The following is a 55851-nucleotide window of genomic DNA, read 5'->3' on the forward strand; positions in this document are numbered from 1 at the left end:
CCAAGTTCACCGAGGTCGGCTATGTCGGTCGTGACGTTGAACAGATCATCCGCGACCTGGTAGACAGCGCCATCGCAATGACCCGTGATCACATGCGAGAGGATGTGAAATCCAAGGCGCACGAAGCTGCAGAAGACCGCGTGATCGACGCAATTGCCGGCACCGACTCGCGCGACGCTACGCGCGAGATGTTTCGCAAGAAACTGCGCAACGGCGAGCTGGACGACACCGAAATCACGCTTGAGGTCGCAGACACCTCGAACCCTCTGGGCGGAATGGAAATTCCGGGACAGCCCGGCGGGCAGATGGGCATGATGAACCTGGGCGACATCTTCGGCAAAGCCTTTGGCGGTCGCAAGGTCACCAAAAAGCTGCGAGTCGCCGACAGTTACGCCCTGCTGATCAGCGAAGAGGCCGACAAGCTGCTGGACGAGGAAACCGTGAACCGCGCCGCAGTGTCGTCAGTCGAGGAAAACGGCATCGTCTTTCTGGACGAGATCGACAAGGTGTGCGCGCGCACCGACGCCCGTGGCGGTGACGTGTCACGCGAAGGCGTCCAGCGCGACCTGCTGCCGCTGATCGAAGGGACGACCGTGTCGACCAAGTACGGCCCGGTCAAGACCGACCATATCCTGTTCATCGCATCGGGCGCCTTTCACATCGCCAAACCGTCGGATCTGCTGCCCGAACTTCAGGGGCGGCTGCCGATCCGGGTGGAATTGAAAGCGCTGACCGAAGGCGATTTCGTTCGCATCCTGACCGAAACCGACAATGCGCTGACGCGCCAGTATTCCGCCATGCTCGGCACCGAAGGGGTCGACGTGACCTTTACCGAAGACGGAATAGCGGCGCTGGCCCGGATCGCGGCCGAAGTAAACCAATCGGTCGAGAACATCGGCGCGCGGCGTCTCTATACGGTGATCGAGCGGGTGTTCGAGGAACTGTCCTTTACCGCTCCGGATCGCGGAGGCGACTCGATCGCGGTGGATGCGGAGTTCGTCGACAAGAACCTTGGCGCACTGGCAGCTTCGACCGATATCAGCCGATACGTGCTGTAAAGGCGCGCTTTATCGGTTGCGTCTCAGATAGATATAATATGCCCCGGCCCCGCCATGCCTGGCGTGGGCCGAGGTTACCTGCAACACCAGTTGCGACAGCGGCGGAATGGACAGCCAGTGCGGCAACTGGTGGCGCAACACGCCGTGCCTTCCGGGAATGGGGCCATCGTCATCCTGGCGGCGGCCCTTTCCGGTGATGACGAGGACGAGGCGAAGCTCATTCTGCACGGAACGCAGGATGAACGACCTCAGCGCCTGATGCGCGCGCTCCACCGTCATGCCATGCAGATCAATTCGCGCTTCCGGCAACAGTTTGCCCTTTGTCATGCGCGAATGCGTCTTCTTGTCCATCCGTACGGGAGCAGAGCGCAACCGGTCCCCGATCGGGGCAAGCAGATCATGCGCACCGCCGCTGTGGGACGCCTTTTGGCCCACGTGGAAAGGCATGATCTCGTGCTTCGGAGCAGCAGGCACGTGCTCCGGCACCTGACGCCGTTCTTTCGTTACCTCTGGCTGCACAAGGTTTTTGCGCGCCGGGCCAAGTCGTTCCGTCGAACTGGCCACGCGTTCCCAAAGCTCAACTTCCTCGGGACGCAAACGACGGCGGCGGCTCATGGCGCATCCTCCACCATCATGGCATAGGCGCGTTGGATCGGCAGCAGAACGACCATCCGGCCTGCGTCCTTCATCCGCCCGGCCTCGCGCCCTGCACCCGCCCCCGTGCCCATGAAAACATCGGCACGTTGCGGTCCCTTGATCGCAGAGCCTGTGTCCTGTGCGACCATCAGGCGGCGCATTTCACGAAACCCTTTCTTCTCGATCCACACCGGCGCGCCCAGAGGTATGTATTGGGGATCTATCGCAAGGCTGCGCCCAGGGGTGATCGAACGATTCATTGCCCCCTTTGGGCCCGCCTCGGACGGTACGTCATCAAGAACGCGGAAAAACACGAATGACGGATTGTGTCGCAGCAGCTCCGCACCCTCGATCGGATTCCGCCTGACCCAATTACCAATCACCTTGGCAGACACCTGGTGCGGCTCGTAAATCTCCCGTCGCACCATTTCCTTCCCGATGGATCTGTAGTCCTGCCCATTATTGCCCGCATATCCCAGGCGAATGTGGCTGCCATCCTGCAACAGGATTCGGCCCGATCCCTGGATCTGAAGGAACAGCAACTCGACCGGGTCATCGACCCATGCAATTTCCAACCCACGTCCGGCAAGAGCGTTGCCTTCTTCGATTTCGCGGCGGGTCAGCCATGGCACTCCTTCGGTCACGTCGGGCGGCAGGCGATAGACAGGATAGCGGAAACGGCTTGTGCGGGTTCTGGATCCATCCAGCTCGGGCTCGTAATAGCCGGTGAACAAGGCAGGGGAGCCATCCTGAATCAGGACCGGCCTGAAAAACAGTTCGAAAAACGTCTTGGCCTGACCATCCTGCTCCGACTGATCCTTTGCCATCAGGCAAAGCGTCTGCCAATCCACACCCTTCATGTCTCCACAGGTGTTCAGAAACACGCTCAACGCCGCCTGTTGATCGTCGGATGTCCAGCCGGTCAGCCCGTGGAAATCCAGCACTGAATAGGTCGGATCAACGGTTTCAGAGGCGGCAACAGAAGCAAACTGGGCAAGCGCGGCACTGCAGATCGCCACATATGCCGCAGCCGCCCGCTGGTTCATTCGCCCGTTGCGACAAGCTGCCAGTTCACGTTGTCCGAACCCATCTTGCGCTCGAATGTCCAGATATCCAGCTGGGTTTTGACCTTGCCCGGCTCGCCCTCGACGATTTCGCCATTGGCATCGCGAACGACCTGCGTCAGCTGGCCAAGATAGCGCACGGTCAGCTCTGCCGTCTGCGTGTCCTCGTGGAACACCGCTTCGGTCAGGGTCATTTCCTTGACGCCGACAAACTCACCCTCGACCGTCAGGCCCTGTTGTTCGCGCATGTCCACGACCTGCGCGAAACTTGCGTAGACGTCAGGGGCCAGAAACGCGCGGACATCGTCAAGTTCACCCTTTTCAAAGCCCATCAGGATCATCTCGTAGGCCGCGCGTGCGCCGCCCAGAAACTCCGAAACGCTGAAGCCTGGCTCGATCGACTTCATCTTTTCGATGGCGCGCGCCGAAGGGCTGTTCGCGGGAACGTGATCTGTGATGTCGGGATCAGGGCCACCTTCGATCACCTCAAAGGAGGTGGATCGTGCCGTGGGTTGCGGACTGGTGGCAACCGGAGGTTTCTCAAAGCCTTCCCGTGTTCCAAGGACGTTTCTAAGACGGAGGATCAGGAAAACGGCGATCCCCGCAAGAACTAGTAGCTGGAGAATTGGCGAATTCATGAAAACCTCTTGGACCTCCGGGCATGGTAACAGAACGAACTCGCTCTTATGTAGGTGACGCGCAGGGTTGAGTCCACTCTGCCACCCGAAAGAGGAGTAAGTTTCATGTGGCTATTGATGGTGTTCATCGCAATCCCGATGATCGAAATTGCCCTTTTCATCCAGGTCGGCGGCCTGATCGGCCTGGGCTGGACCTTGGCCATCGTGCTGTTCACCGCAGTTCTGGGCACTTGGCTGGTCCGCCAACAGGGCGCGCTGGCGATGAACAACATCCGCAAGAGCTTTTCAGAACTGTCCGATCCTTCGGCCCCCCTGGCGGATGCCGCGATGATCCTGCTGGCCGGCGCGCTTCTGGTGACGCCCGGTTTCTTTACCGATGCGCTTGGGTTTGCCCTGCTGACACCGGCGTTCCGACGCGCCGCATTCACCTTTCTTCGAAAACGCATCAAGGTTCAGAGCTTTGCAATGGGGTCGGGCGCGGCCAACAGACCAGCGCAGGACGCCGATATCATCGAAGGCGATTATTCAGAGATCGACCCGCCCAAGCGCCCGACGCATCGCCCCTCCGGCTGGACACAGCACTAGGATCTGAACACAATTTTCATCACTTCACACTTAGTTCATTGGGACGTTGAGACGCCCTTGCCAAGCTGGTAGGACATTTGCCAACATCTCAACCTTCCGCAGGAGCAGACAATATGGCCGAAGAACTCCAGAACGGTGCCGCCCAGCAGGCGCCACAGGTAAAAATGAACGTCATGACGCAGTACATCCGCGACATGTCGTTTGAAAATATCCTCGCGCGCAAACCGGCGACCGGCCAGGTACAACCTGACGTAAAGGTTCAGGTCGCTCTCGACGCTAAAAAGCGTGAAGGCGACAATCAGTTCGAAGTGATGATGAAGCTGACGATCAATTCGGTCACCAAGGAAACCGGTGATTCAATGTTCGTCCTCGAACTGGAGTACGTCGGTGTTTTCGCGATCGAGGGCGTCCCGGAAGAGCAGATGCACCCGTTCCTGCTGATTGAATGCCCGCGGATGCTGTTCCCCTTCGTGCGTCGCATCGTCAGCGATGTCACACGCGACGGTGGCTTCCCGCCGCTGAACCTGGACACGATCGACTTCGTGCAGCTCTACCGCGCCGAACTTCAGCGTCGCTCTGCCGCACAGGCGGCTGCCCCGGCCAACTGATCGGTCTCAGCCCAGTTTTTTCCAGATTGCGGCGTCGCCCATCTTGTCGATGAACTCGGCATGGGCGGCGCTTTCCTTTTCGCTGAGCCGAGAGGGCAGGGCAACCGGGCGCGGCCGGGGCCGCCAGTCATCATCCACCGTGACCGTAGACTTGTTGTCTTCTTTCGGGGCCAGCACCAGGTCCGGCTGCCGGCCGCCAACAAGCTCCAGATAGACCTCGGCCAGAATTTCCGAGTCGAGCAGCGCTCCGTGCAAAGTCCGCGACGAATTGTCGATGCCGAAACGACGGCAAAGCGCATCCAGCGACGCAGGCGAGCCGGGAAACCGCTTGCGCGCGATAGCCAGCGTATCCAACGCCTGTGACATGGGAAGTTTCGGTTTGCCCAGCCAACCCAGCTCGGCGTTCAGAAACTTCATGTCGAAGCTGGCGTTGTGGATCACCAGCTTGGAATCTCCGATGAAATCCAGAAAATCCTGCGCAACCTCGGAAAACACGGGCTTGTCGGACAGGAATTCCTCGCTCAGCCCGTGCACGCGAAAGGCATCGTCGGGCATGTTGCGTTTGGGATTGATATAGACGTGAAAGGTCTCGCCCGTCGGCATGTGGTTGAACAGCTCCACCGCACCGATCTCGACCAGACGATCTCCCTGCTCGGGTTCAAAACCGGTCGTTTCCGTATCAAGGACGATCTCACGCATTTTCCAGACCTTTTCTGACTTCCGCCACGATGGCTGCGACCTGTTCGCTGGCATGTTCGACGGTGTCCGTCAAAACGATATAGGTCGCGCGTTTGCGTTTTTCTGCATCAGGCATCTGTTTGGACAATATCATTTCGAACTGTGCCTCGGTCATCGCGCCCCGGGCCAGAACACGTTCTCTTTGAACTGCTGGCGGGGCCGTCACGACGACCGTCGCATCCATGTCGTGCGCCCCCCCGCCTTCGAACAGCAAGGGGATATCGAGGACCACTATATCCGACGTAGCCTTGGCAACAAATGCGCGTCGATCTGCGGTCACGAGGGGATGCACGATTTCCTCGATGCGGTGCAGGGCTGTTGGATCGTTGGAAATGATCGTCTTCAACGCGTCGCGCGAAACGGCCCCCTCGTGAACCGCATCCGGGAACGCTGTTGCGATCGATTCCACCGCTAAACCACCGACGTCATACAGACGGTGTACCGCGGCGTCTGCATCCCAGATATCGCAGCCCTCGGCGGCAAAAAGGCGGGCTGTCGTCGACTTGCCCATCCCGATCGATCCGGTCAATCCGATCAGGAAACTCATCGCATCGCCGCGTCGCGCAACTCCGGCGTCACTTCCGGCCGCCGTCCGAACCAGCGTTCGAAACCCGGCACAGCCTGGTGCAACAACATGCCAAGACCATCCACCGTTGTGCAGCCGGCCGCCTGCGCTGTCTGTAAAAATGTAGTCATAAGAGGGTTATAGACAAGATCCGTCACCACCTGCGCCCCATGCAGCCCATCCATCGGCACACGAAGTTCGGGTTTTCCGATCATCCCCAGCGATGTGGTATTGACCACCAAGGCCCCCTCGGAAACCATATTTCCGGCCTGAACCCATTCGACCACATGCAGGCGCTTGCCGAACTCCTGCTGCAAACTGTCGGCCCGTGCCCTTGTCCTGTTGGATATCAGTATCTCGGGCACGCCCGCATCAAGAAGAGAAGAAATAACAGCCCGCGCCGCGCCCCCCGCGCCCAAAAGCGCAGCCGGCCCTGCTTTGGGATCCCACGCAGGCGCACACTGGCGCAGATTTTCGATAAAACCATACCCATCCGTATTGTCGGCATGGATACGTCCATCAGCCCCGAAAATCAGAGTATTCGCAGCCCCGATCAGAGTAGCACGATCCGTAACCTGGTCGGCTATGCGCAAAACCGCTTCCTTGTGGGGAATGGTGACATTCACACCCACGAACCCCAGCTTTGGCAGCATACGAAGTGCGGATTCAAGATCGCCGCCCGCGACATGCATCGGCACGTAATGGCCCTGCAAATTCATGGACTTGAGCCAAAACCCATGCACCTGCGGAGACCGAGAATGCGCAACGGGGTTACCGATCACACCGGCCAAGGGAATACGCTCCAGGCTCATGACTCGATCGCTCCTCTCAAGGCAAGATAGTCAAGGACCTCCAGCAATGGCAAACCCAATACTGCAAAGTAATCCCCCTGAATCCGGGAAAACAGGCGGCTACCTTCCGCCTCGACCTGGTACGCACCACAGGAGTGCGAGACCTCAGGCCAGTTTCGCGCAAGGTAGGCCTCCAAATAGTCGTCGGAAATAGCGCGCATTGTCATCGTGACGTCGCTCACCTTGCGCCAAACGGTCTTGCCACCTTCGACGATGACTGCGGCGCTGTGCAACTGATGCTGCTTTCCGGCAAGCATCTGCAACTGACGCTTTGCTTCTTCCAGCCTCGCCGGCTTTGAAACAATCTGACCGTCAAATGCGAGGACTTGGTCACACCCGATTGTGAACGCGCCCGGTACTCTTGCGCCGATCTTCTCAGCTTTGGTTTGCGCCAATGCGTCCGCGACGTTCCGAGGGCTTTCACCTTCGGCCAGCAGGGATGCCTTGATGGACTGTTCGTCGACCCGCGCGGTCATCACTTCGAACGAAACACCTGCGCGTGCGAGTAGCTCAGCCCTGATTGTAGAACCGGACGCGAGGATGATGCTTTGCGACATGGGGATAACCTAGTGAAAAACCGCGCGATAAAGTCTGGTCAACTTCTGGAAAAAAACAGCTTGGAGCGCAAGAGGCCAACCTGCTGTGCAGGACTCGCCCGAGTCGCCCGAGTCCCGCAAGAAGCACCCTCTGTGGGGAAGGATAACCCGATTTGTCCTTTCTCAGGAGTCGCCCCGGGATTGATCCACAGCTGTCACGTTGGGCAAATGCCGCTTTATATTTGATATAACTATATGATTTTTATGTATAAAAAATATTTCAAGTTCTAACAATCCCGACGTGACTCCAAGTTTACCCCCAACTTATCCACAATGTGCAAGATCGTAAGGAAAACTGAAGTATCCACAGGAAAAGGCAGCTCTACATCTAACAACAATCTTTTCTTTAAATAGAATTGAAGGATATGTGGGACGAGGACGAACGGAGATAACTCATGTCTGACTTCCTCGCGCTGGCTTATCCTTGGACGAAAAGTCTCCACATCATCGCTGTGATCAGCTGGATGGCTGGCATTTTCTATTTGCCACGACTTTTCGTGTACCATGCGGAGCAGGGACAGGACCCGCAGGTCGATCGCCTGTTTCAGACCATGGAATACAAGCTTCTGCGTGCGATCATGAATCCTGCGATGATAGGGACATGGATCTTTGGTCTCGCCCTGGTCTTCACGCCGGGCATCGTCGACTGGTCTTTTTTGTGGCCTTGGACCAAAGCAGCTTCGGTCTTGGCCATGACATGGTTTCATCACTGGCTAGGTAAGCGTCGCAAGGACTTCGAGGCAGGGAAAAACGACCTCTCAGGCCGCCGCTACCGTATGATGAACGAGGTTCCGACACTTCTCATGCTGATCATCGTCATCTCGGTTGTCGTGAAGTTCTAGAAGAATTGACTCGTTGCTCTCCAAGGCTTATGTACCGCCCCAAGTCACCCGTCCGGGTGAGATACTTTCCAGACATAGAAGCGATCGCGTGCTCCACTGCTGAGCCGGTCCAAGGACATTTTTTCGATGAGTGAGAACCGCCTCAATCTGTATGATCTCAAGGCCAAAAGCCCCAAGGATCTTTTGGCGATGGCCGAAGAACTTGAGATCGAGAACGCCTCGACCATGCGCAAGGGCGAGATGATGTTCCAGATTCTCCGTGAGCTTGCGGATGAAGACTGGCAGATTGGCGGCGATGGTGTGCTGGAAGTCCTCCAAGATGGATTTGGTTTTCTTCGTTCACCCGAGGCGAACTATCTGTCGGGGCCGGATGATATCTATGTCTCTCCCGACATGATCCGTCAGTTTTCTCTCAGGACCGGCGATACTGTCGAAGGGCTGATGAAGCAGCCAGACGACAACGAACGCTACTTCGCCCTGACCACAGTGTCCTCGATCAACTTCGAAGATCCGGAAAAAGCGCGTCACAAGATCGCTTTCGATAACCTAACGCCGCTGTATCCCGACGAACGTCTGAAGATGGAAATTGAAGATCCGACCATCAAGGACCGTTCCGCCAGGATCATCGACCTGGTGGCTCCCATCGGTAAGGGTCAGCGATCGTTGATCGTTGCTCCGCCGCGCACGGGTAAAACCGTACTGCTGCAAAATATCGCGAATTCGATCGAGAAAAATCACCCTGAATGCTATCTGATCGTGCTTCTTATCGATGAGCGTCCGGAAGAGGTGACCGACATGCAACGTTCGGTAAAAGGCGAGGTAATTTCCTCGACCTTTGACGAGCCTGCAACGCGGCACGTGGCTGTTTGCGAGATGGTCATCGAAAAAGCCAAGCGGCTTGTCGAACATAAACGAGATGTTGTTATTCTTCTCGACTCGATCACCAGACTTGGTAGGGCCTTCAACACCGTGGTTCCGTCCTCCGGTAAGGTTCTTACAGGGGGTGTTGATGCCAACGCTTTGCAGAGGCCCAAGAGGTTCTTTGGGGCTGCTCGAAATATCGAAGAGGGCGGTTCACTGACCATCATTGCGACGGCACTGATCGACACCGGTAGCCGTATGGATGAGGTCATTTTCGAAGAGTTCAAGGGGACTGGCAACTCTGAGATTGTCCTGGATCGCAAGGTCGCCGACAAACGCGTCTTCCCTGCCATGGATATTCTTAAGTCCGGTACCCGCAAGGAAGAGCTTCTTGTCGATAAGATCGATCTTCAGAAGACCTTTGTTCTGCGTCGCATCCTGAATCCGATGGGAACGACAGACGCTATCGAATTCCTGATCTCGAAGTTGAAGCAGACAAAGACAAACTCCGACTTTTTCGACTCGATGAATACCTGATCCGGGCGCCTGCCCGGAGAGGAGCTACCAATGGACACGATCTTTGCCCTTGCTTCGGCGCCGGGAAGGGCGGGTGTATCAGTGGTCCGGATCTCCGGGCCCGATGCCCTCTCTGCTCTTTCATGCTTTGGAATTTCGACGCTACCCCAGCGGCTTGCCAGCCTTCGGATGCTTCGAACATCTGATGGGGAAGTTCTAGACCAAGCTCTGATTCTGTTTTTCCAGGCCCCCAATAGCTTTACCGGCGAGGATGTCGCTGAGCTCCATCTCCACGGTAGCCCAGCCATTATAAGCAGAACTCTTCATATTCTCGGTGATATCCCCGGGTTGCGTATGGCTGAGGCCGGAGAATTTACGCGCCGTGCTCTGGAAAACGGAAAAATGGATCTTTCTCAGGTCGAAGGCCTTGCGGATCTTATCGATTCAGAAACCGAAGCGCAAAGGCGCCAAGCACAGCGAGTCTTCTCAGGCAAGCTAGGTGATATTGTCCAGGTATGGCGCAAGGATCTCATTCGTGCGGCTGCTCTTCTTGAGGCCACAATCGATTTTGTCGATGAAGATGTTCCGATCAACGTGCGGCCGGAAGTACAGGAGTTGCTTTTTGGTGTAGAGGCCAGCTTGCGCGAGCAAGCTGCAGGTGCCGAGGTCGCAGAGCGTGTAAGAACGGGCTTCGAGGTGGCTATAATCGGGGCACCGAATGCGGGAAAATCTACGCTTCTAAACTATTTAGCGGGCCGTGATGCCGCCATCACTTCGTCGGTGGCGGGAACGACTCGTGATGTGATTGAAGTTCGTATGGATTTGCGCGGCCTCCCAGTCACCTTGCTGGATACCGCTGGTTTGCGCGAAACTGACGATGTCGTAGAAGCAATTGGGATCGAGCGCGCCCGTGCGCGTGCAGAATTGGCCGATCTTCGCATTTATCTTCTGGAACCTGGAGAAGCGCCTAAATTCCCTCTGAAACACGAAGATCTCATACTGCGTGGCAAGGCAGATCTTTTTGACGGTGCAGAGGGTGTGAGTGGCATAACGGGGCAGGGTGTCGATAGGCTCATTGATCAACTGGCAGATATTTTTTCTGCGCGTTCGGCTTTGGTTGCGACGGCAACCAGGGAGAGGCACCGCTTGGCCATTATTCGTGCCTTGGGATATCTCGAAGCTGCGGAAGCCATGTTGAATAATTCCGCCTATGGAGAGGATGTGATCGCCGAAGAGCTGAGGTCGGCTATTCGCTCCCTCGATTCTCTGGTAGGGAAAGTCGATGTCGAGACTCTCCTGGCGGAGATCTTCTCAAGTTTTTGCATCGGAAAGTAGGAGTTGTTTCACGTGAAACATTCGGATTTCGACGTAGTTGTGGTTGGCGGTGGTCATGCGGGTTGTGATGCGGCCCATGCGGCCGCGCGAGTCGGTGCAAAAACTGCGCTCATCACGTTGAAGATGAGTGGAATTGGCGTAATGTCGTGCAATCCCGCGATTGGCGGATTGGGCAAGGGGCATTTGGTCCGGGAAATTGACGCTCTTGATGGAGTTATGGGGCGGGTTGCTGATAAGGCAGGTATTCAGTTCCGCTTGCTAAATAGGCGGAAAGGCCCTGCCGTGCAGGGTCCAAGAGCGCAAGCTGATCGCGCGATTTACAAAGCGGAAATGCTTAAGGAGATCACTGATTGCCCTAATTTGAGCATATTGGTTGGTGAAGTAACTGATTTCGTTATCGAATCGGGCAGGGTTTCAGGACTGGTTCTAGCAGATGGATCGAAAATCTCAGCCTGTGCCGTCGTTTTGACGACGGGCACCTTCCTGCGAGGGTTGATCCATATCGGAGATAAGAGCTTTCCTGGTGGTCGTATGGGGGATAGCGCGGCAAATCTTCTCGGCGAAAGGATGGAGAGTTTTGGCCTTCCTCTGGGTCGATTGAAAACCGGCACCCCACCCCGGCTTGATGGTCGTACTATCGATTGGGATATCCTTGAAAGTCAGCCGGGAGATGATGCCCCCGTTTTTTTCTCATTCCTCACCAAGTCGACAAGTACGCCCCAGGTCTCCTGCGGTATCACCCATACCAACGAAAAAACGCATGAGATTATCAGGGCGAATCTGGCGCGATCTGCGATGTATGGTGGTCATATAGATGGCGTCGGCCCTCGATATTGCCCGTCTATCGAGGATAAAGTCGTTCGCTTCTCAGAAAAAGATTCTCATCAAGTTTTCTTGGAACCTGAGGGGCTTAATGATCACACGATTTATCCTAACGGAATTTCAACATCACTGCCTGCGGATGTGCAGGAGGAGTACGTACGCTCGATCAAGGCGCTCGAAGAGGTAAAAATACTTCAGCCTGGGTACGCCATCGAGTACGATTTTGTTGACCCCCGATCGTTAGATAACCGACTCGCCGTAAATGACGTTCCAGGCTTGTACTTGGCCGGCCAGATTAATGGCACAACGGGTTATGAGGAGGCCGCGGCGCAAGGGTTGGTCGCCGGCGTCAATGCGGCAAAAGATGCTCTTGGGCAGGATCCCGTCACATTCACCCGCTCCGATAGCTATATCGGTGTAATGATTGATGACTTGACGACGCGTGGCGTATCTGAGCCCTACCGTATGTTTACTTCTCGCGCTGAGTTTCGCTTGTCGCTCCGCGCTGACAACGCAGACCAAAGGTTGACGGGTCTTGGAATTGAGTGCGGACTTGTGGGTCCTAATCGCGCAAGTATTTTTAGGGCAAAGATGGATCGTCTTGAAAAGGGAAGGGCGATGCTGACCGATTGTGTCGTCACGCCGAAGACGCTGAATAAAAATGGGGTAAAGATTAGCGAAGATGGGAAGCAGAGATCCCTCTACCAGGTTTTGTCGTTCCCGGATGTCGCTATACAAGATCTTGTGAAAATCGAAGAAGATCTTGCTCTGTTGGATGGAGAGACACAGTCGCAGCTCAAAAACGACGCGCTCTATGCAACTTATGTTGAGCGTCAGCAGAAGGATACCGAAGCCCTTAAACGGGATGAACTGAGAGAAATTCCTTCGAATTTCGACTACGGCGTCCTGGATGGTTTATCTAATGAGCTTAAGCTTAAACTCAAAGTCGTCCGCCCGTCAAATCTGGCACAGGCGGGCCGTATTGAGGGGATGACCCCTGCGGCCTTGGCGCTCATTTTGTCTCGGCTAAATCGCTCGCTGAGGGAGCGTTCTGCGTGAGCACTGAACAAAAAATCGAAAGCGGTGTTTCACGTGAAACATTCCAACGGCTTGAGATGTATGTTGACCTTCTTTCTCGCTGGAATGAGAAAATCAATATAGTATCAAAAAATACTATTCCCTTGGTATGGGAACGCCATATAGCTGATTCCGCTCAGCTTTATTCACTTGCGCCAAATTTTTCGTCCTGGGTCGATCTTGGTAGCGGAGGTGGATTCCCGGGATTGGTGGTGGCTATCTACGCTTCGGAATTTCACCCCAGCGGCCATGTTACACTTATCGAGTCCGATCAGCGAAAGTGCGCTTTTTTACGGACAGTGGCGCGTGAGGCGGGGCTGAAAGTTACTGTTTTGGCGGAGCGAATAGAGCGCGCAGCACCCCAAAATGCTGATATCCTCAGTGCACGAGCTCTAACGTCCCTGAACGGACTGATAGAATTTTCTGGGCAACATATGTCTGAGGATGGAACCGCGCTTTTCCTTAAGGGCGCGCGGTGGCAAACGGAACTTGAGGAAGCCAGACAACATTGGCGCTTCCGCTGCGAGACTCACAAGAGTATGACCGAGCCAGAGGCCGTTATCCTGGAAATTGGAGGAGTCGAACGTGTCTAATGGAATTTCCTCTCAAACTCCACGGATCGTTGCAATCGCCAACCAGAAAGGCGGGGTTGGGAAAACTACGACCGCTATCAACCTTGGGGCCGCGCTGGTTGAGCAGGGTAAACGAGTGCTTTTGGTTGATCTCGATCCGCAAGGCAACGCATCGACAGGTTTAGGTATTGAGCCTGATATGCGAGAGAATACCACGTATGAATTGCTGCTGGATGATGCCAGTTTGCAAGATGTCATACAGGAGTCGTCGGTCAGGAACTTGGATATCGTGCCTGCGACGGTTGACCTTTCATCAGCGGATATCGAACTGATTTCAAACGAAAAAAGATCGCATCTTTTGTTCGACGCGCTTCGGCAACCTGCGATGAGCGACTATAATTACGACTATGTGCTGATCGATTGTCCGCCTTCGCTAAACTTGCTGACAGTCAATGCGATGGTTGCGTCCCATTCTATCTTGGTACCACTGCAAAGCGAATTTTTTGCTTTGGAGGGTCTTTCGCAGCTCATGTTGACCATCAGAGAAGTGCGTCAAACGGCCAACCCTGACCTTCGGATCGAGGGCATCGTTCTTACGATGTACGATTCTCGAAACAATCTGAGCCAACAGGTTGAAGAAGACGCTCGCGATAATCTTGGTGATTTGGTCTTTAAGACAATCATTCCGCGGAACGTTCGAGTGAGCGAAGCGCCATCATTTTCTATGCCCGTCCTGGAGTTCGACGGGACGTCCAAGGGCGCCATGGCATACCGCGCTCTCGCCGACGAGCTTTTGAAAAAACACGAACGAGTTGCCGCCTGAGGTCTAGGAGAGAACGATGGAGAAGAAAAAAACGCGTGGTTTGGGCCGCGGACTCTCGGCCTTGATGGCGGATGTGACACATGATGATGGCATGATCAGCGCCGGTGCTACGCGCCGTCCAGATATGCTGGTCCCGATCGAGAATGTGGTTCCCAACCCCGATCAGCCACGTCGTACCTTTACCTCATCACAGCTCGAGGAACTGGCGTCCTCCATCCGTGAAAAAGGCGTGATTCAGCCTCTCATTGTGCGGCCTAGGCCTGGTGCGTCCGGTGAATACGAGATCGTTGCCGGCGAACGCCGTTGGCGCGCAGCACAAATGGCCAAGCTCCACGAGCTTCCAGTAATTGTTCGCGATTTCAATGACATAGAAGTCCTTGAAGTTGCGATTATCGAAAATATCCAGAGGGCTGACCTAAATCCAATTGAGGAAGCGGCTGGCTTTAAGCAATTGATGGAAAAGTTCGGCCATACCCAGGAGAAGCTTGCGCAAGCATTGGGTAAAAGCCGCAGCCACATTGCAAACCTGATGCGTCTTTTGCAATTGCCTGATGAAGTTCGGGAAATGCTGCAGGAAGGCCAGCTTTCTGCTGGTCACGCACGCGCGCTCATCACGTCCGACGATCCCGTTATGCTGGCGCGCCGGGTTGTGGATAACGGCCTCTCTGTCCGCGCGACAGAGCAACTCGCAAAGAAGCCAGAGAGCTCATCTAGAAAAGTGCGCGTGGGTGCAGCGGCCAGTAAGGCACTCGGAGAGAAAGATGCTGATACCAAGGCGCTCGAGTCTGATCTGTCTGCTGCCCTTGGCATGAAAATAGAAATCGACCACGTGACCGGCCAGGAGGCCGGCAAACTGTCGATCCGCTATGACTCGCTTGAACAGTTGGACGAACTTTGTCAGATTCTGAGCTCGGCCCGCTAGGTCGTGTCCATATAAATGCCAAGACACAGGCTAGGGTAACGCCTTGGAATATCAAAAGCATCGACCGTAGACCCATTACCAGGGCGATCAGGAAGACAACGCATACAGCAAGCGTAGCCAGACGCTTGCTGCGCTTGGATATAGCACCATATCTGTACCAATTCTGGATTGGGGGACCTAGATATGGGTGATAGATCAGCCATTGGTGCAACGCTTCGGAAGATCGGCTAAAGCAAAAAGCCGCGAGTAGCAGGAAAGGCACTGTCGGTAGCAGTGGTAAAACTATGCCGATTGCGCCCAGCCCGATGCAGATAACCCCGAGAAATACCCAGACGTATCGCATATTTCACTCCGCCAATAACGCGTCCAGTACGGCGTTCAGCAGCATCCGGCCTTGGCTTGTGACCAAAAGCTGATCTCCTGCTTTCTCAATCAGACCCAAATCTCTCAATTCTTTGATCTTGGATCCTTTTAGCGGGTATCCATTAAGAGCTTCGAAACGCGAAAGATCGACTCCTTCGCGCAACCGGAGACCCATCAGCAGGTATTCCTGTGCCTGCTCTGGGCCGCTCAGTTGGTCACAAACTGAGTCTGCGCTGCCATTTTCGGCATATTTTATCCATTCACCGGGCGTACGAAATGCCTCGGTGGCGAATTTGGACCCATTCAGGGTTACACGGCCATGGGCACCTGGCCCGACGCCAACATAATCTCCATAACGCCAATAGAGGGAATTGTGCCGACTGCGTGCACCTTCTCGGGCGTGATTTGACACTTCGTAGCATTCAAAGCCATGTGCTTCGCAGAGCGATTGGGTCAATTCATACATGTCTGCCGCGAGGTCGGGGTCGGGGAGTCCCCGGAGTTTGCCGCGCTTGTATCTGTCCCCGAAGGCGGTGCCATCCTCAACCGTCAACTGGTAGAGAGAGAGGTGATCCACGGCCAGTCCAAGTGCTTGAGTGAGCTCGGTTTCCCAACCCTTCAGTGTTTGATCCTGTCGAGCGTAAATCAGGTCGAAACTGACGCCATCAAAATGCGCGCGGGCGATATCAAAGGCCCTCATAGCCTCCTTGACGGTATGTAGTCGCCCCAATTTCGCAAGATCACGATCATCGAGCGCCTGAAATCCCATTGAGACGCGATTCACGCCGGCAAGCGAATATCCGTTAAAGCGTTCCGCCTCAACCGAGCCGGGGTTAGCCTCCAACGTGATCTCGACGTCATTGCCTTGGGGCCAGAGTCGACGGATGGTCGAAATAACAGCGTCGACTGTTTCCGGCTCCATCAGGCTGGGCGTTCCACCACCGAAGAATATCGACTGGACGACGCGGCCGGGCGTCAGGGCTGCGTAGCGTTCAAGTTCACGAACATAGGCTAACGCCCACCGTTTCTGATCTACATATTGCGCGACATGGCTGTTGAAATCACAATATGGACACTTGGATTGGCAAAACGGCCAGTGGACGTAAATGCCGAATCCCGCATTTTGCCAATCTTCACTCAAAACAGCCCGACACGAGTTTTGCGAAGGCATCTGCCCGATGGGACATAGCATTCTTGGTGTCAGCGTTCATTTCGCCGAACGTCTCTTCATAGCCGTTGGGCTGAAACATCGGATCATAGCCATGGCCCTGGCTTCCCCGCATAGGCCATGTCAAACGGCCGTCGACCTTGCCGACGAAGATCTCGTCATGGCCATCAGGCCAGGCAAGGCAAAGCGTGCAATTGAACGCCGCGGTGCGCGGCTGCGGCGACTTTTTTTCTTCCAACAGGTTCCAGACCTTTTGCATGGCCATCGGGAAATCACGGCCATTGGGGGTTTCGGCCCAATCTGCTGTATAAACGCCGGGCGCGCCATCCAGCGCATCCACGGAAATACCGCTGTCGTCGGACAAGGCAGGCAGGCCTGTTTCCTTGGCTGCGAAATGCGCCTTGATCCGGGCATTGCCGACAAAGGTATCTTCGGTTTCTTCTGGCTCTTCTAGCCCGTGCTCGGCCGCAGACGTTACCTTGATGCCGAACGGTGCCAGAAGGTCCGCAATTTCGACCAACTTGCCCTTGTTGTGGCTGGCAATGATCAGTTCGTTGCCGTCGAATTTACGCACCAGTCACCTCCTTTTGTATCGCGACCAGTTCATCAATGCCCTTTTCGGCCAAGTCCAGCAGTTCGTTCATCTGGGCGCGCGAATAGGTCGCCCCCTCTGCGGACATCTGGACCTCGATCAGTTTTTTCGTACCGGTCATTATAAAGTTTCCGTCGACACCTGCTTCACTGTCCTCGGGATAGTCCAAGTCCAGAATTGGTTGGCCGGCGTAAATTCCGCAAGAAATCGCGGCGACGGGATCTACCAAGGGGTTCGATGTGACGTCACCGGTTTTCATCAACTTGTCGACGGCCAGTCGCAGAGCAACCCAGCCACCGGTAATCGAGGCGCAGCGTGTCCCGCCGTCGGCCTGGATCACATCGCAGTCGATGGTGATTTGACGCTCGCCCAAGGCCACTCGATCCACTCCCGCACGCAGGGAGCGTCCGATAAGGCGCTGAATTTCAACTGTTCGTCCACCTTGTTTGCCCATTGCCGCTTCGCGACGCATACGCGACGTCGTCGATCGGGGAAGCATACCATATTCCGCCGTCACCCAACCCAGCCCGGAGCCTTTGATGAAAGGCGGAACGCGCGGTTCGATCGTTGCGGTGCACAGAACATGGGTGTCCCCAATCTTGATCAGGCAGGACCCCTCGGCATGTTTCGTGACACCGGTTTCGATTGAAACTGGCCGCATTTCGCTTAGATCTCTTCCAGATGGTCTCATCGGGTCCCCCTTTATCTGCGGCCCCTGATATGCAAGCGGGTGGTGCAAAGGCAAGCCCCGTTGACCTTTCCGCACTGTGCACTCTAATGGCGTTTCGGGGAAGGTTGAGGATATGGAAACGAACAAGTCGATCCTTAACGAATTGAACGACCGCACTCGCGAGGTTTTTCGTCGGGTGGTCGAGGGGTATCTGGATACGGGCGAGCCCGTAGGTTCACGAACCCTGACCCGGGTGATGAACGAAAAGATCAGTGCGGCCACCGTTCGCAACGTCATGCAGGACCTTGAGTATATGGGCCTGTTGGATTCTCCGCACGTCAGTGCCGGTCGTGTGCCGACGCAGCAGGGGCTGCGCATGTTTGTCGACGGCCTCTTGGAAGTGGGTGATCTTGCCAGTGATGACCGCGAAAAGATCGACGCGACAATCGGTAACGGCGGCGATGTCGGGGTGATCCTGGACCGCATCGGTTCGGCTCTGAGCTTTGCCACGCGCGGCGCGTCTCTGGTGTTGGCCCCGAAACATGAAGCACCGATAAAACACATCGAATTCGTTGGGCTTGGGCACGATCGCGCGCTGGTGGTCCTGGTGTTTGCCGATGGCCATGTGGAGAACCGCATCTTCAACCCTCCGCCGGGACAGACCCCGAGTTCGATGCGCGAAGCCGCTAATTTCCTGAACTCACTCATGGCCGGGCGTACGCTGAGCGATCTGAAAACGGTTGTTTCACGTGAAATAGAGGCGAGAAAACAACAAATTGACGGGTTGTCGCGCGCGCTTGTCGAAAGCGGGCTGGCCGTCTGGGATGGCGAGGGCGAAAGCTATGAGCGCCTGATCGTACGAGGCCGCTCGAATTTGTTGGATGGCGAAGAGGCCGATCTGGACAAGATCCGTGTCCTTTTCGACGATCTTGAGCGCAAGCGTGATATCGCCGAATTTCTGGACCTGACCGAAGAAGGCGAAGGTGTGAGGATTTTTATCGGGTCCGAGAACAAACTTTTCTCACTTTCGGGTTCCTCTTTGGTGGTCTCTCCTTATATGAACGCGGATCGAAAGATCATCGGTGCGGTCGGGGTCATCGGGCCCACGCGGCTCAACTATGGGCGCATCGTTCCGATAGTGGATTACACGGCGCAGCTGGTGGGGCGGATGATTTCCGACCGCCGCTAGCGGGCCGACGATAGAGGTGAACTATGGCAGAGCCGAGAGACGAGGAATTTCTGGACGACCCCGAGGCCGTGGAAGCAGAGGCTTACGAGGCCGAAATGGAAGAAATCGATAGCGAGGAAGCCGAGATCGAAGCACTTCGGGCTGAACGGGATTCGTTCAAGGACAAGTTCATGCGGGCGCTGGCCGATGCGGAAAACTCGCGCAAGCGGGCAGACAAGCAGCGGCGCGAGGCCGAAAACTATGGCGGGGCGAAACTGTCGCGTGACATCCTTCCGGTGTATGACAACCTGACCCGCGCGCTGGATGCGGCAGGCGAAAAAACCGAGGAAAATGCGGCACTTCTGGAGGGGATCGAGCTGACCATGCGCGAGCTGGTCAACACGTTCCGCAAGCATGGGATCGAGCCGATCACGCCGAAAGTCGGTGACAAGTTCGACCCGAACCAGCACGAAGCGATGTTCGAAGCCCCCGTTCCGGGCACGAAATCCGGTGAGATCATCCAGGTTTCGGCCGAGGGTTTCATGCTGCATGATCGGCTGCTGCGGCCCGCGCAGGTGGGTGTCAGCTCCAACCAGGGTTAGGCGCAGCTGCCCCGAAAAAGGGGCGGCGAGTCGAGACAATCAAGAGGCGTTCCGCGTTAGTTTTCGCGGGATGCCTCTTTCAGTTTGTAGAGCAGATCGAGCGCATCACGGGGCGAAAGTTCGTCCGGATGGATGTCGGAAAGCATGTCGGTAACGTGTCGGTATCCGGGCGGTATTTTTTCGGCAGGTTTGGGCGCAGGTGGCGCCGCGGCGAACAGGGGCAGGTCGTCGATCACTGCCTTGGGGTTCTTGCCTGAGCGCGCGGTATCTTCGAGCGAGGCGAGCACATCGCGGGCGCGGGCGACCACGCTGTCGGGCAGGCCCGCCAGTTTTGCCACCTGTACGCCATAGCTGCGATCCGCCGCGCCCATGCGCACCTCGTGCAGAAAGATCACGTCGCCTTCGTATTCACGCACGGCGACGGTGGCGTTTTCGACCCCGGCCAACCGCTTGGCCAGGTCGGTCATTTCGTGATAGTGGGTGGCAAAGAGGGCGCGAGAGCGATTGACGCCGTGCAGATGTTCCAACGTCGCCCAGGCAATCGACAGACCGTCATAGGTGGCGGTGCCGCGGCCGATCTCATCCAGGATCACCAGCGCGCGGTCGTCGGCCTGATTGAGGATGGCGGCCGTCTCGACCATCTCGACCATGAAGGTGGAGCGCCCGCGCGCCAGGTCATCCGATGCCCCGACGCGAGAGAAGATCTGGCTGACCAGACCGATATGGGCGCGGGTGGCGGGAACGTGGCTGCCCATCTGGGCCAGCAGGGCGATCAGGGCATTCTGGCGCAGGAAAGTCGATTTACCCGCCATGTTCGGACCGGTCAGCAACCAGATGGCGGCAGCCTCGGCGTCGGCGGACAGGTTGCAATCGTTGGCGATGAAAGGATGGCCCTGCCGGCGCAGGGCCTGTTCCACGACGGGGTGACGACCGCCGGTGATGTCCAGCGCGCGGCTGGTATCGACCAGCGGGCGGGTCCAATCCTCGGCCCGGGAAAGATCGGCCAGCGACGTGGTCAGGTCAAACTCGGCCAGCGCGCGTGACAATTGCGTCAGGGCGGGGGCGTCGTTCAGGATCGCGTCGCGCAGGGCGGCGAACAGGCGCACTTCGATGGCCTGTGCCTGACCGGCGGCGTTCAGGATACGTGTTTCGATGTCTGACAGGTCGGGCGTGGTAAAGCGTACCTGATTGGCGGTGGTCTGGCGGTGCTTGAAGGCGTCCGAATGCGGCGGCTTGAGCATCTTTTCAGCGTGGGTCGAGGTAACTTCGATGAAGTAGCCCAGCACGTTGTTGTGCTTGATCTTGAGCGCGGGAATGCCGGTCTGTTCCGCGTACTGCTGCTGCATCTGGGCGATGATGCCCCTGCCTTCGTCACGCAGGGTGCGGACCTCGTCCAGTTCGGCATCGTATCCGCGGGCAATGAAACCGCCGTCGCGTGCCAGAAGCGGCGGTTCGGCGATCAACGCGCTGTCAAGCAGGGCGAGCAGGTCGTCGTGGCCGGTGAGGTCGGCGGCAGCGCCGCTGAGCAGTTCTGGCAGGTCGGTGCCAGTGAGGGTCTGCGAAATCGCCTCGGCCTGTTCCAGCGCGTTGCGGATGGCAGCCAGATCGCGCGGGCCGCCGCGTTCCAGCGCCAGCCGCGACAGGGCGCGGTCAAGGTCGGGCACGCGGCGCAGGGCGGCGCGCAGGGTTTCAGACAGGCGCGTCTGATCGGCGGCGAAATCCACCGCATCAAGGCGGTCGGTGATGGTCGCGAGGTGGCGCGAGGGCGAAGAGATGCGACGTTCCAGCAGGCGTGCGCCAACGGCGGTCACCGTCCGATCGATGGAGGAGAGGAGCGAGCCGGTGCGCCCGCCGCCGAGCGCATGGGTAATTTCAAGGTTGCGCCGGGTCGCCGCGTCGATCTGGACGGAATTGTCGGCAGCTTCGCGCAGGGGTGGGCGCAGCAGGGGCAGTTTGCCCTTTTGCGTGATGTCGAGGTAGTCGACCAGCGCGCCCATGGCCGAAACCTCGGCGCGGGTGAACTGGCCAAAGCTGTCGAGCGTGCCGACACGGAACAGGTCCGTCAGGCGTTTGGTCGCATTGGTGCTGTCGTAGGAGCCGCGCGACAGAGGCGTCAGGGCGATGGCGAAATCTTCGACCAGCGGGCGCAGCGCAGCCTCGTCCGCGTCGCTGACCAGCAGTTCGGAGGGCGACAGGCGGGCCAGTTCCGGGCCGAGTTTGACGGTGGCCAGTGGCATCACGTGAAACGAGCCGGTCGAGATGTCGACCCAGGCCAGCGCGGCTTCGTCCCGTACGCTGGCGTATGCTGCAAGGAAATTGTGACGCCGTGCCTCGAGCAGCGAGTCCTCGGTCAGGGTGCCGGGGGTGACGAGGCGCACGACATCGCGGTGCACGACCGATTTGCCGCCCCGCTTCTTGGCCTCGGCGGGGTCTTCCATCTGTTCGCAGACGGCGACGCGGAACCCCTTGCGGATCAGGGTCAGCAGGTAGTTTTCGGCGGCATGGACCGGAACGCCGCACATCGGGATATCCTCGCCCAGATGCTTGCCGCGCTTGGTCAGCGCAATGTCGAGCGCGGCCGAAGCGGCGGTCGCGTCGTCAAAGAACATCTCGTAAAAATCGCCCATCCGGTAGAACAGCAGGGCATGCGGATATTGTTCCTTGATTTCAAGGAATTGTGCCATCATCGGTGTGACTGCGGCAGCGGTGTTCATGTGGCCCCCAAAGTGCTTTGCCCCAAGGTACAAATCATGAGCCAGCTGCGAAAGGCGAAAGCGCGTGACTGTTGAGAAGATCGTGGGCCTTGTGTATGACGCAGCGACCTTAGGAGTACCGTTGCGATGACCAAAGCCAAGATCAGCCGCGAAGACGCGCTTGCCTTTCACCTGGAACCCAGCCCCGGCAAGTTCGAGATCACGGCGACTGTGCCGATGAACACGCAACGGGACCTGAGCCTGGCCTACAGCCCCGGCGTGGCCGTGCCCTGCGAGGAGATCCACGCCAACCCCGAGACGGCCTATGATTACACCAACAAGGGCAATCTGGTCGCGGTGATCAGCAACGGCACTGCGGTGCTGGGTCTGGGCAACCTTGGCGCGCTGGCGTCCAAGCCGGTGATGGAGGGCAAGTCGGTGCTATTCAAGCGGTTCGCCGACGTGAACTCGATCGACATAGAACTGGACACCGAGGACCCCGAAAAGATCATCGAGGCGGTCAAGCTGATGGGCCCGACCTTCGGCGGCATCAACCTCGAGGATATCAAGGCGCCCGAGTGTTTCATCATCGAGCAGCGCCTCAAGGAAGAGATGGACATCCCCGTCTTTCACGACGACCAGCATGGCACCGCCGTGATCTGTGCCGCCGGTCTGATCAATGCGCTGCACATCAGCGGCAAGAAGATCGAGGACTGCCGCATCGTGCTGAACGGTGCCGGGGCGGCGGGCATTGCCTGCCTTGAGCTGCTGAAGTCGATGGGCGCCAAGCACGACAACTGCATCATGTGTGACACCAAGGGCGTGATCTATCAGGGCCGGACCGAAGGCATGAACCAGTGGAAGTCGGCCCATGCTGCGCGCACCGATCTGCGCACGCTGGCCGAAGCGCTGGACGGCGCGGACGTGTTCCTGGGTGTGTCGGTCAAGGGCGCCGTGACGCAGGACATGGTCAAGAGCATGGCCCCGAACGCGGTGATCTTTGCGATGGCCAACCCCGACCCCGAGATCACGCCGGAAGAGGTGCACGAGGTCCGCGAGGACGTGATCGTTGCCACCGGCCGTTCGGATTATCCCAACCAGGTGAACAACGTCCTGGGCTTTCCCTACCTGTTCCGGGGTGCACTGGACATACACGCGCGCGCCATCAACGACGAGATGAAGATCGCCTGTGCCGAGGCGCTGGCGAAACTGGCGCGCGAAGATGTGCCGGACGAAGTGGCGATGGCCTATGGCCGCGCGCTGACCTTCGGGCGCGACTACATCATCCCGACGCCATTCGACCCGCGCCTGATCTACGTCATTCCGCCCGCCGTCGCGCAGGCCGGTATGGAGACCGGTGCCGCGCGCCGCCCCATCATCGACATGGACGCCTATGAGCTGTCGCTGAAATCACGGATGGATCCGACGGCGAGCATCCTGCGCGGCATTCACGCCCGCGCGCGCAACGCACAGGCGCGTGTGATCTTTGCCGAAGGCGACGACCCGCGCGTCCTGCGGGCGGCGGTGATGTACCAGCGCTCGGGTCTGGGCGAGGCGATCGTCGTGGGTCGTGAAACCGACGTGATGGAGAAACTGGCGACGGCGGGCCTGGGGGATGCGTTCGAGGAGCTGACCATCGTCAATGCGGCCAAGACGGAGCATCTGACGCGCTACAAGGATTTCCTGTACGACCGTCTGCAACGGCGCGGCATGGACCAGCAGGATATTCATCGCCTTGCCGCCCGTGATCGTCACGTGTTTTCGGCGCTGATGCTGGCGCATGGCCATGGCGATGCGCTGATCACCGGGGCGACGCGCAAATCCGCGCATGTGATGGAGCTGATCAATCACGTCTTTGATGCTGACGCCGAACATGGCGCGGTCGGCACAACGGCGATCCTTCACAAGGGCCGTATCGTGCTGATCGCGGACACGCTGGTGCATGAATGGCCGAATGAACACGATCTGGCCGATATTGCCGAGCGTAGTGCCGAAGTGGCCCGCGACCTGGGGCTTGAGCCGCGTGTCGCCTTCGTGTCGTTTTCGACCTTCGGGTATCCGAATTCCGAGCGGGCTGAAAAGATGCACCTGGCCCCGACCGTTCTGGAAAAGCGCGGAGTCGATTTCGAGTTCGAGGGCGAGATGACGGTGGATGTCGCGCTGAACACCCGCTCGCGCGAGAATTATCCGTTCTCGCGTCTGACCGGGAATGCCAACATCCTGGTGGTTCCGGCGCGGCATTCGGCCAGTATCAGCGTCAAGCTGATGCAGGAAATGGCCGGCGCCACGGTGATCGGGCCGATCCTGTCGGGCGTCGATAAACCGATTCAGCTGTGTTCGACCGGATCGACGGTGAACGACATTCTGAACATGGCCGTTCTGGCCGCCTGCAAGGTCAAGTAGATGGCGATCTGGAACCTCGGGTCGGTCAATGCCGATCTGGTCTATCGGGTGCGCCACATGCCCACGCCGGGCGAGACGCTGTCGGCGTACGACCATCAAAAGGGTCTTGGGGGTAAGGGCGCGAACATGTCCGTCGCCTGCCACCGCGCCGGGTCACACGTGGAACATATCGGCGCGGTGGGCGAAGACGGCACATGGATGAAGGATCGTCTGGCCACCTATGGCGTGAAGGTCGGTCACCTTGCCAACCTGCCCGGTCCGTCCGGGCAGGCGGTCATCCTGCTGGATGATGCCGGCGAGAACGAGATCATCATCCTGGACGGAGCCAATCGCGACATTACCGAAGCGATGGTAGATGCCGCGCTGAGCCGGGCAAAACCGGGCGATACCGCGATCTTTCAGAATGAAACCAGCGTGCAGGACCACTTTGCCCGTGCCGCACGGGCCGCCGGCCTGCGCCTGGCCTACGCGGCCGCGCCGTTCGAGGCCGCGGCGGTTGCTGCGGTGATGGAGCATCTGGATATCCTGGTGATGAATGCCGTCGAGGCCGAACAGCTGGAGGCCGCATTGGGGCAGCCACCCGAGGCATTGCCGATTGCGGATGTAGTGATCACGCTGGGCGGCGAGGGCTGCCGCTGGATCAACACCGCAACAGGCACGGTGCGCACCTTTGCGGCGCCCAAGGTGACGCCGGTCGACACCACCGGGGCAGGCGACACCTTTACCGGATACCTCATCGCGGGTCTGGATCAGGGGTTGGCCATGGAGGCCGCGCTGGAGATGGCGCAGAAGGCCGGGGCGCTGATGGTCACGCGCCTTGGAACGGCAGATGTCATCCCGACGCGGGACGAGTTGTAACGCATCGGTGAAGCGACGTGATCGCGATTTCGCATTTCGCGGGAAACACTTCGGCCGCGCGGGACGTGTCTGTTCAGGATCGGGGCAAGGATGGCCCCGGCTGAACCGATACAAACAGGGAATTATGAGATGAACCGCATTCTGACTGCTGCCGCCCTTTCGCTGACCACATTTGCCGTTCCGGCGATTGCGGCGGATCACATGATGTCGCCGATGGTCGAGGCGATGGACCAGGACGTCTCCAACGGTGTTGTCAGCGCCAGCAAGGTGATGGCGCCGTCGAACGGCTGGATGGTCGTGCACCGTACGGACGCCGAGATGAAGCCCGGCCCCGTGGTCGGCTATGCGCCGCTGCGCATGGGCGAAACCGATGATGTGGCCGTGATCCTGCAAGAGCCGGTGATGTCCGGCGACATGCTGATGCTGATGGTACATGCCGAAGAGGGTGGCATGAAGACAGGCGTGTTCGAATACACGCTGGGCGCCAAGGAAGACGGTCCGATCAAGCCCGACGGCAAGCTGGTCATGTCGGTGATCACTGCGAAATAAGCGTCTCTCATCAATCTATTTGAGGCGGGGTCGGGGCAGGGATGCCCCGGCCCTTTTTGCGTCTATTGGCTTTTGTGTGCGTCGGGCCTAGCCTCGGGGCGAACAGGGGCTGTCGTTTCGGGTGCCCCTTGTCACACGTGAAACAGGATGGGATTCTATATGAAGCTGGCAGTCTGGTCCGGGCCGCGCAATATTTCCACCGCGATGATGTATGCCTTTGGCAACCGGGCAGATTTTGCGGCGGTGGATGAGCCGTTCTATGCGGCCTACCTGGCGCTGACGGGGTTGCAGCACCCGATGCGCGATCAGATCATGGCCGCGCAGAGCCAGGATGCTGCGGACGTGATTGCCGCGCTGACGGGCCCGGTGCCCGAGGGGCGCACGCATGTCTATCACAAGCACATGGCGCAGCACATGCTGCCCGAGATTCCGCGCGACTGGTTCAACGGAATGCGGCACGTGTTCCTGATCCGGCATCCGGCGCGCGTCGTGCCCAGTTTCGCGGCCAAGTATGACCAGACCACGCTGGCCGATATCGGGTTTGTGCAGCAGGCCGAGCTATACGATCAGCTGGTGGCCGAGGGGCACGCGCCGGTGGTGGTCGACAGCGTCGATATCCGCGCCGACCCAGAAGGAATGCTGCGCGCGCTCTGCGACGAGGTCGGGCTGGAGTGGGACCCGGCGATGCTGAACTGGCCAGCAGGCGCGAAACCATACGACGGCGTATGGGCAGATGTCTGGTACGGGGCCGTGCATGGGTCGACCGGGTTCGCGGGACCGGAGGGCGATCTGCCGGTGCTGAGCGGGGAGCTGGCTGAGATGGCCGAGGCGGCCTTGCCGTCTTACGAAAAACTGGCGGCCGTACGGCTGCGCACCTAACCCAGCATCTTGCCCAGTTTCATCGCGACGGACATGTCGCCCGAGACCTTGATCTTGCCCATGGCGAAGGCGGTCACCGGGTTCAGCTTGCCCGCGATCAGCTTTTCCAGGTTCTTGTGCGAAATGTGGATCGTGCAATCGGCCGGGTCATCGGCCAGACGGGCAGTGCCGTCGCTGATGGTGATCGCGCCATCTTCGCCGCAGTCGAATTTCAGGCTGTCATCGATCGGTTTGCGATCCAGCCCACGCTGAAACTTGTCCGCGATCTCTTGTAGGGTCATGCGCTGTCTCCTCCCATGAAAAACGCCGCTCCAACGCGTATTGGAGCGGCGCAATATATGCAGCAAGTGTGACGTTACATCACTTCATGCGGCGGTTCCGGGCGGCCAGCAGCTTGAGACGCAGGGCGTTCAGCTGGATGAAACCGGCAGCGTCCTTTTGATCGTAGGCACCGGCGTCTTCCTCGAAGGTCACGTGCGCTTCGGAATAGAGCGAGTGATCGGACCAGCGACCAACGGTGGTGGCTGCGCCCTTGTAGAGTTTCAGGCGAACAGTGCCGGTCACGTGTTCCTGGCTCTTGTCGATCAGGGCTTGCAGCATTTCACGCTCAGGGCTGAACCAGAAACCGTTGTAGATCAGTTCCGCATAGCGGGGCATGATCGAGTCTTTCAGGTGGCCAGCACCGGAATCCAGCGTGATCTGTTCGATCCCGCGGTGCGCCTCAAGCAGGACGGTGCCGCCCGGCGTTTCGTAGATGCCACGGGACTTCATGCCGACAAAGCGGTTTTCAACGAAGTCGAGACGGCCGATGCCGTGCTTGCCGCCAAGCTCGTTCAGCTTGGTCAGGATCGTTGCGGGCGACAGCGCCTCGCCGTTGATCGCGACGGCGTCGCCTTTTTCAAACGTGATCTCGACGAACTCGGGGTCGTTCGGCGCGGCCTCGGGCGAGACGGTGCGCTGGTAGACGTAATCGGGCGCGGCGACGGCGGGATCTTCCAGCACCTTACCCTCGGAGGATGTGTGCAGAAGGTTCGCGTCAACCGAGAAGGGTGCCTCGCCACGTTTGTCCTTGGCGATCGGGATCTGGTTCGCCTCGGCAAATTCCAGCAGGCGGGTGCGGCTGGTCAGATCCCATTCGCGCCAGGGTGCGATGACCTTGATGTCGGGGTTCAGCGCATAGGCGGACAGTTCAAAGCGGACCTGATCGTTCCCTTTGCCGGTAGCACCATGCGCCACGGCATCCGCGCCGGTCATCGCGGCAATCTCGACCAGGCGTTTGGAAATCAGCGGGCGCGCGATGGAGGTGCCGAGCAGGTAGAGACCTTCGTACACAGCGTTGGCACGGAACATCGGAAAGACGAAATCGCGCACGAATTCTTCGCGAACATCTTCGATATAGATGTTTTCGGGTTTGATCCCCAGCAGTTCGGCCTTTTTACGGGCCGGGTCCAGTTCCTCGCCCTGACCGAGGTCAGCGGTGAAGGTGACCACTTCGCAACCGTATTCGGTCTGAAGCCACTTCAGGATGATCGAGGTGTCGAGGCCGCCGGAATAGGCCAGCACGACTTTCTTGGGCGCGGACATGTCTACTTCCCTCATTCGGATTTTCGAGCGGCGATAGCGGGTTTTGCGGCCGGGCACAAGGTCGGGCCCCTTGCGTACAAGGCTTAAGAGCGTAAGACATCGCCCCATGAGTGAGTTTCAGGATAAAGCCCGTGCAGCCATGCACGCGATGCGAGAGGTGTTCCCCGCAACGCCTTTGATGCGCAATGACCACCTGTCGGCGAAATATGACGCCGATATCTGGTTGAAGCGCGAGGATCTGAGCCCAGTGCGCAGCTACAAATTGCGCGGGGCGTTCAACGCGATGCGCAAGGTAGAGGGGGCAAGTGCCTTTGTCTGCGCCAGCGCGGGCAATCATGCACAGGGCATGGCGTTCATGTGCCGGCACTTTCAGGTGCCGGGCGTGATTTTCATGCCGGTGACGACACCACAGCAAAAGATCGACAAGACGCGGATTTTCGGCGGCGAATATGTTTCGATCAAGCTGGTCGGGGATTATTTCGATGACACGCTGGCCGAGGCGCAGCGCCATTGCACCGAGATCGGCGGGCATTTCCTGGCCCCCTTTGACGACGATGACGTGATCGAGGGGCAGGCCAGTGTCGGGGCCGAGATCGAGGAAGACCTGCCAGAGCTGGCCGACATGATCGTGCTGCCGGTGGGTGGCGGCGGTTTGTCGTCGGGGATGCGCAGTTATTTTGGCGACCGTGTTGCCCTGCGCTTTGTTGAGCCGTCGGGCGGCATGTCATTGCGCGCAGCCGTGGAGGCGGGTGAGCCCGTCACGTTGAAAAAGGTCGACAGTTTCGTCGATGGTGCGGCGGTGGCACGGATCGGGGCAAAGCCCTTTGCGCGCCTGAAGGGGATCCGGGCGGAGGATGTTCTGGCCGCGCCCGAAGATCGCATCTGCATCACCATGCTGGAGATGCTGAATGTCGAAGGCATCGTGCTGGAACCTGCGGGGGCCCTGTCGGTGAACGCGCTGGAGGATCTGCGCGACGAGATCCGGGGCAAGCGGGTGATCTGCGTCACCTCGGGTGGCAATTTCGATTTTGAGCGCCTGCCGGAGGTGAAGGAACGTGCGCAGCGGTTTGCCGGGGTGAAGAAATACTTCATCCTGCGGCTGCCACAGCGCCCCGGCGCGCTGCGCGATTTCCTGGATATGCTGGGACCGGACGATGATATCAGCCGGTTCGAGTACCTCAAGAAATCTGCCCGCAACTTCGGCTCTGTCCTGATCGGGATCGAGACCAAGGACGCGGCCAACCTGGATGCGCTGTATGCGCGGATGGAGGCGGACGGCTTTGCCTATCGCGATATCACGACCGATCCGGTTCTGGCCGAGTTCCTGATCTAGGCGGCCAGCCGGGCGGGGAGTTCCGCCAGGAAGATCGCCTTGCTTTCAGCGTAGGAGAGGTGGATTGCGTCAAGGTCGACGGTATCGGCCTGACCCTGCGCCGCCCGTCGCTCCCCCTCGGCGCAGAGGGCGGCGCAGGCGTTGAAGCCAAGGGTCAGGGCGCTGCCCTTCAGGCTGTGCATGTCCTCTTGCAGATGAGGCGAGACGGAGAGCTGGTTCAATGTTTCCTCGAATTCCTCAAGAAAAATTGCGACGACTTCGTCGAAACCGTCCTGGCCGACGTCGTTGCGCAATTCCAATACCTGACCCCATGATATCATGTCGTCCCGTCCCGTGCTGCGATCCCGGTGGCAGGGTAGGGAAGGTATGTTAAGCGAACCTGAAAGATTAGGCAAAAATAGACCTTTAAGCGGCTCTTAAACCCGCGCTCCTATTTTGCGGCGTGAGGGTCGGGGTCGGCTCGGGCGAATGCGGCAGGGGCAGGTCAATCAGCGTGCAATCAAATCGGGAACGGAGACAGGCAGACCGGCCGCGCCCGGCAGGGTCCGACATGGATGGCCGTCAGGCGGTGGACCCGCCCCTGCGCCGCGTCCTGGTGGTTGACGACAGTCGCTTGCAGCGCCGGGTTCTGGCGACCTTGCTGGGCGGCTGGGGGTTTGAGGTCCACGAAGCGGACGGGGGAGAAGAGGCGCTTGCCCTGTGCCATAGCGTCAATCCGGATCTTGTCATCAGTGACTGGATGATGCCGGGTATGGATGGCATCAGTTTTTGCAAGGCGTTCCGGCAGATCCCGCGCGAACACTACGGATATTTCATCCTGCTGACATCAAAGGCGGACAAGACCGATGCGGCTGCGGGGCTGGATGCGGGGGCAGATGATTTCCTGACCAAGCCGGTCAACAAGGCCGAGCTGCGGGCGCGCCTGAATGCGGGCGAACGGATCCTGGACATGCAGCGCCAACTGACCGAGAAAAACCGCATCATCCGCCAGACGGTGGACAAGTTGCAGGCGGCGCATGATTCCATCGACAGCGACCTGATCGAGGCGAAAAAGCTGCAACAATCCTTGGTCCGCGAAAGGTACCGCGATTTCGGCTTGGCGAAAGTATCGCTGTTGTTGCGTTCGGCGGGGCGCGTGGGGGGGGACCTGGTCGGATATTATCCGATCAACGCCCGGTGCTTTGGCTGCTTTGCCATTGATGTGTCCGGGCACGGCATCACATCGGCGCTGATGACGGCTCGGCTGGCGGGATATCTTTCGTCAGCGGTGCCGGAGCACAACGTGGCAATTCAGGCGCTCGGCGATGGCAGCTATGTTCCGCGCCCGCTGGCCGAGGTGGCGCGGCACCTGAACGACCTTGTTCTGAGCGAGGTCAGGACCGAACACTATTTTACCATGGTTCTGGCGCATGTGTCGCTGATCGATGGAAGCGTCCGCCTGGTCCAGGCAGGGCACCCGCATCCCGTCGTGCAGCGTGCCAACGGCACGATCGAGGAGATCGGGCAGGGAGGTGTGCCGGTCGGGCTGCTGCCGGATGTCACCTTTGAAGAGGTCGCCGTGACGCTGGAACCGGGGGACCGTCTGCTGATTCAGTCAGACGGGATTGTCGAGTGCCCGGACGCCAGCGGCGCCTTGCTTGGCGAAAAAGGATTGTTCGAATTTCTGAATGATCTCAGAGATGTCGCAGGGGCCCCCTTGCTTGAGGCGATCCTTTGGAAGCTGGGCGACTACGCCGGTGCGGATGAATTTCCCGACGATATTTCAGCGGTGCTTGTCGAATACCAGGGGCACACATGATCGCAGGTCCGCACAGCGTCACAGTAGGGCGTTCAGGAAATCCCGGTCACCGTCACTGGCGATCAGGTCCAGCGCGGCCTCGGGCGCGAGCCAGAGCGCGGTGTGGTCCGGCTCTTTCGGGGCAGAGCGCCGCAAGATGGGTCGGGCCAGAAAGACATGGCACAGCTTTTCTGCGTGCAGGTCATAGTCCGGCATGTAGACGAACCGGCGATAGGCGCCCAGACGACGCGGCGCACCGATGGCCCAGCCGGTTTCCTCCCACACTTCGCGGTGCAACGCCTGAATGGCGGATTCACCATCATCGATCCCCCCGCCGGGCAGCTGAAATTCGGGGTCGGGTTGCGCCTGAAAGGTCACCAGCAGCTTGCCATCGCGGGGCAGGATTGCATAGGCACCGGGCCGCAGCGTGTAGTTCTGGCCCGTCACGGGAGGGCTACCATAGCGGCGCATAGGGGGTTTGTCCTTGAAGGTGGGTCGCTTGCCCCTTACCTCGCACCGCGTTATGCCAAGAGCAAGCGCATAGGATACCCCCATGACCCTCAGCACGAAAATCGCCTGGGACGACACGGTTCTGCCGTTCCAGCTAGACAAAGCAGACGTTCGCGGCCGCGTGGCCCGGCTCGACGGGGTGCTCGAAGGCATCCTTAAACAACATGATTACCCGCCGGCGGTCGAGGCACTGGTCGCGGAGATGGCCCTGCTGACCGCCCTGATCGGTCAGACCATAAAGCTGCGTTGGAAACTGTCATTGCAGGTTCAGAGCCGCGGCCCGGTCCGGATGATCGCCACCGATTACTATGGCCCGCAGGAAGACGGAGAGCCGGCGCGCATTCGGGCCTATGCCAGTTTCGACCGCGACCGTCTGACGGACAGCAATCCCTTTGACCAGGTGGGCGAGGGGTACTTTGCCATCATGATCGACCAGGGTCAGGGCATGGCCCCGTACCAGGGCATCACGCCCCTGGCCGGGGGATCCCTCACCTCCTGTGCGGAGGCGTATTTTGCGCAATCCGAACAGATACCGACGCGCTTCAGCCTGTCGTTCGGACGCTCGACCGAGAGCGGCGGCGAAGAGCATTGGCGTGCGGGCGGGATGATGGTGCAGACCATGCCCAAGGTCGGCATGCACGTGTCCGAAGGATCCGGCGATGGCGGGCTGTTGCAGGCGCAGGATCTGGTCAGCGGCGATACCGAGGAAAACTGGAATCGGGTGAATTTCCATCTGGATACGGTCGAGCAGCTGGAGCTGATCGGGCCCAGCGTGGCACCGACCGACTTGTTGATCCGGCTGTTTCACGAGGAACAGCCACGCGTCTTTGATGCGCAGCCGGTACGGTTCGGCTGTTCGTGTTCCGAGGACAAGGTGCGGCAGAGCCTTTCGATCTATTCCGCCAAGGACATCGAAAAGATGACCACGGACGATGGGAAGGTGACGGCCGATTGCCAGTTCTGCGGCGCCCATTACGTGATGGACCCCGCGACCGTGGGGTTCGAGGCCGGAGACGATGAAGGCTGACGCGGCAACACTTGATCGCATTTCCCAAGCTCTGAAGACGGCGCGCGCGCCGTCTTCGGATTTCGATCTGAACGACGATGCCCACCTGATTGCGGGGATCAAGACCCGGCCCGCAGGTGTGTTGTGTGCCCTGCAAGACGTCGGCGGCACATTGCAGGTGATCCTGACGGTGCGATCCTCGGCGTTGAAGCACCACCCTGGCCAGATTGCCTTTCCCGGCGGCAAGCAGGAGGACAGCGACGCGGATGTCATTGCTGCCGCCCTGCGTGAGGCCCGGGAAGAGATTGGCCTGCCCTCCGAAATCGTCGAGGTTCTGGGCTGTCTGCCCCCACATCAGACGGTAACATCCTTTCAGGTGACGCCGGTGGTTGCGCGCGTCCACGGTGATTTCATCGTCCGGCCCGAACCGGGCGAGGTGGCCGAGGTGTTTCGCGTGCCGCTGGCGCATGTGCTGGATTCCGGGGCCTATTCGGTGCAGTCGCGGGCATGGCGCGGCACCATGCGGCACTATTTTACGGTCCCCTGGGGGCCGTATTACATTTGGGGTGCGACGGCGCGGATGCTGCGCGAGTTGGCAGAGGCGGTGGAGTGATGGCGGTGGTTGCGGGTGACTGGCTGAGTCGCGACGCAACGCAGGCGGTCTGCCGAATGCTGACGGATGCGGGGTATCTGGCCTATTTCGTTGGCGGTTGCGTGCGCGATGCGCTGCTGGGCCTGCCGGTCGGTGATGTCGACATCTGTACCGATGCGCGCCCGGCCACAATTCAGGACCTGGCCGGGAAGGCGGGGCTGAAGGCGATCCCCACGGGCATCGACCACGGCACGATCACCGTCGTATCCGATGGCATTCCGCATGAGGTGACGACGTTCCGCCGCGACGTCGAAACCGATGGTCGGCGGGCGGTCGTGGCTTTTTCAAGCTCGATAGAGGAGGACGCGCGGCGGCGCGATTTCACGATGAATGCCCTTTATGCCGATCCGCAGGGGCAGGTTCTTGATCCGCTGGGCGGCATGGCGGATCTGAAGGCGCGCCGCCTGCGCTTTATCGAGGATGCGGATCTGCGCATTCGTGAGGATTATCTGCGTATTCTGCGATTTTTCCGGTTTCATGCCCGCTTCGGGGACCCTGAGGCGGGACTGGACCCGGAGGCGCTGAATGCGATCGCGTCGAATGCAGAAGGTCTTGAAACACTTTCGGCCGAACGGGTCGGTTCGGAAATGACGCGGCTGCTGGGCGGGGCCGATCCCGCCCCCGCGATGGCCGCGATGCAGCAGACCGGAGCCTTGGTGCATGTGCTGCCCGGGGCGAACCCGGCGCCTTTGGCACCGTTGATCCACGTGGAGCGGTTGGTCGGGCTGGCGCCTGATTGGGGCGCGCGGCTGGCAGCATTGGGCGGTGAGGATACCGCCGAGCGGCTGAGGCTGTCGCGCAAGGACACGGCCCGGCTGATGCTTTTTCGCGAAGAGGTCGGCTCGGCGCGCGGGCCGGGTGCGCTGGGGTATCTGTATGGCGCGACCGAGGCGGCGCATATCCTGACGCTGCGGGTTGTTCTGTTGGAACAGCCCTTTGACGCGCAGCTCTTTCAGGAGGCGCGCGAGGGCGCAACGGCGACCTTTCCATTGTCCGCGCGGGATCTGATGCCGGCATATGAGGGCGCGGCCCTGGGCCAGCGTCTGGCCGTTCTCAAGGACCGTTGGATCGGATCAGGCTTTACGCTGGATCGTGCGGCGCTGCTGCGCGAGGAATGACCAGATGTCGCGTCGGCTAGGCCGGTGCGCGGATCGGTCTAGATAGACTGGCAGACCGCAGGCGGTTCGCCCGCAAGGAAACAACACATGATGCACCCCGAGAACATGATCGACCCGTTCCGTCAGACGGACACGGCCCCGCCCCAGACGTTAATGCGTTTCATGGGCTGGGCGCTGAGCGGGGCCTTTCCGGCGTTGATCATGGCATCGCTGTTTTCGGCGCTTGCAGGCGGGATGGAGGCGGCGACAGCCTGGATCCTGGGCCGGGTCGTGGATGGCGCGCAGGCCGCCGGGCCCGAGGGGTTCTTTACCTGGGCCAACCTGCCGCTGGTCATCGGAGGGGTCGTATTCTTTCTGGTCGCGCGACCGGTCTTTTTCGGCCTGTCGTCTGCCTCGAATGCGATCATCGTGCAGCCGAACGTCTTTGCGCTGGTGCTTCAGCGGTTGAATCGCTGGACCCTGGGCCAGTCTGTCACGTTTTTTGACAACGATTTCGCCGGGCGCATCGCGCAAAAGCAGATGCAGACGGCGCGTGCCACGACCGAGGTCATGGTCGAGATGATCAACGTGGTCGCCTTTGCTTTGGCATCGGCAGGCGGCGCAGTGGCGCTGATCCTTTCGATCAACGGCTGGCTGGGCGCCTATTTCATGGTCTGGCTGGTGGCCTATTGCCTGCTGATCCGGTGGTTCATCCCACGCATACGCAAGCGTGCGGGCAAACGCGCCGCTGCCCGTGCCATGGTATCGGGGCAGATCGTCGACACGGTAACAAACATCAAGACGGTAAAGTTGTTTGCCCATGCCGATCACGAGGACAAGGCGGCACTTGGCGCGCTGGCCAGCTATCGCGCGGCGGCGTTGCAGTTCGGCTATGTCTCCGCGGCGTTTCGGGTTTGCCTGATGGTGATCGGTGGCGTTCTGCCAATCCTGCTGGTGGGGGGTGCGCTGATCTTTTGGACCGGCGGATCGGCCACGGTCGGTGATATCGTGGCAGCGGGAGCCGTGTCGGTGCGCATGGCGCAGATGACCGGCTGGGTGTCCTTTGCCCTGATGGGCATCTACGCAAATGTCGGCGAGGTCGAGGACGGGATGCGCACCCTTGCCGCGCCGCATCGTCTGCATGATGCACCAGACGCGAAGGAATTGCAGGTGCCGCGCGGCGAGATCCATTTCAGCGATGTCAGTTTTGCCTACGGACAAAAGAAGGGCGGCGTCCATGGCATCGACCTGACCATCCGACCGGGAGAAAAGCTCGGCATCGTCGGGGCCTCGGGGGCGGGAAAATCGACGCTCGTTTCCCTGCTGCTGCGCTTGTACGATTCCGAGAGTGGAACGCTGCGCATTGATGGGCAGGACGTCACTGGCGTGACGCAGGACAGCCTGCGGCGCGAAATCGCGCTGGTGACGCAGGACACCGCGATGTTCAACAGATCGGCGCGGGAAAACATCCTGTATGGTCGCCCGGATGCGAGCGAAGAGGACCTGTTTGCCGCAGCACGCAAGGCCGAGGCGGATGCGTTCATTCGGGATCTGGTCGATCTATATGGCACGACCGGGTATGACGCGCGACTGGGCGAGCGTGGTGTCAAGCTTTCAGGTGGGCAGAGACAGCGCGTGGCGCTGGCACGGGCCATTCTGAAGGATGCTCCGATCCTGGTGCTGGACGAGGCGACAAGCGCGCTGGACAGCGAGGTCGAGGCACAGATCCAGACGGCGCTGGAACGTGTGATGGAGGGCAAGACGGTGCTGGCCATCGCGCACCGTCTGTCGACGATTGCGCACATGGACCGGATCGCGGTGATGGAAGCGGGCCGGATCGTCGAACTGGGCAGTCACGCAGAGCTGCTGGCGCTGGACGGGGTCTATGCCCGCTACTGGGCGCGGCAATCGGGCGGTTTCCTGAATGCCGAGGACGGAGAGCGCGACGATCAGGCCGCCGAATAGGGCTTTGCCGGCGGCGGGTGCTGCGGTAGAGGGGCGGCCATGAACACATATGACATTCAGAGACTGGGCCATCACGGCGATGGTGTGGCAGAGGGGCCGATCTTTGCGCCCATGACCCTGCCGGGCGAACGCGTCAGCGGCGTGCTGAACGGGCAGCGGCTGGAGAACGTGAAGATCATCGAGCCGTCGGTGGATCGTGTCGCGGCGCCGTGTCGACATTTCAAATCCTGCGGTGGCTGCGCGGTGCAGCACGCGGGCGACGACTATGTGGCGGCATGGAAACGCGGGATCGTCGAGACGGCCTTGCAGGCGCAGGGGATCGAGGCCCAGTTTGCCGGGGTCGTCACATCGCCTGCGCAATCGCGACGCCGGGCCACCCTGTCGGCGCGGCGCACGAAGGGCGGCGCGATCGCGGGGTTTCATGGTCGGGCCTCGGGTGCGATTGTCGACGTGGTGGATTGCAAGCTGTTGCACCCCGATCTGATGCGCGCCTTGCCGGTGGCCGAGGCGCTGGCGATTGCCGGTTCCGGGCGCAAGGGCGAGATCGCCGTATTGGCAACGCTGTCCGAAGGAGGGCTGGACGTGGCCGTCAGCGGCGGCAAACCGCTGGACGAGGCGCTGCGGTTGAAGCTGAGCGAGGCGGCGCAGCATCTGGACCTGGCGCGGCTGGCCTGGGATGGTGAGGTGGTTGTCACCCGACAGCTGCCGGTGCAGCGCTTTGGACGTGCGCAGGTCGTGCCGCCACCGGGGGCGTTCCTGCAGGCGACGGCACACGGGGAAGCAACGCTGCGCGATGCCGTGATGGGCATCACCCGTGGCGCGAAAACCGTCGCTGATCTGTTCGCGGGCTGCGGGACATTTGCCTTGCCCCTGTCGGAGCAGGCCGAAGTGCTGGCCGTCGAGGGCGATCGCGACATGACCGATGCCCTTGAGCAGGGATGGCGCCGCGCAGGGGGGCTGCATCGGCTGCGCCCCATGGTGCGTGATCTGTTTCGCAATCCGCTGACGCCGGAGGATCTGAAGGGAATAGAGGCCGTCGTCATCGACCCGCCACGCGCGGGCGCCGAGGCACAGACCCGTCAGCTGGCCGAGGCACACATACCGGTCATCGCGGCCGTGTCGTGCAACCCGATGACCTTTGCCCGTGACGCGCGGTTGCTGATTGAGGCGGGGTATCGCATGGGGCCGGTGCAGGTTGTCGATCAGTTCCGCTGGTCTGCCCATGTCGAGCTGGTAACCGAATTTTCACTCAACTAATCGTGAGGGCAGGATTGCCTCTTCTGTGAAAAGCCCGGTTTTGATAAGGTGCGCACCAGAGCATCAATCAAAAAAAGATCGAAAACGATGATACGGGCAGTATTGATCCTGGTCCTGGCGTTTGCCGCGGCCGGGTGTTCTTCTAAGTTTCAAAGGTACGACGGGCCCGAAGTGACCCGCATTCATGTCTTCAAGGAAGATCGTCGCATGTACCTCATGCACGGTCCTCAGGTGTTGAAGGCCTATGATATCGGGTTGGGATTCGCCCCGGTCGGGACCAAGCAGTTCAGCGGTGATGGAAAGACGCCGGAGGGCGATTACTTTATCGACCGGCGCAATCCGAATTCCGCCTATCACCTGTCGGTGGGTATTTCCTATCCAACGCCGGAACAGGTGGCGTTTGCACAGACGATCGGAAAAAGTCCGGGCGGGGACATCTTTATCCATGGCGGGCCGGGCAAACTCCGCAACGTCCCCCAGGATTGGACGGCGGGCTGCATCGCGGTCACGGACAAGGAAGTCGAGGAGATCTATGCGATGGTGCAGGACGGCACGCCGATCTCGATCCACCCCTGAGAATTTCGATGTGAAAAAAGGGCGGTCCTTCGGGGCCGCCCTTTTTCATGCCTATCGAGTCGGCCGTTTCCTGGCTGAACGCCCTCAGTTCGAGGTCAGCAACATCGGTTGATCGGTCATCTGGCGGCTGCCGAGGATCATCGTCCACCAGATCTTGCCATTGCGTTCCTGGTACCAGGCAAAGCCTAGATCCGTCGCGCGTTTGTCCAGGATCACACGGCGCGTTCCGTCGTCATCCATCCATGCGGAGAGAGTCTCGATCTCGGTCTCGAAGGTTTCCGAGATGTTTTCACCGATCAGGTGACCCGGATATCCAACGCGCTGCACCCGATCGAGCGGCGAAGATCCGTCCGACCCAAAGTGCCAGGGCCGGTTCTGGTTCGACATGTCGCGCGAATGGGTGGCAGCCGCAGCCGTCAGCGCCGAGTCGAGGGTCAGCGGCTGGGCACCCGCAGCGGCGCGCAGCGTGTTTACGGAATCAAGGATCTCGTACGGGATGCGGTTTTCTGCGTTGCTGGGGATCCGGTAAAGTCTGGGCAGGGGTTTTCCGTCCGCGGCAAGGCGCGGTGGCTCTGACCCGGGCATGGTGGCGCAGCCAGACAGCGCGAGAAGAGCCGAAACGAGAAGAATTGTAATGCGCATATTCGTCCTGCCGATTAGGAGAGCTATCTTACCGCTTATCGCGGTGCTTGATCTGTAGCAAACGCTCAAGGATGTGAAGTGGTTCACTGACACTTGTTTGATTTGCGACTGCGGCATCTGCGCCATACAATCGTTACAAAATTCCGATGCGACGGACACGGAGACATACATGAGCATCCCCCCCGACACAAAACAGTCGCGCCGCGCGTTCCTGGCAACAGGCGCAGTGTTTCTGGCAACGCCGGCACTGGCGCAGACGCAGTCCGCGACCTATGCGACACCCTTCGAAAACTCTACCGAAGTGGAGCGCGACCCGACCGAGTCAACCCGCAGGAACGTTTCTTCTTTCCGGGCGCTGGATTGGCGGCCCTATTTCGACAACACCGTAAACGGCGCCATCCTGGTGGATATCGATTCGCGGGCCCTGCACTTCTGGTCCGAAGATCGCAGTATCTATAAACTTTACCCTACGTCTGTGCCGGTAACGGACGACCTGACGCGGCGTGGCAGCACCAGCGTTGTACGCAAGGTCGAGAACCCATCCTGGGCGCCGACGCCGGCGATGAAGGTGCGCAACCCGGAATGGCCGGATTTTGTTGGCCCCGGTCCCGATAACCCATTGGGAACACGCGCACTTTACCTGAGCTGGACCTATTATCGCATCCACGGCACACACGATACGCGTAAAATTGGCCGACGTTCGTCCAATGGTTGCATCGGCCTGTACAACGAGCACATCGAAGAGCTGTACGAACTGGCGAAAGTGGGCACGCAGGTGTTGCTAATTTGACGACATTTCCCTGTGGCCGTGAGAGCTTACGCATCTTCCAATTGCATTGGTATGGGTGTCCCGCTTATGACGGAATCACGAGGTAAGTCTTGGGTGCTTGCCGTGGTAACTCCTGTTCACTACGCAGGCCTTTATCTGGAGGATAATATGAAGAAACTCGTTCTCGCCGCTGCTCTGGCCGCCGCCGCTTCGTCCGCGACCGCTGGTGCATACTCTGAGCCGGTCATCGAAGCACCGGTTATCGTCGAAGAAACCACCAGCTCGTCGACCGGCATCGTTCTGCCGCTCATCCTGCTGGCTGTGGTTGCAGCTGCTGTTGCCGCCAACTAATCGGCGAACAACACCTGAAGATGAAAAGGCGGTGGAGCAATCCACCGCCTTTTTTCGTGTCCGTTATCCTCCGAGGCTCAGCCAAGCCTGTCGTGTCAAAGCCAGCCAGCGAGGTTTGCCTCGATTCGCCCCATCAGGGCGGCGATGTGCGCGTCATCGTCATTGAGGCAGGGAATATAGGTGAAATTTTCGCCACCTGCGTGCTCAAAGCTTTCACGGATTTCTTCGTTGATTTCTTCCAGCGTTTCTATGCAGTCCGCCGAAAAGGCGGGGGCGATGACGGCAATCTTCTTTTTCCCAGCCTCGGCAAGTGCGGCAACATGCTTGACCGTATAGGGTTGCAACCATTCCTCGGGCCCGAATTTGGACTGGAAGGTGGTGGTAATCCTGTCGTCCGCCCAGCCAAGGCGTTCTTTCAGCAAGCGCGTCGTCTTAACGCATTGGCAATGGTAGGGATCGCCCTGCGTCAGGTACCGGAAGGGCAACCCGTGGTATGAGCAGACCAGAATATCCGGTTCCGTATCCAGCTGGGCATAGGCCTTTTCCACCGATTGGGCGAGCGCATCGATATAGGCGGTGTCGCTGAAATAGGGCGGAAGGGTCCGGCTGGCCGGCTGCCAGGTTTCGTCCATCAGGGCACGAAAGAACTGATCGTTTGCGGTGGCGATCGTGGCCCCTGCGTATTGCGGATACAGCGGGCAGAACAGGATCTTGGTGCAGCCGGCGGCAACCATGGCGCGGACCTTTGATTTGGTCGATGGGTTTCCGTAGCGCATGCAGTAGTCGACCATCACATCGGCGCCATAGCGATCATGCAGCGCGTCAGACAGCTTGGCGGTCTGCTGTTTGGTAATCGTGAGCAGCGGGCTCTCATCCGCCTCGGTGTTCCAGATCGATCGATATGCCTTGCCCGATTTCGAGGGTCGGATCGTCAGGATGATACCCTGAAGGATCGGCTGCCATTTCCATCTGGGGTAATCAATCACCCGCCGATCCGACAGGAATTCAGAGAGATAGCGGCGCATCGACCAGTAGTCCGTCCCATCGGGCGTGCCGAGGTTGGCAAGTAGTATGCCCACCTTTTCGCGGGGGATGGCAGGGTGATCGGCGGCGGCATGGGCAGGTCTGGTCGCGTCGGTCATGGTCGTCTCCTGCAGGGGATTACGGGTGGATCATAAGGAATATCGTTCAAAACTGCGCCATGTCGCCGTGGCGATATGTCCACCCCGGATGGGTGTCATGATTTCAACGGGTTCTCATCGGTGCCGAGCGCCGCTGCAAGGGACGACATTGCGGAACCCGGACGCAGCGGCTTCTGCTGGGAGTCGTCCGGAGCCCAGCCTGTCAGCGTGATCAGCTCGAAGGTCGCGGGAATGCGGCCCTGCGCGTCGGCATGCCTTTGCACGTACAATTCCATCGCGCGCATGATGATGGCGCGACGGGTGGGTTTGCGCAGCCGATCATTCAGGGCATTCGCCTCGCCCATGTGACGCAGATCGCGCAGCAATTTCAGGGGCGAGCTGAAGGTGACCTTCATGGCGTCACTGTCTGCCACGGGCAGCGCCAGACCGGCGCGTTGCAGCAGGCCGCCCAGATCGCGGACCTCGCCCATCGGGGCGATACGGGGCGACAGGCCGCCGGTGATTTCCACCTCGGCCTCGGCCAGGCAAATCCGCAATTCCGTCAATGTGTTGCCGCCAAAAAGCACTCCCAGGAACAAGCCGTCCGGCCGCAGCGCACGGCGGCACTGGATCAACTGGCCCACAAGGTCGTTGCTCCAGTGCATATCGAAGACGTGCATCACCAGATCGGCAGAGCCGGGAGCAAGGTCGAGGACATCCGATGCTGGCACGATGCGCGGTGGCACCGCAAACCGCTGGGCCAGGTTCTGCCAATGGGCGGGAAAAGGCGTTACCAGGACCGGATCCTTAAAGGTCCTGTTAACGAAACTTATCCGATCCTGCAGGTCCTCGGCCACCAGCGCGTGCAGGAAGAGCCCATCCGCCGTCGCGCGGGCGCGGCGGTGTTGCAGGGCGACGGGGTCAGTCAGGATCGGATGTGTCATGGGCCGGATAGATAGGTCGTTGGGAACGGCAGTTCAAATGGCAATGCGGCTGATCTACCCGCCGCGGTGCCTGGGATGCGGGGGGCTGGTGGAAACCGACTTTGGTCTGTGCGCCGCCTGCTGGAGCGACACCCCGTTTATCGGCGGCGTCGTGTGCGACGGGTGTGGCCTGCCGTTGCCGGGCGGTCAGCGCGATGAGACCGCCCATTGTGATGAGTGCCTGACGTATCCGCCCATCTGGACGCAGGGACGGGCCGCTACGATGTACGCAGGGCAGGCGCGCAAGCTGGTCATGGCGCTGAAGCACGGGGATCGGCACGATATCGTCGCGCCCGCGGCGGATTGGCTGGCCGAGGCAGCCGAACCCTTGATCTGCCAGGGAATGATCGTCACTGCCATTCCCCTGCATTGGCGACGGCGCGTCATGCGGGGGTATAACCAGTCTGCCTTGCTGTCGCGCGCCGTCGCGAAGCGGCTGCGTGAGCGGACCGCCGATCTGGACCTGATTGATCAGCCGGATCTGCTTTTGCGCACACGCGCGACCGCCTCGCTTGGGTCCATGGGGCGGGAGGAGCGACATTCCGTGCTGAGCGGGGCGATTTCCATCAATCCCAGATGCCGCGACACGCTGGAGCAGCGGCCTGTCCTGATCGTTGATGATGTAATGACCTCTGGCGCGACGTTTTCGGCAGCGGCGGCGGCCTGCATTGCTGCCGGATCGGGGCCGGTTTCAGTGCTGGCTCTGGCGCGAGTGGGCAAAGCATCATAGGTTAAGCGCAAACGCAACTCGCGCCAAATCTGAACGGAGCCAACGATGCAGACGATTGATATCTATACTTCTCCTATCTGCGGATTCTGCCATGCGGCCAAGCGGCTGCTGAATGAAAAGGGCGCAGAGTTCAATGAAATCAATGTTCTGGGTGAGCCGACAGTCAAGGAGGCGATGATCCAGCGCGCGAAAGGGGGGTACACTGTCCCGCAAATCTTTATCGGTGACACGCATGTGGGTGGCTGCGACGAGCTGTATGCGTTGGAGCAGGCAGGCAAGCTGGACGCCCTGCTGGCCGGCGCATGAAGGCGGCACTGCTTCAGATCACGTCGTCGGACGACCCGGTTGCGAACCTGGCGATGGTTAAGGCGATGGTGGCCGAGGCGGCGGCAAACGGTGCCGGCTTCGTCCTGACGCCAGAGGTGACGAATTGCCTGTCGTCGTCGCGGGCGCGCCAGACCGAGGTGTTGCAGTCGCAGGAGGACGATCTGACACTGGCCGGGCTGCGGGCCCAGGCCGCCGAACTCGGCATCTGGCTGCTGATCGGGTCGCTTGGCCTCAAGACCGGCGATGCGGACGGACGTTTTGCCAATCGTTCATTCCTGATCAATCCGGCTGGCGACATCGCGGCATGGTACGACAAGATCCACATGTTCGATGTGGATGTCGATGAGCGGGAAACCTATCGGGAATCCGATGGGTACCGACCCGGCGACCGCGCCGTCGTGGCGGAGACCCCATTTGGCAAAGTTGGCCTCACGATCTGCTATGATGTCCGTTTCCCTTATCTGCACCGCAGTCTGGCACAGGCCGGCGCAACCATCCTGACGGGACCGGCGGCATTTTCGCCCGTGACGGGGCAGGCGCACTGGGAACCCCTGCTGCGCGCCCGCGCGATCGAAACCGGGTGCTATGTCCTGGCACCGGCACAGACGGGAACACACCCGCGCACCACTGGAAAGGAGCGTCGCACCCATGGCCATGCGATGGCAATTGCGCCTTGGGGCGAGGTCCTGCTGGACATGGGCGCGCAGCCAGGTATCGGGTATGTCGATCTGGATCCCGCGGCGGTCGACGCGGCGCGCAAACGCGTGCCTGCCCTTCGCCATGACAGGGACTATTCGCTAAGCCAATGAGTGACCCGAGAAATTCGCTAGCCATCGCGCTTTTTTCAGAGGTGCTGGCGGCCGATCAGATGATCCGCAATCGCCTCGCGCGGGTGCTGCCGAAAGGAATGGAGTTGTCGCATTTCTCGGTGCTGAACCACCTGGGACGCGCCAGCGACGAAAAGAGCCCGGCCCAGCTGGCCCAGACATTCCACGTGACGCGGGGGGCGATGACCAACACGCTCTCCAAGCTGGAATGGGCCGGCTATGTGCATATCCGGCCCGACTGGGATGACGCCCGCCGAAAGATGATCTCGATCAGCCCGGCGGGGCGCCTGGCGCGCGATGCGGCACTGTCTTCCATTGCGCCAATGATCTCCGGCGTGCTCGATGAACTGGGCGAAGACAAGGTCCGCGCCGCCCTGCCGATCCTGCGCGAATTGCGCAGCAAGCTGGAAGACGACCGCTGAGGTCGTATCCTACGCCGGGCGCAACGCTGCGGTAACGTAGTTCACGCTCAGATCGCGATCCGAAATGCGCCACTGCCAGCTGACCGGATTGAAGACATAGCCCTTGCGGTCCACGGGTGTCAGGCCCGCCTGGCGCATCAGGTCGTACAATTCATCCGGCGTGATGAACTTGCGCCAGTCATGCGTTCCCTTGGGCAGCCAGCGCATGATGACTTCGGCCCCGACGATGGCCACAGCGAAGCTCTTGGGATTGCGATTGATCGTGGAGCAGAGGTGAAGGCCGCCAGGCTTGAGAAGATCGTGGCACGCAGTCAGATAGGCAAGTGGATCTGCGACGTGTTCGACAACTTCCATGTTCAGAACCACGTCGAACTGTTCACCTGCGGCGGCCATGGCCTCCGCCGTGGTGTGGCGATAGTCGATGTCCAGGCCGGATTGTTCGGCGTGTAATTGTGCCACGGGAATGTTTCGCGGTGCAGCGTCCGCACCAACCACCGAGGCGCCCAGTCTTGCCATCGGTTCGCACAACAGGCCGCCGCCACACCCGATATCCAGCAGGCGCAACCCTTCAAAGGGGCGCTCCTGCCCAAGATCCCTGTCGAATTCCGCCGCGATCTGACGCGTGACAAAGTCCAGACGAACCGGGTTCATCATGTGGAGCGGCTTGAATTTTCCCGCCGGATCCCACCACTCTGCGGCCATCGCCTCGAACTTGGCGACTTCACCGGGGTCAATCGTATTTATGTCGGTTTGCATTCCGCGCTCCTTGCGGTCATGGTGCCTTTTGCCCCTTACTATACGAGACAATCATGGATAGAAACTCGGGCCAAATGCGCGCAGGGCAAGTGTTGTACCCAGCCACGGACCCGTTCGACCAGCAGATGCTGGACGTCGGGCAAGGCCATAGCATTTACGTCGAGCAATCCGGCAATCCGGCGGGCCAGCCGGTCGTGGTGCTGCACGGCGGCCCGGGGGGCGGCTGCTCACCCGCCATGCGCCGCTATTTCGACCCAGATCATTACCGGGTGATATTGTTCGATCAGCGCGGTTGCGGGCGCTCCCGGCCCCACGCCAGCGTCATCGACAACACAACCTGGCATCTGGTGCGTGATATCGAACTGATCCGCGAAACCCTGGGGATCGACACATGGGTCGTTTTCGGTGGCAGCTGGGGCGCCACCTTGGCGTTGATCTATGCGCAGGCGCACCCCGATCGTGTCACGCATCTGGCCCTGCGTGGCGTCTTCATGATGACGCAGTCGGAACTGGACTGGTTCTACGGCGGCGGCGCGGCGGCCTTCTGGCCGGAAACCTGGTCGCGCTTTGCCGACCTCATTCCGCCTGATGAACAGGGGGACATGATTGGCGCCTATCATCGCCGGCTGTTCAGTGGAAACCAGGCCGAGGAAATAAAGTATGCCAAGGCATGGTCGGCTTGGGAAAATGCCCTGGCATCCATGTCCAGCAACGGCAACGGCGGTGAACCTCCAGGACAGTATGCCAGGGCCTTCGCGCGCCTCGAAAACCACTATTTCACTCACCTCGGCTGGCTCGAGGAAGGTCAGCTTCTGAAACAGGCCGATCGCATCGCTCATATCCCCTGCTACATCGTGCAGGGCCGTTTCGACATGATCTGCCCGCCCCGTATGGCCTACGCGCTCGCCGCGAAACTGCCACTCGCGGACCTGCGCATGATCGGGGATGCTGGCCATGCCCTTTCAGAGCCGGGCATTTCCGCCGAACTAGTTCGGGTGATGAACCGCATTGCCAACGACTGACCCCGTTCGTTTCCCTGTTCAAAGTATCCCCGCCGGAGGCTTGGCGCCGCTTCGGGGCGCCAATTTCCTTTCCCCCTTGCGATTCGTCAGACCTCGGCGTATATGCCGGTCATCAGCGGCGTGTCGGTGCCTCTTGGAACCAACGCTCCACCGGAAGCAACGACGGGCCGCGCGCCCGTTTTTTTGTGCCCGGATATTCCATGACCGACCTGATCGCCAAGACCACAATCGATACCCGCCTGGCCGAGATCGTCACCCCCGTGATCGAGGACATGGGATTCGAACTGGTTCGCATTCGCCTTATGGGCGGTGAAACCAAGACGCTGCAAATCATGGCGGAACGCCCCGGCGGCGGTATCGAAGTGGACGAATGCGCCAGGATTTCGACCGCTGTCTCGGCCATTCTCGATGTCGAGGACCCGGTCAGCGACAACTACAACCTCGAAGTATCCAGCCCGGGAATTGACCGGCCGCTGACCCGCCTGAAGGATTTCGATACATTCGAGGGCTATGAAGCACGGCTTGAGACCGCTGAAATGGTTGGCGGCCGAAAACGCTTCAAAGGCATCCTTGCCGGGGTCGAAGGGGACGAGGTTCTGATCAATATCGAGGATCGCGGCGAAGAAGTGACCGTGGGTCTGGAGTTCGACTGGCTGGTTGATGCCAAGCTGGTGCTGACGGACGAGTTGATCAAGGAAATGCTGAAGGCTCGCAAGGATGCGGGCGTTCTGAATGAAGACAGTTTTGACGAGATCGAGACCGATCCGGACTCCCAGGAGGACTGAGAAGAATGGCCATCACCTCTGCAAACCAGCTTGAGCTGCTGCAAACTGCCGAAGCTGTTGCCCGCGAAAAGATGATCGACCCAGGTCTGGTCGTCGAAGCGATGGAAGAATCCCTCGCCCGTGCAGCAAAGAGCCGCTATGGCAGCGAAATGGACATCCGTGTCAAGATCGACCGGAAGACAGGTCGCGCCACCTTCACCCGCGTGCGCACGGTTGTCGGCGACGAAGAGCTTGAAAACTACCAGGCCGAGATGACCGTCAAGCAGGCCAAGCAATACATGGCTGATCCGCAAATCGGTCAGACATTCGTTGAAGAGGTGCCACCTGTGGAAATGGGCCGGATCGCGGCCCAATCCGCCAAGCAGGTCATCCTGCAAAAGGTCCGCGAGGCTGAGCGCGATCGTCAGTACGAAGAATTCAAGGATCGTGCCGGCACGATCATCAACGGTCAGGTCAAGCGCGAAGAATATGGCAACGTCATCGTCGACGTGGGTCGTGGCGAAGCCATCCTGCGCCGCAACGAAAAGATCGGCCGCGAAAGCTATCGCCCGAACGATCGGATCCGCTGCTATATCAAGGACGTGCGGCGCGAAGCCCGCGGCCCGCAGATCTTCCTCAGCCGTACCGATCCGCAATTCATGGCCGAACTTTTCAAGATGGAAGTGCCCGAGATCTACGATGGCATCATCGAGATCAAGGCAGTCGCACGTGACCCCGGTTCGCGCGCGAAGATCGCGGTCATCTCGTTTGACAGTTCGATCGACCCTGTCGGGGCCTGCGTGGGTATGCGCGGCAGCCGCGTTCAAGCCGTCGTGAACGAGCTTCAGGGCGAGAAAATCGACATCATCCCGTGGTCGGAAGACATGCCGACGTTCCTTGTGAACGCGTTGCAACCGGCGGAAGTCACCAAGGTGGTTCTCGACGAGGAAGCAGAGCGCATCGAAGTCGTCGTACCGGAAGAGCAACTGAGCCTTGCCATCGGTCGTCGCGGCCAGAACGTGCGCCTTGCGTCGCAGCTGACCGGCCTCGACATCGACATCATGACCGAGGCCGAAGAATCCGCCCGTCGTCAGAAGGAATTCGAGATCCGCACCAAGTTGTTCATGGATGCGCTGGATGTCGATGAATTCTTTGCGCAGCTGCTGGTGTCCGAAGGCTTCACCAACCTCGAAGAAGTTGCCTATGTCGAGGTGGACGAACTGCTGGTGATCGACGGTGTCGATACGGATACCGCAGCCGAATTGCAGGCGCGTGCGCGCGACAACCTGGAAGCACAGGCAAAGGCGGCGCTTGATCACGCTCGTGAACTGGGTGCCGAGGACAGCCTTATTGAATTCGACGGACTTACGCCCCAAATGGTGGAGGCATTGGCCGAAGATGGTGTTAAGACCCTCGAGGATTTCGCCACCTGCGCCGATTGGGAGCTCGCTGGCGGCTGGACCACTGTAAACGGCGAACGCGTCAAGGATGAGGGTCTTCTCGAGAAATTCGAGATGTCCCTCGAAGAGGCGCAGCACCTTGTGATGTCCGCCCGTGTCCTTCTGGGCTGGGTGGATCCGTCCGAGCTTGAGCCTGATGTTGAAGAAGACGCCGAAGAAGATGGCGATGCGGAGGAGGCCGAGGCCTAAGGCCTCGGTTCGGAGGTGCCGAATATGACACGCGGCGGCACAAACAAGGACCACGGCGACGGTCCTGAACGTAAATGTATCGTGACGGGAGAGGTGCAGCCGGTTGGCGGCCTCGTCCGTTTCGTTGTCAGTCCTGATGGCCTGATCGTACCGGATGTGTTTGAGAAACTGCCGGGGCGGGGCATCTGGGTGTCAGCGAATCGTGATGCGATCGAAGCGGCGGTGAAGAAAAAGCTGTTTGCGCGGGCGGCAAAGACTCAGGTGACGCTGCCCGACGGTTTGGCGGATCTGGTCGAAGACCAATTGCTGCGGCGTGTGACTGACCTGTTGGCGCTGGCCCGTAAATCGGGTGACGCGGTCGCGGGATATGAAAAAGTAAAAGACTGGCTGTCCAAGGACGTGGCCGAAGTCCTGATCCAATCCTCGGATGGATCAGAGCGTGGCAAGTCCAAGCTGTCTACGCCCTACATGGGCAAATTTATCGGCTGGCTCACCTCGAATGAGCTGGGCTTGGCCTTTGGCAGGGAAACTGTCATACACGCCGCCTTAGGAACTGGCGGTTTGAGCAAACGTGTTGTAGAGGAAGCCGCAAGGCTTAAGGGCCTGCGGGTCTGACGCAGAGGCGGGAGGGTCCCGCCTGAAAGGATTAAGAGCCATATGAGCGACAACGACGGTAAAAAGACTTTGGGTGTGCGTGGCGGCGGGTCCCGGCCAGGGAACGTGAAGCAGAGCTTCAGCCATGGGCGCACCAAAAACGTCGTGGTGGAAACCAAGCGCAAACGTGTTGTCGTACCCAAGCCGGGTACAGGCAAGGCGGGCGGTGGTAACGCGTCCCTGGGTGACCCCTCGAAACGCCCCGCCGGGATTACCGACGCGGAGATGGAGCGTCGGCTGAAGGCGGTTCAGGCTGCCAAGGCGCGCGAGGTCGAGGAAACCGCGCAGCGTGAGCGCGATGAACGTGAGCGTGAAGAAGAACGCCAGCGCCGCCGCGAAGAAATGGAATTGAAAGAGCGCGAGCAGCGCGAGGCCGAAGAAAAGGCCAAGGCGAAAGCCGAAGAGGAAGAGCGCAAACGCCGCGAAGAGGAAGAGGCCGCCAAGCGCGCCGCTGCCCAGGCTGCCGCTGGTCCCGCGGAAGAAGCCCAGCCTGCACGCAACGTTGGTGGCAAGACCGCTGCTGCTCGTGTCAACAAACCGGGCGGAACGCCCGAACGTGCCAGCGATCGTGACGACCGTTCCGGACGTGCAAAAGCGCGTGACGATGGCCGCCGCTCTGGCAAGCTGACGCTGAACCAGGCGCTGACCGGTGGCGAAGGCGGCCGTCAGAAATCCATGGCCGCCATGAAGCGCAAGCAGGAGCGCGCGCGTCAGAAAGCCATGGGCGGAAACGTCCAGCGGGAAAAAGTTGTGCGCGATGTGCAGGTGCCTGACGCCATCATGGTGTCGGAACTTGCAAACCGCATGGCGGAACGTGTGGCTGATGTGGTTAAATCGCTCATGAAAATGGGTATGATGGTCACGCAGAACCAGACGCTCGATCAGGATACTGCTGAGCTGATCGTCGAAGAATTCGGCCATCGCATGGTGCGCGTGTCGGATTCAGACGTCGAAGATGTGATCCAGCAAACCGAAGATGATCCCAAGGATCTGAAATCGCGCCCGCCGGTCATCACGATCATGGGTCACGTTGACCACGGCAAGACCTCTCTGCTTGATGCGATCCGCAAGACGAAAGTCGTTGCTGGCGAAGCCGGCGGTATCACCCAGCACATCGGGGCCTATCAGGTTACCACCGACAGCGGTGCGGTTCTGTCGTTCCTCGACACACCGGGTCACGCGGCCTTCACCTCGATGCGCTCGCGCGGTGCCCACGTGACGGATATTGTTATCCTGGTTGTGGCTGCCGATGACTCGGTCATGCCGCAGACGATCGAAGCGATCAATCACGCGAAAGCGGCGAAAGTGCCGATGATCGTGGCGATCAACAAGTGCGACAAACCTGCGGCAAATGCCGACAAGGTGCGTGCCGAGTTGCTTCAGCATGAGATCGTCGTCGAAAAGATGTCGGGTGACGTTCAGGACGTGGAAGTTTCGGCCATTACCGGTCAGGGCCTCGACGAATTGCTTGAATCCATCGCGCTTCAGGCTGAGATCCTCGAGTTGAAAGCCAACCCGGATCGCCCCGCCGAAGGTGCGGTGATCGAGGCTCAGCTTGATGTGGGGCGTGGCCCTGTTGCGACCGTTCTTGTTCAGAACGGGACGCTGAAGCAAGGCGATATCTTCGTCGTGGGCGAGCAGTACGGTAAGGTCCGTGCGCTGGTGAACGACAAAGGCGAACGCGTGACCGAAGCAGGTCCGTCAGTTCCGGTCGAGGTGCTTGGCCTAAACGGTACGCCAGAAGCAGGTGATGTTCTGAACGTGGTTTCGACCGAGGCGCAAGCCCGTGAGATTGCCGAGTATCGTTCGAACGTTTCGCGCGAAAAACGTGCGGCTGCGGGTGCCGGTACGACGCTTGAACAGCTGATGGCGAAAGCCAAGGCTGACGAAAGCGTCAATGAACTGCCGGTTATCGTCAAGGCTGACGTTCAGGGGTCTGCCGAGGCAATCGTTCAGGCGATGGAAAAGATCGGCAACGACGAAGTGCGCGTTCGCGTTCTGCACTCCGGCGTTGGCGCCATCACCGAGAGCGATATCGGTCTGGCCGAGGCATCCGGTGCTCCGGTGTTTGGCTTCAACGTGCGGGCAAACGCTCCCGCTCGTCAGTCAGCCAACCAGAAGGGCGTCGAGATCCGCTATTACAGCGTTATCTATGACCTTGTGGATGATGTTAAGGCGGCGGCCTCGGGCTTGCTGTCCGCGGAAATCCGCGAACACTTCATCGGCTATGCGAAGATCAAAGAGGTCTTCAAGGTTTCCAACGTCGGCAAGGTTGCCGGGTGCCTGGTGACCGAAGGCGTTGCGCGTCGTTCCGCAGGCGTACGTTTGCTGCGCGACGACGTGGTAATCCACGAAGGCACGCTGAAAACGTTGAAGCGCTTCAAGGACGAAGTTGCCGAAGTACAGTCGGGACAGGAATGCGGCATGGCGTTTGAAAGCTATGACGATGTCCGCCCGAACGATGTGATCGAGATCTTCACGCGTGAGGAAGTGACGCGGACACTTTGATCCGCATCCCTCACAGTTTGAAATTACAAAAGGCCGCTCGGATTGAGCGGCCTTTTTTGCGGTCGGGATTTGGAAGAGCAGAACCATCGCGACACGAGGGAAACCGTGAAGCAAAAGAAAAAGAGCAGCCCGCAGGCTGCCCTTTCGTCATCGCTCAGTCGTTGATTTCAGGCTGCTGCGGTCTGCGAAACGGGCGTACCCGCGAACAGTTTCTCGCCCACACGTACTTCGACTTTCCCGTTCGGGAGCGCACGTACGAACGTGCCTTGAACGGAAACACATGTGCCCACTGTGATGGTCTTCAGCATTGTCAATCCTAGCCCCCTTTAATGTTGCTTCCCCAATTGTATCTCGGAGGTTGTTAACAAATCATCTAAAAAATACTCATTCTTAACTATTTCGTCATAAAATCTGCGTAAATTCACGCCGCAATGCAGAGGAAGATGCTGCGCCGCCGCATTCATCGCCTCAAAACACATTCCAGCAAGGTGTTGTGCGTTTAAGTTTTGGGCAAGTGCCTAATATTCATCAAAAATATGCCCTTACCCTGCGGCAACGACTTGATCTCTCGCAGCGAGATGATTCGCGGCTCAGAGCCAATCTCGAAGGATCGGGATAAGCGGCACGTCGGCGGGAGGCATCGGATACTTGGAAAACTCCGAGACACGCGCCCACGCGAGTTTCTGCCCTTCCTTGCCGTGCGGCACACCATCCCACCGCCGGCAGGCGAACAGCGGCATCAGCAGATGAAAATCATCATAGGCATGGCTGGCGAATGTCAGGGGGGCCAGGCACGACGACCATGTGTCGATACCAAGCTCCTCTTTCAGTTCCCGGATCAGCGCGACTTCGGGGCTCTCGCCCGGCTCTACCTTGCCGCCGGGGAATTCCCACATCCCGGCAAGGCTCTTGCCTTCGGGGCGTTGCGCCAGAAGAACACGCCCATCTACATCAATCAGGGCTACAGCCGAAACCAGTACGACCTTGGTCAAGATCGGTAATCCGCGTTGATCGAAATGTAGCCGTGGGTCAGATCACAGGTCCAGACGGTGCTGCTACCTCCCCCCAGGCCAAGGTCCACTGAGATCTTGATCTCCTGCTGCTTCATCACCGCGGCCCCCTGTTCTTCCTTGTAGGTGGGCGAGACCCAGCCATTTTCGGCAACCAGGACATCATCGAAACGGATCGTCAGCAGATCGCGATCAGCCAGCGCACCGCTCTTGCCGATCGCCATGACGACGCGACCCCAGTTCGGATCTTCGCCGGCGATAGCGGTCTTGATCAGTGGCGAATTGGCGATGGCCATGGCGTGGGTCTTGGCATCGGTGTCAGAGGCCGCACCCGACACATGGATCTCGACAAACTTGGTTGCACCCTCGCCATCTTTGACGACCTGGTGCGCCAGGTCCATCATGACCCCACGCAGTGCGTCCAGGAAGGTGGTGCTGTCTGCGGTGACCTCCACACCCGAGGCGCCGGTTGCGCCCATGAGAAGGGTGTCTGACGTCGACGTGTCGCTGTCGACCGTGATGCAATTGAACGTGATGTCGGTCAGAGCCGATAGCATGTCCTGCAGCACCGAGCGTTCAATTCGCGCGTCGGTGAAGATGTAGACCAACATCGTGGCCATGTCCGGCGCGATCATGCCGGAACCCTTGGCGATCCCGGCTATCTTAACCGTGCCCCCGGGAAGGTCGACCTGTGTCGTGGCGCCCTTGGGAAAGGTGTCGGTGGTCATGATGGCGTGCGCGGCTTCTTCGATCTTGCCCGCATCAAGGGATGCGACGAGATCATCAAGTTTCGCGGTCACTCGGTCATGTGGCAGCGGCTCTCCGATCACTCCGGTCGAAGAGGAAAACACACGGCTTTCCTCGATCCCGAGCGCGGCCGCTGCGGCAGTCGTCACGGCGCGCGTCGCTTCGATGCCGTTCTTGCCGGTGAACGCATTGGCATTGCCGGAATTCACGACGATTGCCGCGCCACCAGTGCTGTCCAGGCCGATCTTTTCCTGGCAATCCAACACGGGCGCGGATCGTGTCGCTGAGCGCGTAAAGACCCCGGCCATGGTTGAGCCGGGGGCCAAACTGGCGAGCATCACATCTTTGCGCCCCTTGTATCGTACGCCCGCTTCCACGGTTGCGAAACGAACACCATCAATGACCGGCAGCGCCGGAAAGGAAGTCGGTGCGAGGGGAGACGTGGGATATTTGCCCGCCATTGGGGATCACTCCAAAAGACCAGTGTTGTCCAGAACCGAAGGGTCGATACCTTCGGATGCGCTCTTGTCCACATCGGCCTTTGCGACGAGTTCGTCAATATAGGCGTTGGTGACCTGCTCCTGCAGTTTGGAGCGGATCTCGCCCTCAACATCGGCCAGTTCAGGCGCCTGCTTGCGGGTCTCGATCAGCTCGATCACATGCCAGCCGAACTGGGTCTGCACGGGTTCGCTGACCTGACCGGGTTCCAGCGTCTTGACCGCATCTTCGAAGGGTTTCACCATCATGCCTTCGCTGAACCACCCCAGATCGCCGCCGTTGGGGCCGGACGGCCCGGTCGAATTGTCGCGGGCGAGTTTGCCGAAATCGGTGCCATCGTTGTATTGCTTGATCAGGTCTTTCGCTTCGTCTTCGGTTTTCACCAGGATATGCGCGGCGTGGTATTCCTCTTTCGGTTCATAGCCGTCGCCGTATTCGGCGTTGTATTCCTTCTGCACCATCTCATCGGTGACTGCGGTTTCCAGATAATCTGCCAACGAAACAGCGGCCATCATGGAGCGGCGCGTATTGTCGAGAGAGACCTGCACACCTTTGGGCACCTCGCCCGTAAACGCCTGTTCCAACACAGTCTGGTTGATCAGCTGGCTCAAAAGCCCAGGAAACAGCAGGTTCGCGGGCATTTGCTGGTATTGTTCGGGCAGCGACGCGCGCGCCGTGACCAGGTGGCCGAGCGTAATGTCGGTGCCGCCAACGGTTGCCACGACCGTATCGGCGGTAACTGGCTTGTCCGTAGCGTCCTGAGCAGGTGCAGCTGAGTCAGCTGCGCTGGTTTCGGGGGTTGCCGTCGGTGCGGCAGCGTCCTGCGAAAATGACGCGATCGGCATCGAAACCACCAGAACGGCGGCGCATGCGAGACGGTGCAACATGGGTTTTCCTTTGCATTGCCGCACTGGGGCGCGGCGTTGACACTTATGGACCCGCCCACTACATCGCCTTATGGCAAAGGGGCGGACGGCCGGTTCGGGCCTTTTGTATGGGTCCTGATCGTAACGCACAAGCCGGGCCCGAAACACGATGGCGTCAGAGAGCGGAACATAGATTATGCTGGGTATCGGAACACTCGCCAAGAAGGTCTTCGGGACCCCGAACGAACGGCTGGTGAAGGCGACGCGCCCACTGGTCGCGAAAATCAACGCACTGGAGGCCGAGTTCAAGGCCCTGACAGATGCGCAATTGGTCGAAAAAACCAATGAATTCAAAAAACGCGCCGCAGAGGGCGAAAGCCTGGACGATCTGTTG

At 59.6% G+C, this 55851-nt stretch carries 58 protein-coding genes and 1 pseudogene (2 of these 59 running past the window's edge); 36 read left to right on the top strand and 23 right to left on the bottom strand.

Features of this window, described 5'->3' with window-relative positions; translation table 11 throughout:
- On the top strand, positions 1-1058 hold the 3' portion of the coding sequence (gene hslU, locus DL237_RS03200; RefSeq protein ID WP_119397574.1) for an ATP-dependent protease ATPase subunit HslU. The gene continues 250 nt to the left of window position 1, outside the view; only the last 1058 of its 1308 coding nucleotides appear in the window; its start codon lies beyond the left edge, outside the window; its stop codon occupies positions 1056-1058.
- Positions 1059-1067: 9 nt separating this feature from the next.
- On the opposite strand, the gene DL237_RS03205 is transcribed toward hslU, so the two are convergent.
- The 3 genes from DL237_RS03205 to DL237_RS03215 are packed head-to-tail and all read right to left on the bottom strand — an operon-like array spanning position 1068 to position 3396.
- Entirely contained in the window at positions 1068-1673 is a 606-nt protein-coding gene (locus DL237_RS03205; protein ID WP_119397575.1) for a Smr/MutS family protein, read from the bottom strand.
- Positions 1670-2740, bottom strand: a complete 1071-nt coding sequence (gene mltA / locus DL237_RS03210; protein ID WP_119397576.1) for a murein transglycosylase A — start codon at positions 2738-2740, stop codon at positions 1670-1672. Before mltA ends, DL237_RS03205 begins: the two co-directional genes overlap by 4 nt.
- Entirely contained in the window at positions 2737-3396 is a 660-nt protein-coding gene (locus tag DL237_RS03215) for a Tim44/TimA family putative adaptor protein (protein WP_119397577.1), read from the bottom strand. The genes mltA and DL237_RS03215 overlap by 4 nt, the downstream gene beginning before the upstream one ends.
- Positions 3397-3501: 105 nt before the next feature.
- Here DL237_RS03215 and DL237_RS03220 point away from each other — a divergent pair, with 105 nt between their 5' ends.
- Positions 3502-3981 (top strand): FxsA family protein, encoded by a 480-nt coding sequence (locus DL237_RS03220; RefSeq protein WP_119397578.1) that lies wholly within the window; start codon positions 3502-3504, stop codon positions 3979-3981.
- A gap of 113 nt (positions 3982-4094) precedes the next feature.
- Positions 4095-4589, top strand: coding sequence for a protein-export chaperone SecB (secB, locus tag DL237_RS03225; RefSeq protein WP_119397579.1), 495 nt, complete (start codon positions 4095-4097; stop codon positions 4587-4589).
- A gap of 6 nt (positions 4590-4595) precedes the next feature.
- On the opposite strand, the gene dnaQ is transcribed toward secB, so the two are convergent.
- Genes dnaQ through DL237_RS03245 form a run of 4 tightly spaced genes read right to left on the bottom strand, consistent with a single transcriptional unit; the run spans position 4596 to position 7300 of the window.
- Positions 4596-5288 (bottom strand): DNA polymerase III subunit epsilon, encoded by a 693-nt coding sequence (gene dnaQ, locus DL237_RS03230; RefSeq protein WP_119397580.1) that lies wholly within the window; start codon positions 5286-5288, stop codon positions 4596-4598.
- Positions 5281-5874: a dephospho-CoA kinase gene (gene coaE / locus DL237_RS03235; RefSeq protein WP_119397581.1), complete on the bottom strand. Its 594-nt coding sequence runs from the start codon at positions 5872-5874 to the stop codon at positions 5281-5283. The genes dnaQ and coaE overlap by 8 nt, the downstream gene beginning before the upstream one ends.
- Positions 5871-6704, bottom strand: coding sequence for a shikimate dehydrogenase (locus DL237_RS03240; RefSeq protein ID WP_119397582.1), 834 nt, complete (start codon positions 6702-6704; stop codon positions 5871-5873). The genes coaE and DL237_RS03240 overlap by 4 nt, the downstream gene beginning before the upstream one ends.
- Complete coding sequence (locus DL237_RS03245; protein WP_119397583.1) at positions 6701-7300, bottom strand: Maf family protein; 600 nt, start codon at positions 7298-7300, stop codon at positions 6701-6703. Before DL237_RS03245 ends, DL237_RS03240 begins: the two co-directional genes overlap by 4 nt.
- Positions 7301-7734: 434 nt before the next feature.
- On the opposite strand from DL237_RS03245, the gene hemJ reads away from it, so the two are divergent.
- The 7 genes from hemJ (at position 7735) to DL237_RS03280 (ending at position 15109) form a co-directional block, all read left to right on the top strand.
- Positions 7735-8181 (top strand): protoporphyrinogen oxidase HemJ, encoded by a 447-nt coding sequence (hemJ, locus tag DL237_RS03250; protein WP_119397584.1) that lies wholly within the window; start codon positions 7735-7737, stop codon positions 8179-8181.
- Between the two features lie 126 nt (positions 8182-8307).
- Positions 8308-9579 carry a transcription termination factor Rho gene (gene rho, locus DL237_RS03255; protein ID WP_119397585.1) on the top strand — a complete coding sequence of 424 codons (1272 nt, stop codon included), beginning with the start codon at positions 8308-8310 and terminating at the stop codon, positions 9577-9579.
- A gap of 30 nt (positions 9580-9609) precedes the next feature.
- On the top strand, positions 9610-10893 hold the full coding sequence (gene mnmE, locus DL237_RS03260; protein WP_119397586.1) for a tRNA uridine-5-carboxymethylaminomethyl(34) synthesis GTPase MnmE: 1284 nt from the start codon (positions 9610-9612) through the stop codon (positions 10891-10893).
- A gap of 12 nt (positions 10894-10905) precedes the next feature.
- Entirely contained in the window at positions 10906-12774 is a 1869-nt protein-coding gene (gene mnmG, locus DL237_RS03265; protein ID WP_119397587.1) for a tRNA uridine-5-carboxymethylaminomethyl(34) synthesis enzyme MnmG, read from the top strand.
- Positions 12771-13385, top strand: a complete 615-nt coding sequence (gene rsmG / locus DL237_RS03270) for a 16S rRNA (guanine(527)-N(7))-methyltransferase RsmG (RefSeq protein ID WP_233544847.1) — start codon at positions 12771-12773, stop codon at positions 13383-13385. Before mnmG ends, rsmG begins: the two co-directional genes overlap by 4 nt.
- Positions 13378-14187: a ParA family protein gene (locus tag DL237_RS03275; protein ID WP_119397589.1), complete on the top strand. Its 810-nt coding sequence runs from the start codon at positions 13378-13380 to the stop codon at positions 14185-14187. Before rsmG ends, DL237_RS03275 begins: the two co-directional genes overlap by 8 nt.
- 16 nt (positions 14188-14203) lie before the next feature.
- The gene (locus DL237_RS03280) at positions 14204-15109 is read left to right on the top strand and encodes a ParB/RepB/Spo0J family partition protein (protein ID WP_119397590.1); all 906 of its coding nucleotides are present in this window, start codon (positions 14204-14206) and stop codon (positions 15107-15109) included.
- Here the strand turns inward: DL237_RS03280 and DL237_RS03285 are convergent.
- From DL237_RS03285 to rph, 4 genes and pseudogenes are all read right to left on the bottom strand, one after another.
- Positions 15105-15452 (bottom strand): annotated as a pseudogene (locus tag DL237_RS03285) (YbaN family protein); the annotation flags it as partial. The gene DL237_RS03280 and the pseudogene DL237_RS03285 overlap by 5 nt on opposite strands.
- 3 nt (positions 15453-15455) lie before the next feature.
- Entirely contained in the window at positions 15456-16613 is a 1158-nt protein-coding gene (hemW, locus tag DL237_RS03290) for a radical SAM family heme chaperone HemW (RefSeq protein WP_119397591.1), read from the bottom strand.
- Complete coding sequence (rdgB, locus tag DL237_RS03295) at positions 16606-17214, bottom strand: RdgB/HAM1 family non-canonical purine NTP pyrophosphatase (RefSeq protein WP_199671935.1); 609 nt, start codon at positions 17212-17214, stop codon at positions 16606-16608. Before rdgB ends, hemW begins: the two co-directional genes overlap by 8 nt.
- Positions 17207-17923 carry a ribonuclease PH gene (gene rph, locus DL237_RS03300; protein ID WP_119397593.1) on the bottom strand — a complete coding sequence of 239 codons (717 nt, stop codon included), beginning with the start codon at positions 17921-17923 and terminating at the stop codon, positions 17207-17209. The genes rdgB and rph overlap by 8 nt, the downstream gene beginning before the upstream one ends.
- Positions 17924-18035: 112 nt before the next feature.
- Here rph and hrcA point away from each other — a divergent pair, with 112 nt between their 5' ends.
- Positions 18036-19091, top strand: coding sequence for a heat-inducible transcriptional repressor HrcA (gene hrcA / locus DL237_RS03305; RefSeq protein WP_119397594.1), 1056 nt, complete (start codon positions 18036-18038; stop codon positions 19089-19091).
- A 23-nt stretch (positions 19092-19114) separates the two neighbouring features.
- Positions 19115-19672, top strand: a complete 558-nt coding sequence (locus DL237_RS03310; RefSeq protein ID WP_119397595.1) for a nucleotide exchange factor GrpE — start codon at positions 19115-19117, stop codon at positions 19670-19672.
- A 56-nt stretch (positions 19673-19728) separates the two neighbouring features.
- Here the strand turns inward: DL237_RS03310 and mutS are convergent, their stop codons facing one another.
- Positions 19729-22386, bottom strand: coding sequence for a DNA mismatch repair protein MutS (gene mutS / locus DL237_RS03315; RefSeq protein ID WP_407691896.1), 2658 nt, complete (start codon positions 22384-22386; stop codon positions 19729-19731).
- 126 nt (positions 22387-22512) lie between these two features.
- Between mutS and DL237_RS03320 the strand changes: the two genes are divergently transcribed.
- The 4 genes from DL237_RS03320 to DL237_RS03335 all read left to right on the top strand — a co-directional run bounded on the left by DL237_RS03320 (position 22513) and on the right by DL237_RS03335 (position 27054).
- On the top strand, positions 22513-24768 hold the full coding sequence (locus DL237_RS03320) for an NADP-dependent malic enzyme (protein ID WP_119397596.1): 2256 nt from the start codon (positions 22513-22515) through the stop codon (positions 24766-24768).
- Positions 24769-25626: a ribokinase gene (locus tag DL237_RS03325; protein ID WP_119397597.1), complete on the top strand. Its 858-nt coding sequence runs from the start codon at positions 24769-24771 to the stop codon at positions 25624-25626.
- A 129-nt stretch (positions 25627-25755) separates the two neighbouring features.
- Positions 25756-26175, top strand: a complete 420-nt coding sequence (locus tag DL237_RS03330; RefSeq protein ID WP_119397598.1) for a DUF7282 domain-containing protein — start codon at positions 25756-25758, stop codon at positions 26173-26175.
- Between the two features lie 159 nt (positions 26176-26334).
- Entirely contained in the window at positions 26335-27054 is a 720-nt protein-coding gene (locus DL237_RS03335; RefSeq protein ID WP_119397599.1) for a sulfotransferase-like domain-containing protein, read from the top strand.
- On the opposite strand, the gene DL237_RS03340 is transcribed toward DL237_RS03335, so the two are convergent.
- Together DL237_RS03340 and DL237_RS03345 are read right to left on the bottom strand one after the other, a co-directional pair.
- Positions 27051-27335, bottom strand: a complete 285-nt coding sequence (locus tag DL237_RS03340; RefSeq protein ID WP_119397600.1) for an SCP2 sterol-binding domain-containing protein — start codon at positions 27333-27335, stop codon at positions 27051-27053. The genes DL237_RS03335 and DL237_RS03340 overlap by 4 nt on opposite strands.
- A 79-nt stretch (positions 27336-27414) precedes the next feature.
- The gene (locus DL237_RS03345; RefSeq protein WP_119397601.1) at positions 27415-28638 is read right to left on the bottom strand and encodes an argininosuccinate synthase; all 1224 of its coding nucleotides are present in this window, start codon (positions 28636-28638) and stop codon (positions 27415-27417) included.
- A gap of 106 nt (positions 28639-28744) precedes the next feature.
- On the opposite strand from DL237_RS03345, the gene ilvA reads away from it, so the two are divergent.
- On the top strand, positions 28745-29971 hold the full coding sequence (gene ilvA / locus DL237_RS03350) for a threonine ammonia-lyase IlvA (RefSeq protein WP_119397602.1): 1227 nt from the start codon (positions 28745-28747) through the stop codon (positions 29969-29971).
- Here the strand turns inward: ilvA and DL237_RS03355 are convergent.
- A complete protein-coding gene (locus DL237_RS03355) occupies positions 29968-30291 on the bottom strand; it encodes an Hpt domain-containing protein (RefSeq protein ID WP_119397603.1) in 324 nt (107 codons plus the stop codon). The two genes, ilvA and DL237_RS03355, sit on opposite strands and share 4 nt — an antisense overlap.
- 230 nt (positions 30292-30521) lie before the next feature.
- Here DL237_RS03355 and DL237_RS03360 point away from each other — a divergent pair, with 230 nt between their 5' ends.
- The gene (locus DL237_RS03360) at positions 30522-31769 is read left to right on the top strand and encodes a PP2C family protein-serine/threonine phosphatase (protein ID WP_119397604.1); all 1248 of its coding nucleotides are present in this window, start codon (positions 30522-30524) and stop codon (positions 31767-31769) included.
- Between the two features lie 18 nt (positions 31770-31787).
- On the opposite strand, the gene DL237_RS03365 is transcribed toward DL237_RS03360, so the two are convergent.
- On the bottom strand, positions 31788-32219 hold the full coding sequence (locus DL237_RS03365; RefSeq protein ID WP_119397605.1) for an NUDIX hydrolase: 432 nt from the start codon (positions 32217-32219) through the stop codon (positions 31788-31790).
- Positions 32220-32301: 82 nt separating this feature from the next.
- On the opposite strand from DL237_RS03365, the gene hslO reads away from it, so the two are divergent.
- The 6 genes from hslO (at position 32302) to DL237_RS03395 (ending at position 38811) form a co-directional block, all read left to right on the top strand.
- Complete coding sequence (hslO, locus tag DL237_RS03370; RefSeq protein ID WP_119397606.1) at positions 32302-33285, top strand: Hsp33 family molecular chaperone HslO; 984 nt, start codon at positions 32302-32304, stop codon at positions 33283-33285.
- Entirely contained in the window at positions 33275-33877 is a 603-nt protein-coding gene (locus DL237_RS03375) for a CoA pyrophosphatase (RefSeq protein ID WP_119397607.1), read from the top strand. The genes hslO and DL237_RS03375 overlap by 11 nt, the downstream gene beginning before the upstream one ends.
- Complete coding sequence (locus tag DL237_RS03380) at positions 33877-35034, top strand: CCA tRNA nucleotidyltransferase (protein WP_119397608.1); 1158 nt, start codon at positions 33877-33879, stop codon at positions 35032-35034. Before DL237_RS03375 ends, DL237_RS03380 begins: the two co-directional genes overlap by 1 nt.
- 87 nt (positions 35035-35121) lie before the next feature.
- Positions 35122-36978, top strand: coding sequence for an ABC transporter ATP-binding protein (locus DL237_RS03385; RefSeq protein WP_407691897.1), 1857 nt, complete (start codon positions 35122-35124; stop codon positions 36976-36978).
- 39 nt (positions 36979-37017) lie between these two features.
- The gene (locus DL237_RS03390) at positions 37018-38235 is read left to right on the top strand and encodes a class I SAM-dependent RNA methyltransferase (RefSeq protein WP_119397609.1); all 1218 of its coding nucleotides are present in this window, start codon (positions 37018-37020) and stop codon (positions 38233-38235) included.
- Between the two features lie 87 nt (positions 38236-38322).
- The gene (locus DL237_RS03395; RefSeq protein WP_119397610.1) at positions 38323-38811 is read left to right on the top strand and encodes a L,D-transpeptidase family protein; all 489 of its coding nucleotides are present in this window, start codon (positions 38323-38325) and stop codon (positions 38809-38811) included.
- An 84-nt stretch (positions 38812-38895) separates the two neighbouring features.
- Here the strand turns inward: DL237_RS03395 and dalA are convergent, their stop codons facing one another.
- The gene (gene dalA, locus DL237_RS03400; RefSeq protein WP_119397611.1) at positions 38896-39453 is read right to left on the bottom strand and encodes a divisome-associated lipoprotein DalA; all 558 of its coding nucleotides are present in this window, start codon (positions 39451-39453) and stop codon (positions 38896-38898) included.
- Positions 39454-39622: 169 nt separating this feature from the next.
- Between dalA and DL237_RS03405 the strand changes: the two genes are divergently transcribed.
- Complete coding sequence (locus DL237_RS03405; RefSeq protein ID WP_119397612.1) at positions 39623-40243, top strand: L,D-transpeptidase; 621 nt, start codon at positions 39623-39625, stop codon at positions 40241-40243.
- A gap of 147 nt (positions 40244-40390) precedes the next feature.
- Positions 40391-40573: a hypothetical protein gene (locus tag DL237_RS03410; protein ID WP_119397613.1), complete on the top strand. Its 183-nt coding sequence runs from the start codon at positions 40391-40393 to the stop codon at positions 40571-40573.
- 95 nt (positions 40574-40668) lie between these two features.
- On the opposite strand, the gene hemH is transcribed toward DL237_RS03410, so the two are convergent.
- Both hemH and DL237_RS03420 read right to left on the bottom strand, forming a co-directional pair.
- Complete coding sequence (gene hemH, locus DL237_RS03415) at positions 40669-41715, bottom strand: ferrochelatase (protein WP_119397614.1); 1047 nt, start codon at positions 41713-41715, stop codon at positions 40669-40671.
- Positions 41716-41810: 95 nt separating this feature from the next.
- Positions 41811-42638: a methyltransferase domain-containing protein gene (locus DL237_RS03420; RefSeq protein WP_119397615.1), complete on the bottom strand. Its 828-nt coding sequence runs from the start codon at positions 42636-42638 to the stop codon at positions 41811-41813.
- A 37-nt stretch (positions 42639-42675) separates the two neighbouring features.
- On the opposite strand from DL237_RS03420, the gene DL237_RS03425 reads away from it, so the two are divergent.
- The 4 genes from DL237_RS03425 to DL237_RS03440 are packed head-to-tail and all read left to right on the top strand — an operon-like array spanning position 42676 to position 44983.
- Positions 42676-43407, top strand: a complete 732-nt coding sequence (locus tag DL237_RS03425; RefSeq protein WP_233544848.1) for a ComF family protein — start codon at positions 42676-42678, stop codon at positions 43405-43407.
- Between the two features lie 45 nt (positions 43408-43452).
- Entirely contained in the window at positions 43453-43713 is a 261-nt protein-coding gene (gene grxC / locus DL237_RS03430; protein WP_119397617.1) for a glutaredoxin 3, read from the top strand.
- Complete coding sequence (locus DL237_RS03435; protein ID WP_119397618.1) at positions 43710-44543, top strand: carbon-nitrogen hydrolase family protein; 834 nt, start codon at positions 43710-43712, stop codon at positions 44541-44543. Before grxC ends, DL237_RS03435 begins: the two co-directional genes overlap by 4 nt.
- The gene (locus DL237_RS03440; RefSeq protein ID WP_119397619.1) at positions 44540-44983 is read left to right on the top strand and encodes a MarR family winged helix-turn-helix transcriptional regulator; all 444 of its coding nucleotides are present in this window, start codon (positions 44540-44542) and stop codon (positions 44981-44983) included. Before DL237_RS03435 ends, DL237_RS03440 begins: the two co-directional genes overlap by 4 nt.
- Positions 44984-44992: 9 nt before the next feature.
- Here DL237_RS03440 and ubiG read toward each other — a convergent pair whose 3' ends face one another.
- The gene (ubiG, locus tag DL237_RS03445) at positions 44993-45739 is read right to left on the bottom strand and encodes a bifunctional 2-polyprenyl-6-hydroxyphenol methylase/3-demethylubiquinol 3-O-methyltransferase UbiG (RefSeq protein ID WP_119397620.1); all 747 of its coding nucleotides are present in this window, start codon (positions 45737-45739) and stop codon (positions 44993-44995) included.
- Between the two features lie 53 nt (positions 45740-45792).
- Between ubiG and pip the strand changes: the two genes are divergently transcribed.
- From pip to infB, 5 genes are all read left to right on the top strand, one after another.
- Positions 45793-46761 carry a prolyl aminopeptidase gene (pip, locus tag DL237_RS03450; protein ID WP_119397621.1) on the top strand — a complete coding sequence of 323 codons (969 nt, stop codon included), beginning with the start codon at positions 45793-45795 and terminating at the stop codon, positions 46759-46761.
- Positions 46762-46961: 200 nt separating this feature from the next.
- Positions 46962-47546 (top strand): ribosome maturation factor RimP, encoded by a 585-nt coding sequence (gene rimP / locus DL237_RS03455; RefSeq protein WP_119397622.1) that lies wholly within the window; start codon positions 46962-46964, stop codon positions 47544-47546.
- 5 nt (positions 47547-47551) lie between these two features.
- Positions 47552-49174, top strand: a complete 1623-nt coding sequence (nusA, locus tag DL237_RS03460; RefSeq protein ID WP_119397623.1) for a transcription termination factor NusA — start codon at positions 47552-47554, stop codon at positions 49172-49174.
- 24 nt (positions 49175-49198) lie between these two features.
- Positions 49199-49789, top strand: a complete 591-nt coding sequence (locus tag DL237_RS03465; protein ID WP_119397624.1) for an RNA-binding protein — start codon at positions 49199-49201, stop codon at positions 49787-49789.
- A gap of 42 nt (positions 49790-49831) precedes the next feature.
- Positions 49832-52336 carry a translation initiation factor IF-2 gene (gene infB / locus DL237_RS03470; protein WP_119397625.1) on the top strand — a complete coding sequence of 835 codons (2505 nt, stop codon included), beginning with the start codon at positions 49832-49834 and terminating at the stop codon, positions 52334-52336.
- A 590-nt stretch (positions 52337-52926) separates the two neighbouring features.
- On the opposite strand, the gene DL237_RS03475 is transcribed toward infB, so the two are convergent.
- Genes DL237_RS03475 through DL237_RS03485 form a run of 3 tightly spaced genes read right to left on the bottom strand, consistent with a single transcriptional unit; the run spans position 52927 to position 55478 of the window.
- On the bottom strand, positions 52927-53328 hold the full coding sequence (locus DL237_RS03475) for a (deoxy)nucleoside triphosphate pyrophosphohydrolase (RefSeq protein ID WP_119397626.1): 402 nt from the start codon (positions 53326-53328) through the stop codon (positions 52927-52929).
- Positions 53325-54554: a bifunctional glutamate N-acetyltransferase/amino-acid acetyltransferase ArgJ gene (argJ, locus tag DL237_RS03480; RefSeq protein ID WP_119397627.1), complete on the bottom strand. Its 1230-nt coding sequence runs from the start codon at positions 54552-54554 to the stop codon at positions 53325-53327. The genes DL237_RS03475 and argJ overlap by 4 nt, the downstream gene beginning before the upstream one ends.
- A 6-nt stretch (positions 54555-54560) precedes the next feature.
- Positions 54561-55478 carry a peptidylprolyl isomerase gene (locus tag DL237_RS03485; protein WP_199671938.1) on the bottom strand — a complete coding sequence of 306 codons (918 nt, stop codon included), beginning with the start codon at positions 55476-55478 and terminating at the stop codon, positions 54561-54563.
- Between the two features lie 175 nt (positions 55479-55653).
- Here DL237_RS03485 and secA point away from each other — a divergent pair, with 175 nt between their 5' ends.
- Positions 55654-55851 carry the beginning of a preprotein translocase subunit SecA gene (secA, locus tag DL237_RS03490; protein ID WP_119397628.1) on the top strand. 2523 nt of this gene lie beyond the right edge of the window, so only the first 198 of its 2721 coding nucleotides appear in the window; the start codon lies at positions 55654-55656; the stop codon falls past the right edge of the window.

The organism is Pseudooceanicola sediminis (assembly GCF_003575965.1).
GTDB classification, from domain to species: domain Bacteria; phylum Pseudomonadota; class Alphaproteobacteria; order Rhodobacterales; family Rhodobacteraceae; genus Pseudooceanicola; species Pseudooceanicola sediminis.

Excerpts from the sequence above, each read along its gene's own strand:
- DL237_RS03205 (WP_119397575.1), bottom strand. The coding sequence starts at position 1,673 with ATGAGCCGCCGCCGTCGTTTGCGTCCCGAGGAAGTTGAGCTTTGGGAA.
- mltA (WP_119397576.1), bottom strand. The coding sequence starts at position 2,740 with ATGAACCAGCGGGCGGCTGCGGCATATGTGGCGATCTGCAGTGCCGCG.
- DL237_RS03215 (WP_119397577.1), bottom strand. The coding sequence starts at position 3,396 with ATGAATTCGCCAATTCTCCAGCTACTAGTTCTTGCGGGGATCGCCGTT.
- DL237_RS03220 (WP_119397578.1), top strand. The coding sequence starts at position 3,502 with ATGTGGCTATTGATGGTGTTCATCGCAATCCCGATGATCGAAATTGCC.
- secB (WP_119397579.1), top strand. The coding sequence starts at position 4,095 with ATGGCCGAAGAACTCCAGAACGGTGCCGCCCAGCAGGCGCCACAGGTA.
- dnaQ (WP_119397580.1), bottom strand. The coding sequence starts at position 5,288 with ATGCGTGAGATCGTCCTTGATACGGAAACGACCGGTTTTGAACCCGAG.
- coaE (WP_119397581.1), bottom strand. The coding sequence starts at position 5,874 with ATGAGTTTCCTGATCGGATTGACCGGATCGATCGGGATGGGCAAGTCG.
- DL237_RS03240 (WP_119397582.1), bottom strand. The coding sequence starts at position 6,704 with ATGAGCCTGGAGCGTATTCCCTTGGCCGGTGTGATCGGTAACCCCGTT.
- DL237_RS03245 (WP_119397583.1), bottom strand. The coding sequence starts at position 7,300 with ATGTCGCAAAGCATCATCCTCGCGTCCGGTTCTACAATCAGGGCTGAG.
- hemJ (WP_119397584.1), top strand. The coding sequence starts at position 7,735 with ATGTCTGACTTCCTCGCGCTGGCTTATCCTTGGACGAAAAGTCTCCAC.
- rho (WP_119397585.1), top strand. The coding sequence starts at position 8,308 with ATGAGTGAGAACCGCCTCAATCTGTATGATCTCAAGGCCAAAAGCCCC.
- mnmE (WP_119397586.1), top strand. The coding sequence starts at position 9,610 with ATGGACACGATCTTTGCCCTTGCTTCGGCGCCGGGAAGGGCGGGTGTA.
- DL237_RS03280 (WP_119397590.1), top strand. The coding sequence starts at position 14,204 with ATGGAGAAGAAAAAAACGCGTGGTTTGGGCCGCGGACTCTCGGCCTTG.
- rph (WP_119397593.1), bottom strand. The coding sequence starts at position 17,923 with ATGAGACCATCTGGAAGAGATCTAAGCGAAATGCGGCCAGTTTCAATC.
- hrcA (WP_119397594.1), top strand. The coding sequence starts at position 18,036 with ATGGAAACGAACAAGTCGATCCTTAACGAATTGAACGACCGCACTCGC.
- DL237_RS03310 (WP_119397595.1), top strand. The coding sequence starts at position 19,115 with ATGGCAGAGCCGAGAGACGAGGAATTTCTGGACGACCCCGAGGCCGTG.
- mutS (WP_407691896.1), bottom strand. The coding sequence starts at position 22,386 with ATGAACACCGCTGCCGCAGTCACACCGATGATGGCACAATTCCTTGAA.
- DL237_RS03320 (WP_119397596.1), top strand. The coding sequence starts at position 22,513 with ATGACCAAAGCCAAGATCAGCCGCGAAGACGCGCTTGCCTTTCACCTG.
- DL237_RS03325 (WP_119397597.1), top strand. The coding sequence starts at position 24,769 with ATGGCGATCTGGAACCTCGGGTCGGTCAATGCCGATCTGGTCTATCGG.
- DL237_RS03330 (WP_119397598.1), top strand. The coding sequence starts at position 25,756 with ATGAACCGCATTCTGACTGCTGCCGCCCTTTCGCTGACCACATTTGCC.
- DL237_RS03335 (WP_119397599.1), top strand. The coding sequence starts at position 26,335 with ATGAAGCTGGCAGTCTGGTCCGGGCCGCGCAATATTTCCACCGCGATG.
- DL237_RS03340 (WP_119397600.1), bottom strand. The coding sequence starts at position 27,335 with ATGACCCTACAAGAGATCGCGGACAAGTTTCAGCGTGGGCTGGATCGC.
- DL237_RS03345 (WP_119397601.1), bottom strand. The coding sequence starts at position 28,638 with ATGTCCGCGCCCAAGAAAGTCGTGCTGGCCTATTCCGGCGGCCTCGAC.
- ilvA (WP_119397602.1), top strand. The coding sequence starts at position 28,745 with ATGAGTGAGTTTCAGGATAAAGCCCGTGCAGCCATGCACGCGATGCGA.
- DL237_RS03355 (WP_119397603.1), bottom strand. The coding sequence starts at position 30,291 with ATGATATCATGGGGTCAGGTATTGGAATTGCGCAACGACGTCGGCCAG.
- DL237_RS03360 (WP_119397604.1), top strand. The coding sequence starts at position 30,522 with ATGGATGGCCGTCAGGCGGTGGACCCGCCCCTGCGCCGCGTCCTGGTG.
- DL237_RS03365 (WP_119397605.1), bottom strand. The coding sequence starts at position 32,219 with ATGCGCCGCTATGGTAGCCCTCCCGTGACGGGCCAGAACTACACGCTG.
- hslO (WP_119397606.1), top strand. The coding sequence starts at position 32,302 with ATGACCCTCAGCACGAAAATCGCCTGGGACGACACGGTTCTGCCGTTC.
- DL237_RS03375 (WP_119397607.1), top strand. The coding sequence starts at position 33,275 with ATGAAGGCTGACGCGGCAACACTTGATCGCATTTCCCAAGCTCTGAAG.
- DL237_RS03380 (WP_119397608.1), top strand. The coding sequence starts at position 33,877 with ATGGCGGTGGTTGCGGGTGACTGGCTGAGTCGCGACGCAACGCAGGCG.
- DL237_RS03385 (WP_407691897.1), top strand. The coding sequence starts at position 35,122 with ATGATGCACCCCGAGAACATGATCGACCCGTTCCGTCAGACGGACACG.
- DL237_RS03390 (WP_119397609.1), top strand. The coding sequence starts at position 37,018 with ATGAACACATATGACATTCAGAGACTGGGCCATCACGGCGATGGTGTG.
- DL237_RS03395 (WP_119397610.1), top strand. The coding sequence starts at position 38,323 with ATGATACGGGCAGTATTGATCCTGGTCCTGGCGTTTGCCGCGGCCGGG.
- dalA (WP_119397611.1), bottom strand. The coding sequence starts at position 39,453 with ATGCGCATTACAATTCTTCTCGTTTCGGCTCTTCTCGCGCTGTCTGGC.
- DL237_RS03405 (WP_119397612.1), top strand. The coding sequence starts at position 39,623 with ATGAGCATCCCCCCCGACACAAAACAGTCGCGCCGCGCGTTCCTGGCA.
- DL237_RS03410 (WP_119397613.1), top strand. The coding sequence starts at position 40,391 with ATGAAGAAACTCGTTCTCGCCGCTGCTCTGGCCGCCGCCGCTTCGTCC.
- hemH (WP_119397614.1), bottom strand. The coding sequence starts at position 41,715 with ATGACCGACGCGACCAGACCTGCCCATGCCGCCGCCGATCACCCTGCC.
- DL237_RS03420 (WP_119397615.1), bottom strand. The coding sequence starts at position 42,638 with ATGACACATCCGATCCTGACTGACCCCGTCGCCCTGCAACACCGCCGC.
- DL237_RS03425 (WP_233544848.1), top strand. The coding sequence starts at position 42,676 with ATGGCAATGCGGCTGATCTACCCGCCGCGGTGCCTGGGATGCGGGGGG.
- grxC (WP_119397617.1), top strand. The coding sequence starts at position 43,453 with ATGCAGACGATTGATATCTATACTTCTCCTATCTGCGGATTCTGCCAT.
- DL237_RS03435 (WP_119397618.1), top strand. The coding sequence starts at position 43,710 with ATGAAGGCGGCACTGCTTCAGATCACGTCGTCGGACGACCCGGTTGCG.
- DL237_RS03440 (WP_119397619.1), top strand. The coding sequence starts at position 44,540 with ATGAGTGACCCGAGAAATTCGCTAGCCATCGCGCTTTTTTCAGAGGTG.
- ubiG (WP_119397620.1), bottom strand. The coding sequence starts at position 45,739 with ATGCAAACCGACATAAATACGATTGACCCCGGTGAAGTCGCCAAGTTC.
- pip (WP_119397621.1), top strand. The coding sequence starts at position 45,793 with ATGGATAGAAACTCGGGCCAAATGCGCGCAGGGCAAGTGTTGTACCCA.
- rimP (WP_119397622.1), top strand. The coding sequence starts at position 46,962 with ATGACCGACCTGATCGCCAAGACCACAATCGATACCCGCCTGGCCGAG.
- nusA (WP_119397623.1), top strand. The coding sequence starts at position 47,552 with ATGGCCATCACCTCTGCAAACCAGCTTGAGCTGCTGCAAACTGCCGAA.
- DL237_RS03465 (WP_119397624.1), top strand. The coding sequence starts at position 49,199 with ATGACACGCGGCGGCACAAACAAGGACCACGGCGACGGTCCTGAACGT.
- infB (WP_119397625.1), top strand. The coding sequence starts at position 49,832 with ATGAGCGACAACGACGGTAAAAAGACTTTGGGTGTGCGTGGCGGCGGG.
- argJ (WP_119397627.1), bottom strand. The coding sequence starts at position 54,554 with ATGGCGGGCAAATATCCCACGTCTCCCCTCGCACCGACTTCCTTTCCG.
- DL237_RS03485 (WP_199671938.1), bottom strand. The coding sequence starts at position 55,478 with ATGTTGCACCGTCTCGCATGCGCCGCCGTTCTGGTGGTTTCGATGCCG.